49 protein-coding genes, 1 pseudogene and 1 CRISPR repeat array are annotated in these 57,671 nt (G+C 74.3%); of the genes and pseudogenes, 23 read left to right on the top strand and 27 right to left on the bottom strand.

Features of this window, described 5'->3' with window-relative positions; all coding sequences use genetic code 11:
* Positions 1-84 precede the first annotated feature (84 nt).
* The 6 genes from D476_RS0108615 to D476_RS0108590 all read right to left on the bottom strand — a co-directional run bounded on the left by D476_RS0108615 (position 85) and on the right by D476_RS0108590 (position 8,202).
* Positions 85-2,457 carry a SulP family inorganic anion transporter gene (locus D476_RS0108615; RefSeq protein ID WP_192826365.1) on the bottom strand — a complete coding sequence of 791 codons (2,373 nt, stop codon included), beginning with the start codon at positions 2,455-2,457 and terminating at the stop codon, positions 85-87.
* 368 nt (positions 2,458-2,825) lie between these two features.
* Positions 2,826-4,001: a low temperature requirement protein A gene (locus D476_RS0108610; RefSeq protein ID WP_017623542.1), complete on the bottom strand. Its 1,176-nt coding sequence runs from the start codon at positions 3,999-4,001 to the stop codon at positions 2,826-2,828.
* A 151-nt stretch (positions 4,002-4,152) separates the two neighbouring features.
* Entirely contained in the window at positions 4,153-4,734 is a 582-nt protein-coding gene (locus tag D476_RS0108605) for an RBBP9/YdeN family alpha/beta hydrolase (RefSeq protein ID WP_040725702.1), read from the bottom strand.
* 694 nt (positions 4,735-5,428) lie between these two features.
* The gene (locus D476_RS0108600; protein ID WP_017623540.1) at positions 5,429-6,625 is read right to left on the bottom strand and encodes a bifunctional RNase H/acid phosphatase; all 1,197 of its coding nucleotides are present in this window, start codon (positions 6,623-6,625) and stop codon (positions 5,429-5,431) included.
* The gene (locus D476_RS0108595) at positions 6,625-7,365 is read right to left on the bottom strand and encodes a zinc ribbon domain-containing protein (RefSeq protein WP_017623539.1); all 741 of its coding nucleotides are present in this window, start codon (positions 7,363-7,365) and stop codon (positions 6,625-6,627) included. Before D476_RS0108595 ends, D476_RS0108600 begins: the two co-directional genes overlap by 1 nt.
* 6 nt (positions 7,366-7,371) lie before the next feature.
* Entirely contained in the window at positions 7,372-8,202 is an 831-nt protein-coding gene (locus D476_RS0108590) for a Nif3-like dinuclear metal center hexameric protein (protein WP_026123356.1), read from the bottom strand.
* Positions 8,203-8,302: 100 nt separating this feature from the next.
* Here D476_RS0108590 and D476_RS0108585 point away from each other — a divergent pair, with 100 nt between their 5' ends.
* From D476_RS0108585 to D476_RS0108575, 3 genes are all read left to right on the top strand, one after another.
* A complete protein-coding gene (locus tag D476_RS0108585) occupies positions 8,303-8,818 on the top strand; it encodes an LURP-one-related/scramblase family protein (protein ID WP_017623537.1) in 516 nt (171 codons plus the stop codon).
* A gap of 104 nt (positions 8,819-8,922) precedes the next feature.
* Entirely contained in the window at positions 8,923-9,672 is a 750-nt protein-coding gene (locus D476_RS0108580) for a DUF817 domain-containing protein (protein ID WP_017623536.1), read from the top strand.
* Between the two features lie 14 nt (positions 9,673-9,686).
* Positions 9,687-10,550 carry a deoxyribonuclease IV gene (locus D476_RS0108575; RefSeq protein WP_017623535.1) on the top strand — a complete coding sequence of 288 codons (864 nt, stop codon included), beginning with the start codon at positions 9,687-9,689 and terminating at the stop codon, positions 10,548-10,550.
* 171 nt (positions 10,551-10,721) lie between these two features.
* On the opposite strand, the gene D476_RS0108570 is transcribed toward D476_RS0108575, so the two are convergent.
* Positions 10,722-13,304 (bottom strand): ATP-dependent Clp protease ATP-binding subunit, encoded by a 2,583-nt coding sequence (locus D476_RS0108570; protein ID WP_017623534.1) that lies wholly within the window; start codon positions 13,302-13,304, stop codon positions 10,722-10,724.
* Positions 13,305-13,467: 163 nt separating this feature from the next.
* Positions 13,468-14,241, bottom strand: a complete 774-nt coding sequence (locus D476_RS0108565) for a DUF11 domain-containing protein (protein WP_017623533.1) — start codon at positions 14,239-14,241, stop codon at positions 13,468-13,470.
* Between the two features lie 359 nt (positions 14,242-14,600).
* On the opposite strand from D476_RS0108565, the gene D476_RS0108560 reads away from it, so the two are divergent.
* Positions 14,601-14,939: a hypothetical protein gene (locus D476_RS0108560; protein ID WP_017623532.1), complete on the top strand. Its 339-nt coding sequence runs from the start codon at positions 14,601-14,603 to the stop codon at positions 14,937-14,939.
* 28 nt (positions 14,940-14,967) lie between these two features.
* Here the strand turns inward: D476_RS0108560 and D476_RS0108555 are convergent, their stop codons facing one another.
* The 4 genes from D476_RS0108555 to D476_RS0108540 form a co-directional block, all read right to left on the bottom strand.
* Entirely contained in the window at positions 14,968-15,276 is a 309-nt protein-coding gene (locus tag D476_RS0108555; protein ID WP_152529279.1) for a hypothetical protein, read from the bottom strand.
* Between the two features lie 61 nt (positions 15,277-15,337).
* Positions 15,338-16,633 carry an MFS transporter gene (locus D476_RS0108550; protein ID WP_017623530.1) on the bottom strand — a complete coding sequence of 432 codons (1,296 nt, stop codon included), beginning with the start codon at positions 16,631-16,633 and terminating at the stop codon, positions 15,338-15,340.
* Positions 16,630-17,394, bottom strand: coding sequence for an ArsR/SmtB family transcription factor (locus D476_RS32575; RefSeq protein ID WP_152529278.1), 765 nt, complete (start codon positions 17,392-17,394; stop codon positions 16,630-16,632). The genes D476_RS0108550 and D476_RS32575 overlap by 4 nt, the downstream gene beginning before the upstream one ends.
* A 173-nt stretch (positions 17,395-17,567) precedes the next feature.
* Complete coding sequence (locus tag D476_RS0108540; RefSeq protein WP_017623528.1) at positions 17,568-17,873, bottom strand: hypothetical protein; 306 nt, start codon at positions 17,871-17,873, stop codon at positions 17,568-17,570.
* Positions 17,874-18,204: 331 nt separating this feature from the next.
* Between D476_RS0108540 and D476_RS0108535 the strand changes: the two genes are divergently transcribed.
* The 3 genes from D476_RS0108535 (at position 18,205) to D476_RS0108530 (ending at position 20,380) form a co-directional block, all read left to right on the top strand.
* Positions 18,205-19,032: a helix-turn-helix domain-containing protein gene (locus D476_RS0108535; protein ID WP_152529277.1), complete on the top strand. Its 828-nt coding sequence runs from the start codon at positions 18,205-18,207 to the stop codon at positions 19,030-19,032.
* Positions 19,022-19,345, top strand: a complete 324-nt coding sequence (locus tag D476_RS36155) for a DUF397 domain-containing protein (protein WP_083939454.1) — start codon at positions 19,022-19,024, stop codon at positions 19,343-19,345. The genes D476_RS0108535 and D476_RS36155 overlap by 11 nt, the downstream gene beginning before the upstream one ends.
* Positions 19,346-19,417: 72 nt before the next feature.
* Complete coding sequence (locus D476_RS0108530; RefSeq protein ID WP_239648638.1) at positions 19,418-20,380, top strand: hypothetical protein; 963 nt, start codon at positions 19,418-19,420, stop codon at positions 20,378-20,380.
* 315 nt (positions 20,381-20,695) lie between these two features.
* Here D476_RS0108530 and D476_RS0108520 read toward each other — a convergent pair whose 3' ends face one another.
* The 3 genes and pseudogenes from D476_RS0108520 to D476_RS38845 form a co-directional block, all read right to left on the bottom strand.
* Positions 20,696-22,240: a hypothetical protein gene (locus D476_RS0108520; RefSeq protein ID WP_017623524.1), complete on the bottom strand. Its 1,545-nt coding sequence runs from the start codon at positions 22,238-22,240 to the stop codon at positions 20,696-20,698.
* Positions 22,241-22,630: 390 nt separating this feature from the next.
* Positions 22,631-23,062, bottom strand: a complete 432-nt coding sequence (locus tag D476_RS38850) for a hypothetical protein (RefSeq protein WP_017623522.1) — start codon at positions 23,060-23,062, stop codon at positions 22,631-22,633.
* 88 nt (positions 23,063-23,150) lie between these two features.
* Positions 23,151-23,462: pseudogene (locus tag D476_RS38845) on the bottom strand (VLRF1 family aeRF1-type release factor); the annotation flags it as partial.
* On the opposite strand from D476_RS38845, the gene D476_RS38840 reads away from it, so the two are divergent.
* The 3 genes from D476_RS38840 (at position 23,428) to D476_RS0108500 (ending at position 27,656) form a co-directional block, all read left to right on the top strand.
* Positions 23,428-23,715, top strand: coding sequence for a hypothetical protein (locus D476_RS38840; RefSeq protein ID WP_017623520.1), 288 nt, complete (start codon positions 23,428-23,430; stop codon positions 23,713-23,715). The pseudogene D476_RS38845 and the gene D476_RS38840 sit on opposite strands and share 35 nt — an antisense overlap.
* Before the next feature lie 275 nt (positions 23,716-23,990).
* Complete coding sequence (locus tag D476_RS0108505) at positions 23,991-26,426, top strand: Tex family protein (protein ID WP_017623519.1); 2,436 nt, start codon at positions 23,991-23,993, stop codon at positions 26,424-26,426.
* Positions 26,427-26,804: 378 nt separating this feature from the next.
* Entirely contained in the window at positions 26,805-27,656 is an 852-nt protein-coding gene (locus D476_RS0108500) for a thermonuclease family protein (protein ID WP_026123353.1), read from the top strand.
* A gap of 787 nt (positions 27,657-28,443) precedes the next feature.
* Here the strand turns inward: D476_RS0108500 and helR are convergent.
* The gene (gene helR, locus D476_RS0108495; protein ID WP_017623518.1) at positions 28,444-30,612 is read right to left on the bottom strand and encodes an RNA polymerase recycling motor ATPase HelR; all 2,169 of its coding nucleotides are present in this window, start codon (positions 30,610-30,612) and stop codon (positions 28,444-28,446) included.
* Positions 30,613-30,873: 261 nt separating this feature from the next.
* Between helR and D476_RS0108490 the strand changes: the two genes are divergently transcribed.
* Entirely contained in the window at positions 30,874-31,476 is a 603-nt protein-coding gene (locus D476_RS0108490; protein WP_017623517.1) for a dienelactone hydrolase family protein, read from the top strand.
* Positions 31,477-31,497: 21 nt separating this feature from the next.
* Positions 31,498-32,040: an NUDIX domain-containing protein gene (locus tag D476_RS0108485; RefSeq protein ID WP_017623516.1), complete on the top strand. Its 543-nt coding sequence runs from the start codon at positions 31,498-31,500 to the stop codon at positions 32,038-32,040.
* Between the two features lie 31 nt (positions 32,041-32,071).
* Here the strand turns inward: D476_RS0108485 and D476_RS0108480 are convergent, their stop codons facing one another.
* The 10 genes from D476_RS0108480 to D476_RS32560 all read right to left on the bottom strand — a co-directional run bounded on the left by D476_RS0108480 (position 32,072) and on the right by D476_RS32560 (position 43,587).
* Positions 32,072-33,262 (bottom strand): DUF2157 domain-containing protein, encoded by a 1,191-nt coding sequence (locus D476_RS0108480; protein ID WP_026123352.1) that lies wholly within the window; start codon positions 33,260-33,262, stop codon positions 32,072-32,074.
* Positions 33,263-33,447: 185 nt separating this feature from the next.
* Positions 33,448-34,716, bottom strand: a complete 1,269-nt coding sequence (locus tag D476_RS0108475; RefSeq protein ID WP_017623515.1) for an amidase family protein — start codon at positions 34,714-34,716, stop codon at positions 33,448-33,450.
* 116 nt (positions 34,717-34,832) lie between these two features.
* A CRISPR array of direct repeats spans positions 34,833-35,288; the repeat unit is 29 nt; unit sequence GGGACCATCCCCGCACGCGCGGGGAGCAG.
* A 164-nt stretch (positions 35,289-35,452) separates the two neighbouring features.
* Positions 35,453-36,070 (bottom strand): dihydrofolate reductase family protein, encoded by a 618-nt coding sequence (locus D476_RS0108470; RefSeq protein WP_017623514.1) that lies wholly within the window; start codon positions 36,068-36,070, stop codon positions 35,453-35,455.
* Between the two features lie 97 nt (positions 36,071-36,167).
* Complete coding sequence (locus D476_RS35510) at positions 36,168-36,890, bottom strand: hypothetical protein (RefSeq protein WP_017623513.1); 723 nt, start codon at positions 36,888-36,890, stop codon at positions 36,168-36,170.
* On the bottom strand, positions 36,887-37,069 hold the full coding sequence (locus tag D476_RS0108460; protein WP_017623512.1) for a hypothetical protein: 183 nt from the start codon (positions 37,067-37,069) through the stop codon (positions 36,887-36,889). The genes D476_RS35510 and D476_RS0108460 overlap by 4 nt, the downstream gene beginning before the upstream one ends.
* A 686-nt stretch (positions 37,070-37,755) precedes the next feature.
* The gene (pdxA, locus tag D476_RS0108455) at positions 37,756-38,781 is read right to left on the bottom strand and encodes a 4-hydroxythreonine-4-phosphate dehydrogenase PdxA (RefSeq protein WP_017623511.1); all 1,026 of its coding nucleotides are present in this window, start codon (positions 38,779-38,781) and stop codon (positions 37,756-37,758) included.
* A 96-nt stretch (positions 38,782-38,877) separates the two neighbouring features.
* Complete coding sequence (locus D476_RS0108450) at positions 38,878-40,206, bottom strand: four-carbon acid sugar kinase family protein (protein WP_017623510.1); 1,329 nt, start codon at positions 40,204-40,206, stop codon at positions 38,878-38,880.
* A gap of 10 nt (positions 40,207-40,216) precedes the next feature.
* A complete protein-coding gene (locus tag D476_RS0108445) occupies positions 40,217-41,653 on the bottom strand; it encodes a GntP family permease (RefSeq protein WP_017623509.1) in 1,437 nt (478 codons plus the stop codon).
* 19 nt (positions 41,654-41,672) lie between these two features.
* Positions 41,673-42,458 carry a DeoR/GlpR family DNA-binding transcription regulator gene (locus D476_RS0108440; RefSeq protein ID WP_017623508.1) on the bottom strand — a complete coding sequence of 262 codons (786 nt, stop codon included), beginning with the start codon at positions 42,456-42,458 and terminating at the stop codon, positions 41,673-41,675.
* A 76-nt stretch (positions 42,459-42,534) separates the two neighbouring features.
* Complete coding sequence (locus tag D476_RS32560) at positions 42,535-43,587, bottom strand: MFS transporter (RefSeq protein WP_017623507.1); 1,053 nt, start codon at positions 43,585-43,587, stop codon at positions 42,535-42,537.
* 1,018 nt (positions 43,588-44,605) lie between these two features.
* Between D476_RS32560 and D476_RS0108430 the strand changes: the two genes are divergently transcribed.
* The 7 genes from D476_RS0108430 to D476_RS0108400 all read left to right on the top strand — a co-directional run bounded on the left by D476_RS0108430 (position 44,606) and on the right by D476_RS0108400 (position 51,701).
* Complete coding sequence (locus D476_RS0108430) at positions 44,606-44,989, top strand: VOC family protein (RefSeq protein WP_017623506.1); 384 nt, start codon at positions 44,606-44,608, stop codon at positions 44,987-44,989.
* The gene (locus D476_RS0108425; protein ID WP_017623505.1) at positions 44,986-45,540 is read left to right on the top strand and encodes a CGNR zinc finger domain-containing protein; all 555 of its coding nucleotides are present in this window, start codon (positions 44,986-44,988) and stop codon (positions 45,538-45,540) included. Before D476_RS0108430 ends, D476_RS0108425 begins: the two co-directional genes overlap by 4 nt.
* Positions 45,541-45,670: 130 nt before the next feature.
* Positions 45,671-46,357 (top strand): response regulator, encoded by a 687-nt coding sequence (locus tag D476_RS0108420; protein ID WP_017623504.1) that lies wholly within the window; start codon positions 45,671-45,673, stop codon positions 46,355-46,357.
* A gap of 909 nt (positions 46,358-47,266) precedes the next feature.
* On the top strand, positions 47,267-48,064 hold the full coding sequence (locus tag D476_RS0108415) for an HAD family hydrolase (RefSeq protein WP_017623503.1): 798 nt from the start codon (positions 47,267-47,269) through the stop codon (positions 48,062-48,064).
* Positions 48,065-48,362: 298 nt separating this feature from the next.
* Entirely contained in the window at positions 48,363-48,887 is a 525-nt protein-coding gene (locus D476_RS0108410; protein ID WP_152529276.1) for a universal stress protein, read from the top strand.
* Positions 48,884-49,882: an Acg family FMN-binding oxidoreductase gene (locus D476_RS0108405; RefSeq protein ID WP_017623501.1), complete on the top strand. Its 999-nt coding sequence runs from the start codon at positions 48,884-48,886 to the stop codon at positions 49,880-49,882. Before D476_RS0108410 ends, D476_RS0108405 begins: the two co-directional genes overlap by 4 nt.
* A 94-nt stretch (positions 49,883-49,976) precedes the next feature.
* Positions 49,977-51,701: a sensor histidine kinase gene (locus D476_RS0108400; protein ID WP_017623500.1), complete on the top strand. Its 1,725-nt coding sequence runs from the start codon at positions 49,977-49,979 to the stop codon at positions 51,699-51,701.
* A 379-nt stretch (positions 51,702-52,080) separates the two neighbouring features.
* Here the strand turns inward: D476_RS0108400 and D476_RS0108395 are convergent, their stop codons facing one another.
* On the bottom strand, positions 52,081-53,154 hold the full coding sequence (locus D476_RS0108395) for an Lrp/AsnC family transcriptional regulator (protein ID WP_017623499.1): 1,074 nt from the start codon (positions 53,152-53,154) through the stop codon (positions 52,081-52,083).
* A gap of 119 nt (positions 53,155-53,273) precedes the next feature.
* On the opposite strand from D476_RS0108395, the gene D476_RS0108390 reads away from it, so the two are divergent.
* The 4 genes from D476_RS0108390 to D476_RS38415 all read left to right on the top strand — a co-directional run.
* Positions 53,274-54,878, top strand: coding sequence for an AbgT family transporter (locus tag D476_RS0108390; protein ID WP_017623498.1), 1,605 nt, complete (start codon positions 53,274-53,276; stop codon positions 54,876-54,878).
* A 178-nt stretch (positions 54,879-55,056) separates the two neighbouring features.
* Positions 55,057-56,316 (top strand): metal-dependent hydrolase family protein, encoded by a 1,260-nt coding sequence (locus D476_RS0108385; RefSeq protein WP_017623497.1) that lies wholly within the window; start codon positions 55,057-55,059, stop codon positions 56,314-56,316.
* Between the two features lie 170 nt (positions 56,317-56,486).
* Complete coding sequence (locus D476_RS0108380; RefSeq protein ID WP_017623496.1) at positions 56,487-57,245, top strand: MBL fold metallo-hydrolase; 759 nt, start codon at positions 56,487-56,489, stop codon at positions 57,243-57,245.
* Between the two features lie 240 nt (positions 57,246-57,485).
* Positions 57,486-57,671 (top strand): hypothetical protein (locus D476_RS38415; RefSeq protein WP_204366963.1); only part of this gene is annotated, 186 nt, incomplete at its 3' end.

Raw genomic sequence — 57,671 nt, 5'->3', positions numbered from 1 at the left:
GCCCCGCCCCCCGAAGGCAGGCGCCCCCGCCGGGCCCTCCACGGTCCCGGCGGGGGCGCCTCTTGGCCTGGGGGGGCAGCGCCCCTATGCGTGCTCCCGCTCCGGGTGCTCCCACTCCGGGGGCGGGCCCTGCGCACCGCCCGCGGTGCCCGCACCGCCGACGGGGCCGCGGGGGCCGGGGATCCTGCTCCCGGCGGCCCCGTCCGCGACCGGCACGAACGCCCCCGTCCCCGGGTCCAGCACCCGCACCTCGGCGGTGTCCAGGTCGTAGAACATCCCGGTCAGCTCCAGCAGCCCCTGCTCGCGGCGGCGCCGCACCGCGGGGTAGGTGAGCAGGTGCTCCAGCTGCTGCTCGACGTTGGCCTGGGCCAGCGCCCGCAGAGCCTCCGCCCCGGGAGCGGCCTCCAGCGCCTCGCGGGGCGTGCGCTCCAGCGACGCGCTCCCGTGGCCGAGCCACCGCCGCAGCCGGTCGGCGCGCACCGCCTCCGGGGCCTCGTGCACGCCGTCCATCAGCGCCTTCATCGCCCCGCAGTGCGAGTGCCCGCACACCACGACCGACGGCACCTCCAGCACCTCCACCGCGTACTCCACGGCCGCGCCCACCGACGCGTCGTCCGCCCGGTCGTGCGGCGGGACGAGGTTGCCGATGTTGCGCACGGTGAACAGGTCGCCGGGACCGCTGGCGGTGATCAGGTTGGGCACCACGCGCGAGTCGGCGCAGGTGATGAAGAGCGCCGTGGGGTGCTGCCGGTGCGCCAGGCGGCCCATCATCGCGCGCATCCGCCCGGCGGTGCTGGAGTGGTACTCCTGGGCCCCGGCCACCAGGAGCCCGGTGGGCGGGGCCGAGCTGTCGTAGCCGCCGCGCATCCGCCACGGCGCCCACCAGCGCGCCAGCCCGCCCGGCGCGGTCTTGCCCACCGGCGGGGCGTGCATGCTGCTGCGCTCGTACCAGTTCTCGTGCACCTCGTCGATGTCGACGCTGCCGCCGGTGCGCTCGTGGTCCACACGCCAGGCGTGGATGGACTCGAAGGCCGCGTGGTCCATGAAGTCCACGTGCAGGTCCAGGTCGACGTGGCAGCCGGTGGGCAGGGTGCGCAGCATGCGGGCCACCCGCGGCACCCCCAGGAAGGTCAGCGACCCCTGCACCACCACGTGCCAGCGGCCGTCGCGCTCCTCGGTGAGCACGGTCAGGCGGGTCAGCCGCCGCAGCGACACCGCCAGCGCCAGGGCGAAGCCGATCAGGACGCCCTCCAGCAGGCCCAGCAGCACCACCGAGGCCAGGGTGACCAGGTAGACGCTGGCCTCGTGGTGGCGGCGCAGGTCGGCCACGTGCCGGGGGTGGACCATCTGCGCGCCGATCATCACCAGCAGGGCGGCGAGCGCCGCCATCGGGATGAGTTCCACCGCCGGGGCGAACAGCAGCACGAACACCACCACCCACACCCCGTGCAGGGCGGCCGCCAGCGGGGTACGGGCCCCGGCCCGGGCGTTGGCGGTGCTGCGCACGATCGCCCCGGAGACGGGCAGGCCGCCCAGCGCGCCGCTGGCCGCGTTCGCGGCGCCCTGGCCGACCAGTTCGCGGTCGAGCCGGATGCGGGGGCCCTCGTGCAGGCGGTCGGTGGCCAGGCCGGACAGCAGGGACTCCACGCTGGCCACCAGGGACACGGTGACCACGCCGATGGCGACCCCGTGCACGTCGGCCCGGTCGGGCAGGACCGGGCCGGTCCACCCCTCGCCCATGGACGCCAGCAGCGAGACCCGCTCCACCTCCAGCCCGGCCGCCACCGCCGCGGCGGTCGCCGCGGCCACCGCGACCAGCGCGGCGGGGACGGCGCGCAGGGCGCGCGGGCCGGGCAGGCGCGGCCACACCAGGAGCAGGGCGATGGTGAGCGCGCCCACGGCGACGGCGGGCAGGTGCGCCCCGGCCAGGGCGCCGGGCAGCTCGCGGATGGCGGCCACGGCCGAGCTGGGCGGGTCGCCGCCCAGGACCACGTGGAGCTGGGCCAGGGCGATGGTGACGCCGACCCCGGCGAGCATGCCGTGGATGACGGCGGGCGAGACGGCCAGGGCGGCGCGGGCGATGCGCACGGCGCCCAGCAGCGCCTGAAGCAGCCCGGCCAGCAGGGTGATCAGGCACATCACCTCCCAGCCGTAGCGCACCACCAGGTCGGCGATGATCACGGTCTGGGCGGCCGAGGGGCCGGTGACCTGGATGCGGGAGCCGCCGACGAGCCCGGCGACGATGCCGCCGACCGCGGCGGCGATGATCCCGGCCATCAGCGGGGCCCCGGAGGCGGCGGCGATGCCGAGCGAGAGCGGGACGGCGACGAGGAACACCACGAGCGAGGCGCTGACGTCGCCGACGGGGTTGGAGAGTAAGGGCAGCGATCGGAGGCGGGCGGCGAGGCCCGGGTGTCCTGGGTGGCCGGCGTGTGCTCCCGGGGCGTCGTGACGCATGTGTCCCCCTCGATCGGGTGTGACGAACTGGCGCTCTGGGGACAGCGGCCCACCGGTGGATGAGGACGCGGGGGTGCGCGGCGCCGCGCATGGGCGGCACGCCGCACGGCCACTCACCGGACGCTGTCAATCACTAAATGTAATCAACCGGCGATGGGAAAGTGTGGCCGTGGGCGTGATCTTGATAACCATTTTTCACGTCGGAGGGGGTTGTGCCTGCTGTTTCGTCCGTAAACGCCCGCCTTCGCCCCCGTTTCGTCGATCGGAGGATGACCCCCCGTCCGGCCCGCGGGACGGGGTCCCCTTATGGAACCGGGCCGCCCTCCCGGGGCGGGGCCGGGAAGGGCGGGCCGGAGGGCGGGGCAGGGTCAGCCGGTGCCCTGAGCCGAGCGGGAGCGCGCGGTGAGGAACGCCAGGGTGGCCATCACCAGCAGCACGGGCACCGTCAGGGCCATCACCGGCAGCCGGTCGTACCAGGCGAGCCCGGCGGCACCGATCGCGAGGAGGACGGCGGCGGCGACCAGCCGGGAGCGGGCGACACGGCTGAAGCGGGACCGCAGGAACAGCAGGTTGCCCGCCAGGTAGACCAGTGGGCCCCCGACCACCACCAGCACGATCGCGGGGTCGAGCTCGTGGTGGGAGATCCGCAGTTCGATGGAGACGGCGACCAGGATCGCCCCGAAGACCATCAGTGCGTGCGCATAGGCGAACGCGAAGCGCAGCGCCCCCGTACCGCCCTGGCCGCCGGTGACGTCGTGCCCGGCCAGCGCGAAGTAGTTCCACCACAGCACGGTCAGGCCGATGAACCCGGTGAGCAGGCTCAGCAGGATGCCGGCGTCGGCGACCCCCTCGTCGGTCAGGGCGCCGCCCATCAGCAGGATGGACTCGCCCAGGGCGATGATGAAGACCAGCCGGTTGCGCTCGGCCAGGTGCTCGGGGTCGGTCTGCCAGCGCTCCATCGGAGCGGTCACAAGGCCGGGGATCGTGAAGTTCACCAGCGGTGCGGCGTAGTCGATGGCCACCGCCAGCAGCCACACCCACAACCGCTCCTCGGGCGGCAGCACCGCGCCGACGATCCACACGACCCCGGCCAGCGCGGACCAGGCCACCAGGGCCCGGTAGTTCGCGGCCAGCTGCTCGCCCCTGAAGCCGACGATCATGAAGAGCGGGCGGACGATCCCCATGAAGACGAAGCACCCGGCGAACAGCAGCCCCGAGTCGGCGAAGGCGTAGGGGATGGCCACGGCCATTCCCAGCGAGGCGAGCATGAGCACGGCGTTGAGCAGCTGGACCCGGGAGTTGTTCGGGTTCAGCCAGTTCATCGCCCAGGCGGTGTAGTTCCACCCCCACCAGATGGCGGCGAAGACGACGGCGGTCTCGGCGAAGCCCCTCCAGGTGAGGTGCTCGATGAGCAGGTGCGATATCTGGATGATGGCGAAGACGTAGACCAGGTCGAAGTAGAGCTCGACGGGCCCGACCTCGGAACGGCGGTCGGCGCGGCGCCCGATGCCGCGCCACGGGGGCGGTGTGGTTTCAGTGGCCATGGGCTCATGGTGGAACGCCTCGGGGCCCAAAGCACCTCCCGCAGCGCGTGTCGGCCGGTCCCGCACCGTGGGACCCGGCCCGCGCTCCCGCTTCCGCAGGGGGCGCGGGCCCGACCGGCGCCACCAGACCCGGCCCAGGCCCCCGCTCCGGTCAGGGCCTCGGCGCCAGGCGGACCGACGGGTCGAGGCACCACTCCAGGACCGACGGCCACGGCCCGTACCCGTCCGGGACGGCGATGTGGCCGGCGCCGGGCAGCAGGTCGACGTCGCAGCCCATCGGCTTGCCGTAGGCGTCGGCGGCGCCCTCGGGGCAGTAGGGGTCGCCGTCGGAGCAGACCAGCCGCGGAGTCGACGCCGAGAGCGTGAGCGCCCCCAGGTCCAGCGCCGCCGGGGTGAACCCGGCGATGACGTCCCAGTCGAACACCGACGGCCCGGGCGGGGCGGCCAGCAGGACGCGGTCGGCCGGGGGATCGGCGCGGCCCGCGGCCACGTGCAGCCACGCCACGCACGCCAGGCTGTGGCAGACGACGACCCGCTCGCCGCGCATCATTGCCAGCTCGGCCTCGACGGCCCCGGTCCACCCGTCGAGCGAGGGGCGGTCCGGATCGGGAAGCTGGGGGTAGAAGACCTGCTCACCCCGTTCCCGGAGGCGCAGCGCGAGGTCATGCTGCCAGTGGTCGGCGGGGCGCCGGTTCTCCACACCGTGGAGGATCAGGAAGCTTCGGTTCCACATGATCGGCAGCATGCCGGACATTTCCCCCGGATTCGCTAACGATTCGGCGCCATCACCGTTCGGGTCGCCGACATGACGTTCCGCCTCCAGCCGCCGAACGGCGGGGAGCCGTCAGAGCGCAGCGCCCCACCGGGCCCCGGTGCGACGACAGGGGTGAGCGGCCCGTCCCGCAGCACCGTCGACCGCCGGGCGCGAATGGTCACCGTATTCGGCGGCGACGGCGAAGCCGGTACCCCACTCGCGGCCCCCGGCCGGGCGCCGACCACCGCGAACCCCGGTGCCGCGCCGCCCACCCCGACCGCGAGGAACCCCCCGCACGGCAGGCAAGGCCGGGGAACCGCCCCGCTCACCCCGTAGCCGCCTGCTCCCCTGCACCCCGACGGCCTGCCGCCCGGCCGGGACCCACAAGCGGGGCACCAGCAGAGCCGCCGCCCAGCACGGCGACCACCCGCAGGCCCGCCACCCGACAACGCTGCCGCAAGGGCCGCCGACCTGCATCGTCGCCGCCCTCCCACCTCGCACCCCCACGGCCCGAAGACGGCCGGCGCCCCTGGGCGGGGCACCCGATCTGCCATCGCTTCCCGCTACCTCACGCTCCGGCGGCCCGCCGCCCGGCCGGGGCCGGTAGGCGGGGTACCTGCTGGGCCGCCACGCGCCCGAACCACCCACGGCCCGGCGGACGGAAACGGCCGCCCTACACCTCCAAGTGGTGCGTGTCGTTGAACGACCTCAGCAGCATCGGGCCGTCGCTGAACACGTCCACCCTGGTCACGCTCGACACGTCCACGTGCATCCGGTACAGCGCCTCCACCGGCGCCCCCAGTGCCTGGGCCACGAGCGCCTTTATCGGCGTCACGTGCGTCACCACCAGCACCTTCCGGCCCCTGTGGCGGGCCGCCACCTTGTCGCGGCCCTCGCCCGCGCGGCGCACCGCCGCAGCCAGGCTCTCCCCGCCGGGCGGCGCCACCTCCGGGTCGGCCAGCCACCGCGCCAGGTCCTCCGGGCGCCGCTCCTGCACCTCCCCGAAGGTCATGCCCTCCCACTCGCCGAAGTCGGTCTCGCGCAGCCCCTCCTCGGGCTCGACCTCCAGCCCCAGCTCCTCGGCGACGATGCGCGCGGTGTCCATCGTGCGCCGCAGCGGCGACGACACCACCACCTCGATGCCCGTCCCGGCCAGGCCCCGCGCGGCCCGGCGGGCCTGCTCGCGGCCGACGTCGGTCAGCCCGATGTCGCCCGTCCCGGCGAAGCGCTTCTCCACCGACATGGGCGTCTCCCCGTGCCGGAGCAGGACCAGCCGCGTCGGCGCCGTGTCCGGCTCGGCCGACCAGCCGCCGCCCACGGCCCCCGGGGGCGTCCCCTCCGACGGCGCCGTCTGCGCGCGCGCCGCGGGCGGGGCGGCGCCCTCCGGAGCAGAGGCGGGGGGCGGCGGGGACGCCTCCCCTCCCCCGCCGATCTCGCCCAAGCGCACCGGGCGGCCCTCCGCCGCCGCGTCCATCGCCTCGTTCGCCAGCGCGTCCGCGTGCGCGTTCTCCGCACGCGGCACCCACTCGTAGACCACCGACCCCAGGGCGGCCGCCGCCTCCTTGGCCCGCTCGGCCAGCGGCCGCATCGACGGGTGCTTGACCTTCCAGCGCCCCGACATCTGCTCCACCACGAGCTTGGAGTCCATCCGCGCCACCACCGACGCCCCCGCGTCGATCCGCGCCGCCGCCTCCAGGCCCGCGATCAGGCCCCGGTACTCGGCCACGTTGTTGGTGGCCGTGCCCAGCGCCTCGGCGGCCTCGGCCAGCACCTCCCCCGACGCGGCGTCGCGCACCAGCGCGCCGAACCCCGCCGGGCCCGGGTTGCCGCGCGACCCGCCGTCGGCTTCGACGATGAGCGCGCGGCCCATCACAGCCCCGACTCCGTCGTGCGCACCAGGATGCGGCGGCACTCCTCGCACCGCAGCACCTCATCGGGCTCGGCCTGGCGGATCTGCCCCAGCTCGGCCGTGCTCAGCGCCAGCTTGCACCCCTCGCACCGGCCGTAGCGCAGCGCCGCCGCGCCCACCCCGTACTGGTCGCGCAGCTTGGTGTACAGCGCCAGCAGGTCCCCGGGCACCTCCGCGGCCACCCGCTCGCGCCGCTGGGCCTGCGAGGCCCGCTCGCCCTCGATGTCGATCATGGCCGCCGACCGCCGGTCCTCGGCCGCCTCGCGCTCGCCCCGGGCGTCCTCCAGGTCCTTGCGCAGCCGCGCCAGCTCCGCCTCGGCCGCCTCCCGGCGCTCCATCACGCCCAGCACGACCTCCTCCAGCTCCTCCTGGCGGCGCTGGAGCGAGGCGATCTCCGACTGCAGCGACTCCAGCTCCTTGGGAGAGGACACCTGCCCGGCGTCCAGGCGCTTGCGGTCGCGGTCGGAGCGGGTGCGCACCTGGTCCACGTCCGACTCGGCCTTGCGCTGCTCCCGGTCCAGGTCCGACAGCGCCGTCTCGGCGGCCATCACCCGGTCCCCCAGCTCGGTGATGCGCCCGTCGAGCGCCTTCACCTCCTCGATCTCGGGCAGGGTGCGGGCCCGGTGCGCCAGCTGCGCCAGCGCGCTGTCGATCTCCTGCACGTCCAGCAGGCGCATCTGGTGTTCGGGTTCGGCTTTCACGTGTGCTCAGGACTCCCTCGGAAACGTCTGCGACCAGGCGTCGGTGACGGTGGCGGATACGCGGGTCTCCACGGTAGCCCCCCGGGCGCTCAGTACGCCCCGCAGCCGCTCGGCGCCGTCGGCCAGCCAGGGCCACTCCCCGGCCCAGTGCGCGACGTCGAGCAGCGCGGGCCCTCCGTGCTCGGCGAACTCCGAGGCGGGGTGGTGGCGCAGGTCGGAGGTGAGGTAGGCGTCCACCCCGGCGGCGCGGGCCGCGTCCAGCAGGGAGTCGCCGGACCCGCCGGAGACCGCGACCTCGTACACGGTCCGCTCCGGGTCCCCGGCCACCCGCACGCCCCCCGCCGTGCGCGGCAGCCCCGCCGCCGCCAGCTCGGCGAACTCGTGCAGGGCCATGGGCCGCTCAAGGCGACCGATCCGGCCGATGCCCCGCAGCCCCTCCGGATCCGAAGGGTCCGGGTCCAGCGGGCGCAGCTCCCCGACCAGGCCGACCGCCGCCGCCAGCGCGTCCGACACCCCGGGCCGCGCCGTGTCGGCGTTGGTGTGCGCCGTGTACAGCCCGATGCCCGACTCGATCATCCGGTGCACCAGCCGCCCCTTGGGTGTCGTGGCGGCGACACTGGTCACCCCGCGCAGCAGCAGCGGGTGGTGGGTCACCACCAGCTCCGCGCCCCACTCCACGGCCTCGTCCACGACCGGGGCCACCGGGTCCACGGCGAACAGCACCCGCCGCACCGGGCGGTCCGGGTCGCCGGCCACCAAGCCCACCGCGTCCCAGGAGGCCGCCCAGGCGGGCGGGTACAGCTTCTCAAGCGCGGACGTCACATCATGCAGGGTCACCTGGTCGCTCGGAGTACTCACGGACCGCAGATTAGCGCCTCCGCGCACCGGCCGGAGGCGCACGACGGCGCGCGGGCGCCGCCCGTTCTAGGCTCGTGGCATGAAATTCCTCGTTCGCGAACGCGTCTTCGACATCGGCGACGACTTCTGGGTGACCGACGAGAACGGCGACCGCGCCTTCTGGGTCGACGGCAAGGCCCTGCGCCTGCGCACCACCTTCGAGCTCAAGGACCCCGAAGGGCGGCTCCTGCTCACCATCCGGGAGAAGAAGCTCGCCATCCGCGACACCATGCGCATCGAACGCGACGGCGACACGGTCGCCACCGTCCGCCGCCACCTGATCAGCCCCTTCCGCGACCGCCTGACCGTGGAACTCGACGACGGCACCGAGTGGGAGGTGACGGGGGACCTGCTGGACAAGGAGTACACCATCGGCGACGACGGCGGGCCGGTCGCCGCCATCTCCCGCAAGTGGTTCCGCCTGCGCGACACCTACGCCGTGGACGTCAACACCTACCGCACCGACGCCGGAGGCGACCCCGCGCTGGTGATCGCCGTCGCCGTGGCCGTCGACGCCATCGGCGAGGAGCACAAGGGCGGAGAGGGGGAGGACTGAGCACCACCGGCGCCGCCCGCGCGACCGCGGGCGCCCTGGCCGCCGCGGTCGGCGCCGCGGCGCGCGGAACCGCCCGGGCCGCCGCCGCCCGCCTGGCCTGGCTGGTGCGCTTCGGCCTGCTCCAGGCCTCCTCCTGCGCCTTCGCGGGCTGCCTGCTCGCCGGGCTGGCCCTGTCCGCCCTGCTGCCCGACGCCGTCCCCCGCTACGACGCCCTCCTGGCCTACGGAGTGGCCCTGACCACCGTGTTCTGGGCGCTGCGCCTGGAGACCGGCCGCGAGGTCCTGGCCATCCTCGGCTTCCATGTCGTCGGCCTGGTCTTCGAGCTGTTCAAGGTGCACATGGGCTCGTGGGCCTACCCCGAGCCCGCCCTCACCAAGATCGGCGGGGTCCCGCTGTACAGCGGCTTCATGTACGCCGCCGTCGGCAGCTACGTCGTGCGCTCCTGGCGCCTGCTCGACCTGCGCCTGACCGGCTACCGCCCGCTGGCCACCGCCGCCGTCGCCGCCCTGGTCTACGTCAACTTCCTCACCCACCACTGGCTGCCCGACATCCGCCTGCCCCTGGCCGCCGCCATGGTCGCCGCCACCTGGGGCGTGTGGGTGCACTACACCGTCGGCGCCACCCGCCACCGCATGCCGCTGGCCCTGTCGTTCGTGCTCATCGGGTTCTTCCTGTGGGTCGCCGAGAACGCCTCCACCCTCATGGGCGCCTGGCAGTACCCGCACCAGGCCGACGCCTGGGCCATGGTGCACCCCGCCAAGTTCGGCGCCTGGGCGCTGCTGGTCACCGTCGCCTTCGCCCTGGTCGCCACGTGGAAGGTGCGCCGCTCGCCCGCCGCCCCGGCCACGCCTTAGGCTGGTGACCAGCCATGACCAACACACAGCACTCACCGATCGGGGCACACGTCCCCGTGTCCGGCGGCCTGGCCACCAAGGGCCTGGCGTACGCGGCCGAGATCGGGGCCGAAACGGTCCAGGTCTTCGTCGGCAACCCCCGCGGCTGGGCGGTCACCGACGGCGACCCCGCCGAGGACGCCGCCCTGCGCGACCGCACGGACATCCCGAACTTCATCCACGCGCCCTACCTGATCAACCTGGGCACACCCGACGACGCCGTCGGCGGCAAGTCGCTGTCCGCCCTGGAGCACGCGCTTCGGCGCGGCGCCGACATCGGCGCCGGGGGCGTGGTCGTGCACACCGGCTCGGCCGTGCGCGGCGGCCGCGACGAGGGCCTGGCCCGCATGCGCGACCGCCTGCTGCCGCTGCTGGAGCGCCTCGGCGACAGCGTGCCCCCGGTCCTGCTGGAGCCCATGGCGGGCCAGGGCCAGGTGCTCTGCGCCACCGTGGACGACCTGGCCGGGTACCTCGACGCGCTGGACTGGCACCCGCGCGCGCAGGTGTGCCTGGACACCTGTCACGTGTTCGCCGCGGGCCACGACATCGCCAGCCGGGAGGGCATGCGCACCATGCTCGACCGCTTCGGCGAGGTGGTCGGCGCCGACCGGCTGCGCCTGATCCACGCCAACGACTCCAAGGCCGAGTGCGGCAGCAACAAGGACCGCCACGAGAACATCGGCGCGGGCCGGATCGGGGCCGACCCGTTCGCCGAACTGTTCGTCCACCCGGTCACCGCCGGGGTGCCGCTGACCCTGGAGACCCCGGGCCCGGCCGACCCGCACGCCAAGGACGTGCAGAAGCTCAAGGAACTCCGCACCCAGGTGACGGGCTCTTAGCACTGCAACGGCGCCTTCCCGCGGCACCCCGAGGAGATGCACCACTGCGGTTGCACCATGGACGGCGCGGACCGCACACGGACACACCGCATACGAACACACCGGTGCGCCGCCCCGGTCCAGGGACCGGGGCGGCGCCCGTCGTTCACGTCCGCCTATGGGCGACCGGCCTCAGGCGTGGCCCAGGGCCGCCTCGTCGCCTTGGGTCGCGGCTTCGGCGTCCGTCCTCGGCTCGCCCACGCGGGCCTCGGCGGAGCCTCCCCGGCGGACCGTGACCGCCAGCCCGGCGGCGCCGTCGCCGGTGTCCACCACCATGGTGTCCCCCTCGGTCGCCTCGCCGTCCAGCAGCATCTGCGACAGCCGGTTGCCCAGCTCCCGCTGGACCGTGCGGCGCAGCGGCCGCGCGCCGAACTCGGGCTTGTACCCCATCTCCCCCAACCGGTCCTTGGCCGTGTCGCTCACCTCCAGCGCGATGCCCTGGCCCCGCAGCCGCTCCCGCGTCTTCTCCAGCATCAGGTCCACGATGCGGCGCAGTTGCACCTGGTCCAGCCGGTGGAACACGATCGTCTCGTCGATCCGGTTGACCAGCTCCGGGCGCATCGACCGCAGCAGCAGGTCCATGACCTTGTCCCGCAGCTCCTCCTCGCCGCCCGACCAGTCCAGGATCATCTCCGCGCCCACGTTGCTGGTCATGATGACCACCGTGTTGCTGAAGTCGACCGTGTGCCCCTGCCCGTCGGTCAGGCGCCCGTCGTCCAGCAGCTGCAACAGGATGTTGATGACGTCCGGGTGCGCCTTCTCGACCTCGTCCAGCAGCACCACCGAGTGCGGGCGCCGCCGCACCGGCTCGGTCAGCTGGCCCGCCTCCTCATAGCCCACATAGCCGGGAGGCGCCCCGATCAGACGGCTCACCGTGTGCTTCTCGCCGTACTCGCTCATGTCGATGCGGACCATGTGGTCCTCACCGCCGAACAGCACCTCCGCCAGCGCGCGCGCCAGCTCGGTCTTGCCCACGCCTGTGGGGCCCAGGAACAGGAAGCTGCCCTCGGGCCGGTCCGGGTCGGACAGCCCGGCCCGCGCGCGCCGGACCGACTCGGCGACCGCCGACACGGCCTCCTCCTGGCCCACCACACGCTCGTGCATGTGCTCTTCCAGGCGCACCAGCCGGTCCCGCTCCTCCTCGGTGAGCTGCGACACCGGGATGCCCGTCCGCCGCGACACCACCTCGGCCACGTCCGTCGCCGTCACCAGCGGGACCTCGTCCCGGCCGCCGCGCGCCGCCTCCAGCTCCGGGCGCAGCCGCTCGATCTCCTCGCGCAGCTCCTTGGCCCGGTCGAAGTCCTCGGCCGCCACCGCCTGGTCCTTGTCCCGGTGCAGCGCCTCCAGGCGCTCCTCCATCTCCTTGGCGTCGTCGGCCGGGGTCAGCGACCGCAGCCGCACCCGCGCCGCCGCCTGGTCCATCAGGTCGATCGCCTTGTCGGGGAGGAACCGGTCGGAGATGTAGCGGTCCGATAGCCGCGCCGCCGCGTCCAGCGCGTCGTCCCCGATGCGCACCTGGTGGTGCGCCTCGTAGGTGTCCCGCAGCCCCGACAGGATGCCGATGGTGTCCTCCACGCNCTGGAACCGCCGCTCCAGGGCGGCGTCCTTCTCGATGTTCTTGCGGTACTCGTCGACCGTCGTCGCCGAGACAACGTGCAGCTCGCCGCGCGCCAGCGCGGGCTTGAGGATGTTCGCCGCGTCCATCCCGCCCTCGGACGAGCCCGCCCCGATGAGGGTGTGCACCTCGTCGATGAAGACGATGACCTCGTCGGAATGCTCGCGGATCTCGTCGACGACCTTCTTGATGCGCTCCTCGAACTCGCCCCGGTACTTCGACCCGGCGACCATGCCCGTCAGGTCCAGTGCCACGACCCGGCGCCCCTTGAGGGTCTCCGGGACGCTGCCGTTGACGATCCTCTGGGCGATGCCCTCCACGATCGCCGTCTTGCCCACCCCGGGCTCCCCGATCAGGCACGGGTTGTTCTTGGTCCGCCGCGACAGGACCTCGATCGCCTGCTCGATCTCCTCCTCGCGGCCCACCACCGGGTCCAGCGCCCCCTCCGACGCCTCGTCGGTCAGGTCGCGCCCGTACTCGTCGAGCGTCGGCGTCGACGACGAACCGCGCGCCTGACCGCCCGGCGCCCCGGCCCCCGAACGGGCGGCCCGCGCACCGGTGGTCATCGCCTCCTGGAGCGTGTTGGCGTCCACCCCCTGCTCCTGCAGGAGGCGGGCGGCCTGCGACTGCGGGTTGGCGGCCAGCGCCAGCAGCAGGTGTTCGACGCCCACGTAGCTGGACTCCAGCGCGCGGGAGATGCGCAGCGCGTCCTGCAGAGTGCGCTTGGCCGCCGGGGAGAGGGTCTCGGGCGTCTCCCCGGGCCTGCCGTCCCCCGTCAGGTCGGCGATGCGCACCGACAGCGCCGAGGTGTCGGCCCCGGCGGCGGCGAGGATCTGCTTGGCGGGGTCGGTGTCGGCGGCGGCCGCCAGCAGGTCGACCACGTCCAGGTCCGGGGCGCCGCGCCTGCCCGCCCGCTCCAGCGCCTCGCCCACCAGCTCGCGTGCGGGCTCGCTGAGCAGCCTGCCGATGTCGACGCGCTGCACCCCGCCCGCCCGCGGCGGCCACACGTCGGCCCCCGGGCCGCCCATCATGCGGCCGCTCAGGTAGTCGAAACGGCGGAACGCGTCGTCGAACATGGAGCCGAAGGGCGATTCGCTCACGGCTTCCTCCCCAGTGTCTCGGGTTCACTCAGGCCGGTGGCGCCTGCCCAGGGGGAGGTCGGCACCGCTGCCCACTGTCGCGAACGCCCTGGTGGGGGGCAACAATCGACAGCCAAAAGTTCCCCCATTGCGGGCGCAAGGCCCGCCATTCGCGCGGCGCGGTTCACTCCCGGTCGGCACCGACGGGTCGGGCCCGGCCCCCGGCCGCTCCCGAGGCCGGTTCCCGGGCCGCGTCCGGAGCGGGGACCGATGCGCGGTCCGGGGCGGGCACCGCCCCGTCGGCGGCGTCCGCCTCCGCCGGGGCGGCCTGCTCGATCTCCACCTCCAGCGGCCGCTCCTGCACCGGCGGCGCGAGGCGCCTGCGCCGCCACACCCACACCCCGGCGGCGACGGCCGCCGCGGCCGCGCCACCGCCGGCGATCCAACCCAGCGGCGGGGGCGGGGCGATGGGCATGGTGTGCGATGCGCAGTCCACCAGGCCCGCACCGGGGCGGGGGCGGACGCACGCGATGGTGGTCAGCCGCTCGAACCCCTCGTCGGGCTCGCCGACGCGCCCGGTGACGCCGACGAAGGTCTCCGCGTCCTCGGGCAGGCCGCGCTTCCAGGTGGCCTGCATCGGCCCGATCTCGCCCTCACTGGAGGCCTGCGGGTCCTCCATGTCGGGCGGGAGCAGCTGGACGATGACGGCCTCCGGGTGGTCCTCGCCGCCGTGGTTCTCCACCTCGACGGTGTACTCCAGCTCGTCGCCCGGCCGGAGGTCCTGCTCGACGGGGGTGATCCGGACGGCGAAGCCGCTCTCGGCGGGCGCCTCGGCCCGGCCGCCCGCGTCCCCCGCCGGGCCGGGCGCCCCGGGCGCGTCGTCCGCCGCGGCCGGAGCCGCGGGGACCAGGGCGGCCGCCAGGACGGCTCCGGCCGCCGTGATTCGCGGATGCTGCACGGGAAACGCCCCCTGCTCACTATTCGCGTTCATACGATTACTGACCGTTGGTGACGTTGATAACACGGAGCCGCGCGGCCGGAGGTGCGCCATGCCGGAGACCCGCACCTTGACGACGTAGATCAGGCGATTCCCGGCATGTCCCCCATGCGTCCCGCGTCCCTGACCGTCCCGATTCCCCTCCCGCCCCGCCTCGGCCGTTTTCGGCCGGGGCCCAGGTGGCAGGAACAGGGCGTGGCGCACGGCCCGGAACACGGGAATTCCCCGCCCGCCCGGCGCCGCCGCGCCCCGTGTCTGGGCGACAATGAGTGGGACGGTGCGGGCACTCCCCCACCGGGACGGAAAGGTGGTGCGCAAACGTGGACCCGGTGACACTCGTGGTCGGTGCCGCGGTCGCCCTCGCCGGGGTGTTCGTCGGGCGGATGCTCCCCCGCCGCGACCGCGCCCCGCAGCGGACGCTCCCCGAGCACCCCCCGCCCCAGCAGGCCCGGACCCCCCAGCCCATCTGCGGGTGCGGCCACCACCTGGTCTTCCACGACAAGCAGAGCAAGCTCTGCCAGGCCCAGGTGATCATCCCGGGCCGGTGGACCGGCCAGCACGGCGGCACCTACGCCCAGTGCAAGTGCCAGGGCTACCGGGGCCCGGTCCCCCTCGACGAGTACTACGCTCCGGACCTGCTGGAGGACAACGGCCCCTGAAGGGCCTGCGGGGCCGCCCGCGGCCCGCTCACGCCCAGGCCATGCGCTGGGCCGTGGCCACCTCCGCCGGGTCGGTGCCGTGGTGCACGTCCAGCACCTCCCTCCCGTGGCCGCTCACGGCGTAGACCGGCGCCCGCGCCGACACCCAGGTGTTCCCCGCCCAGATCTCCGTGTTGCCGTACTGGCTCTGCGGGCCGACTTGCACGGACCCGCCCCAGAAATCGCAGCGCGGGCAGTGGCCGACCCTCCAGTACCCGATCAGGACGATGGCGCCCAACGCCCCAAGGAGGAACCACGCCCCGGCCACAGCCCCGATCACCGTTCGTACCACGCGCACCCCGTCTCGGTCCTCCTCGCCGGAAGGGACCCTAACCGCCCCGCGCCTCGCTGTGGCGGGCTCATACGGCCGCTTCTTCGGCCAGGCGGACCGAGCCGGTGATCGCTCGGAGGGACACCACGGTCACGGCAGCGACGATCAGGCCCCCGAGGCTTACGGGGATCGCCAGGTCGATCCTGCCCAGGAAGCCGCCGAGCACAGCGCCGACGGGTGCCAGGCCCCAGCCGAGGGCCTTGCGCACGCCCTCCACGCGTCCGAAGAGGCCGTTGGGCGTGATGGCCTGCAGCACGGCGTACCCCAGTGCGTTCGCCGTCAGGTTGGCGGCGCCCATCAGGCACCAGACCACGGCCGCCGCCCATGGCGACGTCATCGCCCCCATTGAGGCGAGGAAGACACCGACGAGCACGAATCCGCCCGCAATGAGCACCCGCTTAGAGATGCGGCGGGCGAGCGGCGCGGCGACGGCCGCACCTCCGAGCGCCCCCAGGGCGGATGCTGCCATGAAGACACCGAACAGGTGCGGCGGCACGCCCAGCTTCTGCTGCACGAAGAGGACGATCACGGAGGCTGACATCTGGAAGCCGAAGCTGAGGCCGAGGGTGAGCCCCACCAGCCCTGCCTGCACGCGGTTGCGGGCGAGGTAGCGGAAGCCCTCGCGGGTCTCGGCGCCGACCGAGCGGAGCACCACACGCCGAGAGGGCCGCCCCTCCCCCTGCCCCTCTACCTGCTCGGCCGTGGGGACCCGGCGCGCGGTGGTCGGGACCGCGATGAGCACGACGGCGCTCAGGAGATAGGCGAGACCGCCCGTGGCCACCGGCAGCGCGGCGGCGGCACCGAAGAGGACCCCTGCGACGGGGGCACCCGCGAAGTCCTCGGTGACGACGCGGCCGCCCTCCATACGGCTGTTGGCCGCGTCGAGCCGGTCCCGCGCGACGATCACCGGGACGTGGGCGCGGGCTGCGCTGTCGTAGACGGTCTCGCACACCATGACGGTGAACATGACGGCGTAGAGGGCCCAGATCGTGGCGTTCCCGGTCGCCAGGAGCGCGGCGAGGAGCCCCATGGCCGAGGCCCGCACGAGGGCGACGGCGCGCATGGCGCGAACGCGGTCGACCCGGTCGGCGACGGCTCCGGAGAGGACCCCGAAGAGGAGCCACGGAAGGAACCGGACCGCCGTGAGGCCGCCGACCAGCAGCGGATCGGAGGTGAGAAGCGCGGCGACCAGGGGAAGCGCGGTGAGCATCATCCCGTCCGCCAGGTTCCCCGCCGTGTACGCACCCCAGAACCGTCGGAACACGGGGCCCGGTCCACGCGGCTCCCGGATGGCGTCGGCCTCTGCGCGCTCGGTCACGATCACCGCCCCCGCTTTCCTCGGCCGTCACCGTCAGGGCGGTCGGAGCCGTTGGGAGGCTCCATTGTCGAGCGCTCCGGCGGCGCGGTGCACCTGGTTTTCTCCGGGCCGGTGCCGCGTGCGTCCAGGTGGGGGAAGACGAAGATCTGCGTCTCCACGACCGTGGTGCCGGGGCGGACCCGGCCCGGGTCCTGTCCCTCCGTACGGACCCGCCACCGCTCCATGACCGCGGTGAGCTCGGCGGTGAGTTCGGCGGCCTCGGCGCGGGTCAGCTGGAGGACGTAGTCGGCGTCGGCGGTCGCCTCGACCCACGGGACGACCTCCGCGGGGTTCTCCTCGGTGAAGGACCACCAGCGTGCGCGGCGATCGGAGCGCCCCTGGTCCAGCGCATCGAGGACGACCCCGGCGGCCTCCCGTGTCGCCGGGTCACGGCGGTGGGCGAACCCGCGCAGGCTGTAGGTGCCGGGGACGCGCCGCCACCACCGCTCGCGCCCGCCCGGAGCGCGCTCGGGGTCGTCCTCGACGAAGCCGTGCCGGGACAGCACCCGCAGGTGGTAACTGGTGGAGCCGCTATTCTCCCCCAGCCGGGCGGCGAGCAGCGTGGCGGTGGAGGGACCGCCGATGGCCAGCTCTTCCATGAGCCTCATCCGGAGCGGATGGGCGAGCCCGCGCAGGGTCTCCGCATCGACCTGGCGGGGAGGGGGCGGCGCGCTCTGCCGCCCCTCGGACGGAGCGGGAGGGGCGTCGTCGTGTCCGTGCGGATTCACGGGCCGGACGCTATAGCACAGGTTCCTTTGCAGAGATTCCTTGGCAGTTTCCGGCCAGGCCTGCTGTTTCCGCTGGTGATGAGGTTGGGAGAGGCAGATGAATCGCTATTGGGCACCCACGACGGCAGAACAGAGGACCCGGCCGCGGGCGCCCTTTGCGGTTGCGTGCCGCGCTATGCCTCTCCGCCGATGTCGGGGCGGCGGTCGGTGAAGAGGTGGACGCCGTCGGCGAGGTCGTGGGCGCGGCGGGAGAAGTGGTCGGCGTCGAGCAGCGAGCGGTGGGGCCGCCCGGCGCGCGGGGGCGGGTCGTCGAGTTCGGCGAGGAAGCGGTTGACATCGGGCTGGATGAGGGTGGGGGCGTGGTCGGCGTCGCGGTCGCGGGCGGTGGCGATCCAGAGGTTGTCGGTGCGGCGGATGGACCACCGGTGGCCGTAGTAGGCGCGGAGGAGTTCGAGGAGGGGGTCGCGCTCCCGGCTCATCGGAGGCCTCCCCGGAGGGCGGCCAGGACCCGGTGCAGGTCCCGCGAGCGGTGGACGGCGGAGACGGCCCGGTCGGCTTCGAGCGCGAGGAGGTAGGGCCGTACCCGGGATGCGGGTGAGTGGTTTCGGCGGATAGTGTCCATCTGTCGTCAGCTCCAGTCAGCTGGTGGCCACGCCCCCGGACGGCTGCCACCGTCGCGGGGGTCTGTCTCTCTTCCAATGTGTGACCGGATCCGCCACCACCGCCATAGACACCTGCGGTTATGGAAGAAGAACGAGGCTGCGAGGAGATCCTGCAGCGCCGTGAGGGATTCTGTGGTTTCCTGTGGTCATGGGTCGCAGGGTGCAACCGCAGCACAACCCCGTTCTCCACCGATACGGGGCAGAACTATCCCGTCTGAGAGGTTTGGCCGAAATCTCCCAGCGATCACTCGCTCGACAGACCGGCTACTCCCCTCAGCAGGTCGGAGCAATCGAACGCGCTGAGCGCTATCCGAGTCGCGAGTTCTCCGAGCAGGCGGACATCCTCCTGGATGCCGGCGGATCACTTATCGCACTATGGAAGCGAATGTTCGACGCCGCCTTTCCGCGTGGCGTCGGTGAATACCTCGATGCCGAAAAGAGGGCGTCGATGATCCGCCAATACCACACAAGCCTCGTTCCTGGCCTACTCCAGACACCCGAGTACGCCAGGACGACACTCACCGCCGCGAACCCGTTCACCACGAAAGACGAAATCGAGCAGTGGGTGATCAGCAGAGTAAAGCGCCAAAGCCTCCTCGACTGCAACACTCACCCCGCGTTCTGGGTCATCATCGACGAGTCCGCACTCCTCCGCCCTGTCGGCGGCAGCAGCCTCATGAGCGACCAGATCACGCGCATCATCGACAATCACGAGTCGAGAAGAATTCGCCTGCAGATCACGCCCTTCTCCGCCGCCCATCCACCCGGCCTCACCGGACCGTTCCTCATCCTGTCCTTCCCTGACCAGGCTGATGTCGTATACGTGGAGACTGTGGCAAAGGGCGAGATGGTGAGCGAACCAGAGGTCGTAGAATCGGTGACGCAGCTCTTCTCCACTCTGCAGAGTGCAGCACTGTCTCCGGAGCAGTCTGTGGAACGGCTGCACGAGATCCAGAAGGAGTTCAATGGAAGATAAGTGGCGCACCTCCAGTTACAGCAGCCAGCAGGGCGGCGAGTGTGTCGAAGTCGCCCTTCCCCAACCGGTCGAGCCATGGCAGAAGAGCACCTACAGCCACGGCAACGGAGGCGCTTGCATAGAGGTAGCCCTCCCTGCGCCCGACTGGTCCAAGAGCAGACACAGCAGTGCAGCCAGCGAATGTGTCGAGGTCGCCCGCTCCCCCGAGGAGGTGAAGGTCCGAGACACGCAGAACCGGGACGCCGGACACCTCTCCTTCTCAGGCACCGAATGGGCGGTCTTCCTCGCCGAAGCCAGATCCCGCATGCTCTGACCCACGGACGGCGGGGCCACTCGCCGTCCCCCACGAGCCGTGGGGCGAGCAGCAGCAAGCGAGACTGGACACATGCCTCCTGAAATCTTCGACAGAAGGCTCCACCCCACAGGGGACCCGCTCGCTCCGCTTCGTACTGCCGGTGGGCGCCGCGTCGGGCAGGACGCCGCACGCAACATCGCCACGCGGGTCCACGCGCTCCGACTCGCCGATGACGTACTGGCCGGTGGCGACCTGATCGCTCCTGCACGGCGGGAGCTTTCCGCCGCCGTTCGCCTGTACCGCGAAGGTAGGCATTCTGAAGCCGTCGGACGCGCACTCTTGGCGGCGATCGGCGAATTCGCCCAGATCACCGGGTGGATCGAATCCGACGCCGGCCAGCCCGACCGCGCCGAGTCCACCTACCGGCTCGGCCTGTCGGCCGCCCGCGAGGCAGGAGATGCGACCCTCGCGGGGAACCTCGCCGGATCGCTCGCCTACCAGTGGTCGAACACCGGCCGGGAGACCGACGGTCTCGCCCTCGCCCAGGCCGCCCTCTCCGAGGCCGGACCGCACACGGTTCCCAAAGCGCGTGCGCTCTTCCACGACCGCGTCGCCTGGGCCCACGCGAAGCTGAATGACGCCCGGCCCGCGATGGACGCTCTCGACAAGGCGCATGACGCCCTGGCGGACGAGGCGACAGAGCCCGCTCCCGAATGGGCCTACTGGGTCAGCTCCGACGAACTCCGCATCATGGACGCGCGGGTGTACACCGAACTCCATCGGCCCCTGCGGGCGGTGCCTCTCCTCCGCGAAGTCCTGGAGCGCTACGACACTACGCACACTCGTGAGCTCGCGCTTTACCTCTCCTGGCTGGCCATCGCCTACGCGGATGCGAATGAACCCGAGGCGGCGGCCGAGATCGCCACGCGGGTGATGGAACTCTCGGCGGAGATCACGAGCGACCGTACGGCCGAGCGTTCGCGCGTGGTGCTCCGGCGCCTCACCTCGTACTCCGACGTGCCCGAGGTCCGCGCCCTTCTCGATGCCGCCTGATCCGGTTCTCTCCTCGGAGCCCTCTCCCCGGCCGTGGACGGGCTACGCCGGTCCCCTCGGACGGAGCCCTTCGTCTCCATAGGGCCCACCCGACCGGATCTGGTGCGCGCCCCGCCTGTGGGCGTTCATGGAGACACGCGAGGAAAGGAGCCTTCCATGGACTGGCCCACCGCGGCGATCATCCTCGGCGTGGCGTTCGCCGCCACCGCGCTCGGCACGGCCTTCATGGTCAGGGGCCAGAAGGAGGAGAAGGAGAACAAGAAGGAACAGTAAGGGTCCCGGACCCGCATCCCGCGGGCGCGGTCGGCGGGCACGCTATTCCGTCCGCCCCCGCCTCCCGGCCGCCGTCGGCGGCGTCCTCTTCCCCCCGAACCTCCTGCGCAGGAACAGGACCAGCAGCACCACCGCTGCTCCCCCGCCGACCCACGGCAGGGCCCATCCCGTCGCGGACGACAGCGCCTCCCCCAGGTCGCCATCCCCCGATGCCTCCCCGCCGGCCGTGGGGCCGCCCTGGCCGGTCCCCAGGACGTCCCTTCCGCCCAGCTCCACCAGCAGGCCGTCCAACGACTCGCGCACCGAGTCCTCCACCTTCCCGAAGAACACGGCCCCCTCCAGCGACCCCCAGTTCCCTCCGACGTCCTCCCCGCCCTTCACCGGGTAGCCCGTGATCGCGCCCGTGCCGTCCACCGCGTACACCGCGACCGGCCCGTCCGCCCCCTGCGCGACCGCCGCCGCCAGCGCATCGTCACCGGGCCCCGTCCCTCCGGTCTCCAGGAACGCGCCCTGCGGCACGACCGCCACCCGCACGGGCTCTCCCCGCCCATCCCGCTCCTCCCGCTCGGCCAGCGCCGCGTCGACCTTCTCCGCGTCGCCCTCCTCCAGGTCGGTGGCGGCCAGCGGGTGCACGTACAGGTGCCCGTCCGCCAGCCCTTCCCGCGCGTCCTCGACCACACCCCCGTCCACGGCCCCCGCGAACGACGCCACGGCCGCGCCCAGCTCCCCCTGCGCCCCCGTCGCCCCCTCGGGCAGAACCGGCGTGATCTCCGACGGCTCCAGGCCCTCCTCCCCCGTCGCCGGGGTCAGCTCGAACGCCCCGTCCCGCCACTGGGCCAGCAGCGCGCTCCCGCCCCCGCCGAGCGGCGCGAGCATCTCCTCCGCCAGCTCGTCGGCCCCCTGGCCGTCGGCGGCGGCCGCGAGCGCCGGGATGACCGCGACCCGCACGTCCTCCAGCCCACCGAGCCGCCGGGTCAGCGCATCGGCGGCGGCCCCCGGGAACCCCTCCTCGATGGACGGGTCCACGTACACCCGCTTCCCCGCCTCGGCCGCCCTGCGCACGGCCCCGCGCAGGTCGCGGTCGATCAGGTCGACGACCCCGGCCACGCGCTCCAGGGGCCCACCGGCGGACGCGGCGAAGTGGTCCTCCAGCTCCCCGTCGGTGACGGCCGCGGGACCGACCCACGACCACCCGAACCGGGGCTCTGCGGCCGCGTCGGCGCCGTCGCGCACCGCGGCGACGTACAGCCCCGGCCGACCGACCCGCACGGCCGTCCGCTCGGCGGCCGACTCCGGGTCGCCCTCGGCCAGGATCTCGGCCCGCACGGCCACGTCGGCGCTCTCCAGCCGCGCCCGCGCATAATCCTCCACCTGCTCGGCCCGCGCGCGCTCGGAGGGCCCCGCCCCGTCCTCCCCGGCCCCGCCGTCGGTGTGGACGACCTCGCCGGAGGCGAACGCCTCGACGGCGGCCTCGACCCCGTCACCGCTCGTCGCCGCCCCCGCAGGGGCCGCCGGGACCGCCCCCAGGACCGGCCCCGCCACCGCCGCCAGGCACACGAGAGCACCGGCCCGCACGGCCTTCCGCATTCCCAGAACCTCCGCATCCCCGCGCCCGGGACCCAGGCCCGGCCAGGTTAGCCCACCCCCTTTGCCCGCGTTTCGTCGGGCCCGAATCCGCGCGCGCACATCGACGCAGTTCACAGCGGGTAGGAGTCCCCCATGGACGGAACCGTGACACTGAACCTGCTGATGGCACTGGTGCTGCTCGTCGGGATCCTCGCCCTGATCGGAACCGTGGGCATGCTGATGAAGCACGAGAGCGACCGGGCCCACCGGTGACCGGACCGGGACGGAAACGGAAAAAGGACGCACGCGAGAGGGGCGCCCCGCACGGGGCGCCCCTCCTGTCGTACCTGTCGTACCTNCCCTGTCGCCCCTGCCGCGCCGGATGAGCGGCGGCGGTCGCCGCCCGCTCCGCTACCAGCGCAGCTGCGCGGCCACGCCCTCGTCCTCGGACAGCACGTCCGCCGCCTTCTCCGGCAGCACCGTCACCTCGGACCCGTTACCGAGCGCCATCTCGATCATCCGCTCGCCCATGTCCCGCTCGGGTGCCATCTCCGCCTGGTCGACCCCCGGGGGCACCTCGCCCTCCGGGAAGTAGGAGCCGTCGGGCGACCTCTGCCCCGCCATCCGGACGGCCCCGTCGAGGAACAGGTGCGCCACCCGCCCCTCGCGGAAGGCCCCCAGCACGTCGCTCAGCCCCACGGCACCCGAACCGCCGGACAGCGCCGCGTCCCGCGCCTTCTGCGCCGCGTCCCTGGCCCCCTGCACGCGCACCGCCTCGATCTCCGGGCCGATCTGCGCGGCGATCTCCGGCGGCGTGCGGGTCTCCACCACCTGCCCCAGCACGATGATGTCCCGGTGGCTGTCCTGGNGGCGGTTCGCCGGTGATGGCCACCGACGACCACCCGCACTCGTCGGCGATCCGCTTGAGCTGCGGGCGCATGTCGTTCAGGTACCGCAGCATGTGCTCGGCGACCTTGTGGTTGAAGCGGTCGAGCTGCCCCGAGGCGCGGTTGAACGTGCGCGGGTGGCCCCGCGCGGGGCCGCGCATCTCGCGCCAGTCCTCATCGTCGATCTCGATCGGCAGCCAGGTGATGTCCTTGGCGGTGCCGAAGCGCAGGTCCACCACGCGCACCCCGTCGGCCGAGACCGCCAGCACCCCGGCCGGGGCCCCGGTGGCCACCGCCGCCGCCAGCGGCCGCAGGTAGGCGGTGCGCTCCAGCACCGCGCAGTCCTCCAGCGGCATCTGCATCGTGTACACGCGCACATCGTCACTGCTGACCGGGGCGAACAGGGCGCGCCCGACCCCCGACTCGGCGCCGCTGTCCAGGACATCGTCGAGCTGCGGGCGCAGCGCCTCCAGCCGCGCGAGGACCGCCTCCTTGCGCCGCTTGTCGCCGTTGGAGCTCACCTCGTTGCGCAAGGCGGTGATCTCGTTGGCGACCTGCAGGCGCCATGCGGGGGAGGACGACCGGTCGCGCGGGTCGGCGGTGGCGTAGACGGACAGCACCCCCATGTCGTCCGTCATCGTCGCAAGGTCTCGGAGCGATGTCTGGTCAAGGAGCACGTTCATCCCGCCAATCGTCGCGATGTGCTCGCCCCGGAAGGCCGGGGCGAGATCCCTTCCTGCATAACAGGAGATCAGGACGCATATCAACGGTCGGTCGGGATCGCACCATGCCGGATCCAAGAAATCCGGCCGCCCGGTGTGACAAGGCGGCGGCGCCCCAGGAGAATGCACCGTGGACAATCCGACGAAGATGGACAAGGCAACGTGACGACCTCTATCGAACAGCGGATCGCCGAGGAGCTCGGTGTCGCCGAGAAGCAGACGGCGGCCGCCATCGGGCTGCTCGACGAGGGCAGCACCGTCCCGTTCATCGCCCGGTACCGCAAGGAGGCGACCGGGGGCCTGGACGACGCCCAGCTGCGCACCCTCGAAGAGCGCCTGCGCTACCTGCGGGAGCTGGAAGAGCGGCGCACCAGCGTGCTGGAGTCGATCGACTCCCAGGGCAAGCTCACCGACGAGCTCCGGGCGAGCATCATGGCCGCCGACTCCAAGGCCCGCCTGGAGGACATCTACCTGCCCTACAAGCCCAAGCGGCGCACCAAGGCCCAGATCGCGCGGGAGGCGGGGCTGGAGCCCCTGGCCGACCTGCTGCTGGGCGACCCGGGGCAGGACCCCGAGGGCAGCGCGGCACCCTACGTCGACGCCGACAAGGGGGTGGCCGACGCCAAGGCCGCGCTCGACGGCGCCCGCGCCATCCTCGTCGAGCGCTTCACCGAGGACGCCGACCTCGTCGGCGACCTGCGCGAGCGCATGTGGGAGCGGGGCCGGGCGGTGTCCCGGGTCAAGGAGGGCAAGGAGCAGGAGGGCGAGAAGTTCGCCGACTACTTCGACTTCTCCGAGCCGCTGACCGCGCTGCCCGCGCACCGGGTGCTGGCGCTGTTCCGCGGGGAGAAGGAGGACGTGCTCTCCCTGACCCTGGACCCGGAGCCGGAGGACGCGGGCGAGGGCGCCGAGCCGGGGCCGACGGTGTACGAGCGGGCGATCGCCGCCCGGTACGACATCGCCGACCGGGGCCGCCCGGCCGACCGCTGGCTGCTGGACACGGTCCGCTGGGCCTGGCGCACGCGGGTGTTCGTGCGGCTCGACATCGACCTGCGGATGCGGCTGTGGCAGGCCGCCGAGGACGAGGGCGTCCGGGTGTTCGCCTCGAACCTGCGCGACCTGCTGCTGGCCGCCCCGGCCGGGCAGCGCCCCACCATCGGCCTGGACCCGGGCCTGCGCACCGGGGTGAAGGTGGCGGTGACCGACGGAACCGGCAAGGTGGTGGCCACCGACACCATCTACCCGCACGCGCCGCGCAACCGGTGGGACGAGTCGATCGCGGCGCTGGCGAAGCTGGCGGCCGAGCACGGGGCCGAGCTGGTGGCGATCGGCAACGGCACCGCCTCGCGGGAGACCGACCGGCTGGCCGCCGACCTGATCAAGCGCCACCCGGAGCTGAAGCTCACCAAGGTGATGGTGTCCGAGGCGGGCGCGTCGGTGTACTCGGCCTCGGCCTACGCCTCCCAGGAGCTGCCGGAGCTGGACGTGTCGCTGCGCGGGGCGGTGTCCATCGCGCGGCGGCTCCAGGACCCGCTGGCCGAGCTGGTCAAGATCGACCCCAAGTCGATCGGGGTGGGCCAGTACCAGCACGACATCTCCGAGGCGAAGATGTCGCGGACGCTGGACGGCGTGGTCGAGGACTGTGTGAACGCGGTGGGCGTGGACGTCAACACAGCCTCGGCGCCGCTGCTGACGCGGGTGTCGGGCATCGGGTCGACGCTGGCCGACAACATCGTGGCGCACCGGGACGGCAACGGGCCGTTCCGCACCCGCGGCGACCTGAAGCAGGTGGCGCGGCTCGGCCCGAAGGCGTTCGAGCAGTGCGCCGGCTTCCTGCGCATCCCCGGCGGGGACGACCCGCTGGACGCCTCCAGCGTGCACCCGGAGGCCTACCCGGTGGTGCGGCGGATCATCGACGGCACCGGGACGGCGCTGACCGACCTGATCGGCGACGGGAAGATGCTGCGGGGGCTGCGCCCGGAGGACTTCACCGACGAGGCGTTCGGTGTGCCCACGGTCACCGACATCCTCAAGGAGCTGGAGAAGCCGGGCCGCGACCCGCGCCCGGCGTTCGCCACGGCGGCCTTCAAGGAGGGCGTGGAGACCCTGTCCGACCTGGAGCCGGGGATGATCCTGGAGGGGACGGTCACCAACGTGGCCGCCTTCGGGGCGTTCGTGGACGTGGGCGTCCACCAGGACGGGCTGGTGCACGTGTCGGCGATGGCCAAGCGGTTCGTGGAGGACCCCCGGGAGATCGTCAAGCCCGGCGACATCGTGCGCGTGAAAGTGATGGACGTCGACGTGCGGCGCAAGCGGATCTCGCTGACGATGCGCCTGGACGACGAGATCGACGGCACCGCCAAGGGCGGCGGCCGCGCCGACGGCGAGGGCGCCTCCGGCGGCGGTGGCCGCGGCGGCGGGAACGGCCAGGGCGGCCGCGGCGGAGGAGGCCGGCGCGGCGGCAAATCGGGCGGCGGGGGCAAGCCGGGCGGCGGGGGCAAGCCGGGCGGCGGAGGCAAGGGCCGTGGCGGCGCCTCCGAGCCGAACGGGGCGATGGCCGACGCCCTCCGCAAGGCGGGCCTGGACCGGCTGCGCTGACCGGGACGGCGGCGGTCGGCCGTGTGCAGGGCCCAAGCTCTCTGAGCGGGCGGGGAATCTCCCCCGCCCGCTCCTTCGTGTAAAGGGACCGACGCACCGGCTCTGGGGACTTTGGTCACCTTCTTCCCGGGACCAAGGTCGGTGAAATGCCGCGCTCGCCCGCCTTTGCCGAGTATCGCCCTGAATCTCCACTCCTGCGCACTAGGCTTGCCTCCTTATTCCGGAGTGGATGCTGTGGCTTCAGCGAAGCGGGTGACGATCATGGCCGCAGATGACCTGCCCTTCACGGACCCGGCCGCACGGCGGCGGGCACCCGCGCGGCCGCCGGGTCGGGACCCGGATGACTCCTCCCCCGCCGTCGGAAGCGCTCCCGGACGCATGACGCGGATGGCGGCGGGGTGCCTCATCGCACTGGCGCTGTCGGGGTGCGCGCTCGGCGATCCCGCCGCGGTGGACACGGAGGACGGATACGGGCCCTCCGAGGAGGCGGCGGAGCCGACGCCCTCCGAGCCCGCGGTCCCCGACGGGGTCCCTGAGGACGCCCAGGCCGCCGAGGTGGAAGAGGTCCCCAGTGCTGGGACGGTGAGGCTGCTGGCGCTCGGCGGACGAGCCGACGGTCCGCTCACTGAGGGGGAGAGCGCTGAGGTGCTGCTCTCGGGCATTGAGGCCCCGGCGTCCGGTGAGTGCTACGCCGAGGAGGCCGCGGACCGTGCCGAACTGCTGCTTCGGCCCGGGGAGACCGTCTTCGTCGGCGACGCCGGCGACTCCGGAGACGGCCTGCTCGCCCAGGTGTGGAACGCCGACGGCACCTGGGTCAACGAGGCCCTCCTTCGGACCGGGCACGCCGAGTTCGCCTCGATGGACGACGCGACGGACCGGGCCGACGAGCTGCGGGAGGCGGCGGACGGGGCCGAAGAGGCCGGCGAGGGCCTGTGGACCGAGTGCGCGCCCGAGCCGCCGCCCGAGCCGGAGGCACCCCAGGAACCGGAGGAGCCCGCCGCCCCGGAGGTGGAGGAACCGGAACCGGCTGAGCCCGCGGAACCCGCCGAACCTGAAGAGCCCGCGGCGCCGGATGACGGGATCATCATGGCCCCGTCCGGAAAGCACTACGCGGCCGGGCAGTTCTGCAAGCACGACCACCTGGGCATGACCACCCAGGACGCGTCGGGGCACACCCTGCTCTGCGCCTTCCACGACGGCGAGGCCAACGCCCGCTGGAAGCGCGTATGAGCTCCGGACGGCCGCCCCGGGAGGTCACCGGAGGTCACCCGCGAGGCCCATGACGCGAGCACCGCGCCATACGGCGCCGCTGGTGCGCCGAGTGCCATGGGGCGGCCCGAATCGACGACACTCCGGGGGCGCCGACCGCCTGACGCGCACGTATGTCTCGTCTGCCGGACCTCTTCGACCGGATCTCTTCGAGGGGTAGGGCCGCATTCCCTCCCCCCGTCGGGCGCCTCGTCTCCGCTCCACGGTTCCGGTCCCACTGGAGCCGCCGTGCCGTAAGGGGCACCGACCGGCGGATGGCATCCGCCGGCCTTCCACGCCGCGCACCGGGCACCCCTGGCGGGGATCTCCAGGAATGACACCCCTCCGGCGACACCATCGGCGAATTCCGCCGAGTGTTCACCCGGGGCACAGGAGAGCCGAACGGGAGATCCGGGAGGTGGCCGGTGCTGCTCCGGTAGCCCGCACATCCGCGCGGGCCTGGGCATCGCCGCGGGTGAAGGCCTCACCCGGGGTACGGGGAGGAGGCGACACGACAGCCGCCCGGTCCCGCCGCGCTTCGCCCCACCGCCCGCTAGGAAACCATCAGCAACACCCGCCCCAACGGATCCGCCAACAGGTCCCTCCGGCGGACCTGGCCGACCGGCGGTGCGGGCGGCGAGACCGCCCGCACCGCCACCGGCCGGGGCCCGTCCGTCCGGCCCGGCGAGGAGCGCTCACCCGTTCCCCCTCGGCAGGCCACGGGCCCGGCCGGTCGCATTCGTGAGGCGCCGGGCGCCCGCGCCACGGGTCAGGCGCTGGTCAGGACCACCAGGCGCCCGGTCGCCCTGGTCATCGCGACGTAGCGGTCCACCGCCCCGGTGATGCCGTCGCCGAAGGAGTCGGGGTCGACGAGGACCACCAGGTCGAACTCCAGGCCCTTCACCAGCTCCGGGGACAGGGACCGGACCCGCGGCCCGTCCCGGAAGGCCGGGGCGCCGATCACGCAGGCGGTCCCCTCGGTGTTCTCGGCGAGCCAGGCGTCGACGACCTCCTGCAGGTCGGCGGCCGACCCGTGCGCGACCGGCACGCCGCCGCGGCGGATGGACACCGGCACGTTGGCGTCCGGCAGGGCCGCGCGGATGACCGGTTCGGCCTCGGCCATGACCTCCTCCGGCGTCCGGTAGTTGATGCTCAGGGACGCCATCGTGATCCGGTCGAACCCGACCCGCTCCAGCCGTTCGCCCCAGGTCTCGGTGAACCCGTGCCGGGCCTGGGCCCGGTCCCCGACGATGGTGAAGCTCCGGGACGGACAGCGCCGCATCAGCATCCGCCACTCGGCGTCGGTCAGTTCCTGGGCCTCGTCGACGACGATGTGCGCGAACGGCCCGGCGAGGCGGTCCCGGTCGGCGGCCGGGAGCGCCCCCTCGTCGACCAGGGTCTCCTGCAGGTCCTCGCCGAGCAGCATCGTCACCGCGCCCTCGCCGTCGTCGTCGGCGCCGACGATGTCGTCGATGACGTCGGCCATGCGCGCGCGTTCGGCCGCCGCCGAGGAGCGGCGCTCGCGCTCCCGCCGCGCCGCCCGCGGGTCGCCGGCCCGCTGCCGCGCCGCGTCCAGGATCGGCAGGTCGGACACGGTCCAGGCGTGCGGGTCGGGCCGCTGCAGCCGTCTGACCTCGTCGATCTCCAGCCCCGGCGCGCACATGCGCAGGTAGGCGGGGACGGTCCACAGGTCGCCGACGATGTCGGTCGGTTCGAGCAGCGGCCAGGCCCGGGACAGGGCCCCGATCAGCTCCGGGCTGCGCAGCAGGGCGGCGCGGACCTGCTCGGTGGGCGCGTCCTCGTCGTCGGGGTCGGCGATGGCGTCCGCCCCGATCGCGGCCAGCTCCGCGAGGATCTGTGCGCGCGCCTCGTTGTGCGGGGTGCCCGGCTCCACGGCGTCGAACGCCTCGGCCCAGTCGCGGGCGGTCAGCCGGACGTCGCCCCGGTCGGTGGTGACCGTCGTCGCCTCCTCGGGCGGGCGCTCGTAGAACCGCACGGCCTTCTCGACCGCCCCGGCCAGGTCGGCGGAGGACTTGAGCCGGGCGACCTCCGGGTCGGCCTCGGGCGGCGCGTCCGCCCCTTCCGGGACGAGGTCGCGCACGGTGCAGGTGAGGACGCCCTCCTCGCCGAGGCTGGGCAGGACGTCGGACACGTAGGCCAGGTAGGGCCGGTGCGGGCCGACGAACAGGACGCCGCCGCGGCGGTGGCCCATGCGGGGGTCGGCGTAGAGCAGGTGGGCGGTGCGGTGCAGGGCGACGACGGTCTTGCCGGTGCCGGGGCCGCCGTCGACGACGAGGGCGCCGTCGGACCCGGCGCGGATGACGGCGTTCTGGTCGGCCTGGATGGTGCCCAGGACGTCGCGCATGCGCTCGGACCGGTTGGTGCCGAGGCCGGCGATGAAGGCGGACTGGTCGTCGAGCGCGGCGTGGCCCTCCAGCCCGTCCTCGCTGAAGACCTCGTCCCAGTAGTCGGCGATGCGGCCGCGGGTCCAGCGGTAGCGGCGGCGGCTGGCCAGGCCCATCGGGTCGGCGTGGGTGGCGGCGAAGAAGGGCTCGGCGGCGGGCGAGCGCCAGTCGACCAGGAGGCGGCGGCCCTCGGCGTCGGTGAGTCCGAGGCGGCCGATGTAGACGGGGCCGGTGCCGTCGGCGGCGACGATGCGGCCCAGGCACAGGTCGAGGCCGAATCGGCGCAGGGTGCGCAGGCGGGCGGAGAGGCGGTGCACCTCCAGATCGCGGTCGAGGGCGGCGCGGCCCTTGCCGCCGGGGGCGCGGCGGGCGGCGTCGAGGCGGTCGGACAGGTCGGCGACGGACTCCTGGAGGGTGCGGGCGACGGCGGCGAAGTGGCGCTCGTCGTCGGCGATCATGGCGGGGTCGGTCTTGCCGGGGTGGTGTTCGGCGAGGGCGGAGAGGTCGAAGGCGCTGTCGGCCTGGGTCGTCACGGTGTCCCCCGGATTGCATGCGCTGGTCACGAGCGACGATTGTGCGCCACGACCGGGGTCTTGCCGCAAGCCCCGGGGTGCGCTATAGATTGAGAGTGGCAGGGAGGTTCCTGCCCATGACCGTCCACAATGGATGGTCGTTTTTCTCCCCTCCCCCGCCCGTCCTCGCCCGCCGAATGTCGCCACGGGGGCCCATACTTCTGCCGACGGCACCGCCGGGTGCCGCCGGTGCCGTCCGTGGCACGCACGAGGGGAGCCAACGTGGCCGAGGTCGTCGTCTTCCACCATGCGCTGGGCCTGACGCCCGGGGTCCGCGCGTTCGCCGACGGGCTGGGCCGAGCGGGCCACCGGGTGCACGTGCCCGACCTGTACGAGGGGCGCGTCTTCGCGACCTTGGAGGAGGGCGCGGGCCACGCGCAGGACATCGGGTTCGGCACCGTCATCGAGCGCGGGACCGCCGCCGCGGAGCGCCTGGCGTCGGCACCGGTGTGCGTCGGGTTCTCGCTGGGCGTGCTGCCCGCGCAGAAGTACGCCCAGACCGCCCCCGGGGCGCGGGGCGCGGTCCTGCTGGAGGCGTGCGTACCCGCCTCCGAGTTCGGCCCCGGGTGGCCGAAGGGCGTCCCGGTGCAGGTCCACGGGATGGACGCCGACCCGTTCTTCGCAGGCGAGGGCGACGCGGATGCCGCGCGGGCCTTGGCCGAGGAGAGCCCCGACGCGGAGGTGTTCCTGTACCCGGGCGATGGCCACCTGTTCACCGACAGCGGCCGGGCGGCCTACGACGCGACGGCGACGGCCCAGGTGATGGAGCGCGTGCTGGCCTTCCTCGGCCGCATCGACGCCGCCCTGGGATCATCGGCACCGTGAGCGGCGGACGATACCCACCTCATGGACTCCGCCGAGCGCGCCCCCTCCGCGCCGTTCTCCCGTGTCACGATCCGTGTCGGCGCACTGCTGTTCTGCGGAGCAGAGGTCGCCCTCATCCGCCGGGACCGGCCCGACTCCGTGCACTACATCCCGCCCGGAGGCGACGTCGAACCCGGTGAGGACCTGCTCGCCGCGCTCCGCCGCGAACGCGCCGAAGAACTCGGCATGCCCCCGGCCCAGGCCCGCCTTCCCGAACTCCTCCGGGTGGTGGACCAGCGGGTCGGCCGCCCAGGCCCCACGGCCCCTCCTCGGAAGCTGCATCCGCTCTACCGCCTGCACATCACCCGGGCCGTCCGAGACGCGTTGTCCACCGTGGAGTACGACGAGCTGCCCGACGGCTCCCGAGAGGCCGGAACGGTCCATCGGGTCCACCACCGGTCCTGTGCGGAGCTGCCGCTGTTCCCTCCGATCGGGCGCGCGCTGTCCGCGCTGCCCGATCCCCATGCGGCCGTCGCCGACGCCGCTCTGGAGGCCGTGACCGACGACAACTACACATGGGTGTAGCGGGGCCGATCACGTCCCCTGCCGGAGCGGCTCACAGCCGCTCGTCCGGGTCCCGCGGGTCGACCTTCGGGACCGGGGGCTGCGGGGGCGCCTGGCCCTGACCAGGAGCGGGGGCTCCCGCACCCCCGGAGGGGTGTCCCTCTCCCCCTCCCGGGGCGTCCGCGCCGTCGTGGTGGGGCCCATGTGCGGGGCCACCGCTCCCACCGTCGGCACTGCTATCACCCGATCGGCCCGCGCGGTGCAGGCGCACCCCGGCCCAACTCACGCCCAGCAGGACCGCGCCCGCGATGGCCAGGATCGCCGCCGCCGAGACACGTCCGTCGGTCAGCTCCCACACCAGTTGCGGCACGCCGACCGTCGCGGCGATGGTGCCGAACACCAGCAGCGCCCCCGCCCGGCGCCAGGCGTAGAGCCCCAGGAGGACCACCGCCAGCCCGATCACACCCAGGTAGTTCGCCGGGGTCGGCAGCAGTTCCGCCGCCGCCAGCGCCGTGGCCGCCCCCAGGCCGATCGCGGTCCCCCGCTCGGCGACCAGGCCGGTCAATGCCGCCGCGACCCACACCGCGCCCACCAGGAGGTAGCCGGTTCCGTTGACCGCCATCGTGTCGGTGTCGCCGAAGAGGTACAGGCCGCTGCCCGTGCCGAGCACCCTGTGCACCCATTCCAGCACCCCGCCCACGAGGACCGCGCTCATCGCCCAGGCGGCGACCACGCCGGGCGCCGACCGCAGGAGGGCGTACCCGCCGACCGCCACCGCCAGGCCCGCGCCGCCCATCGCCAGGAGGGAGTCGTCCCAGTCCGGGATCGCCGACGAGGTGAACACCTCGACCGCGAACAGCGCCGCCACCGACGCCAGCCCGAAAAGCGTCCCGCCGATGCGCCGCCTGACCTTGGGCACCCGGTCGCGGGGCTTGCCCAGCGCCTTGGGGCCGCCCGCCATCACCATCCCGGCCAGCGCCAGGACGGGGACCGCCGCCGCGAGCAGGGCCACACGGGTGACGTCGCTCAGGTCCTCCCACGAGGTGGCGGCGAACGTGGCGACGGCGGCGAGCAGCAGGCCCCCGCCGATGTAGCCGACGACCTCCGACCAGCGCACCCCGCCCGAAGCCTGGGCCCGGTCCAGCTCGCTGCTGACCGCCTGGGCCTGCCCGGCGGTGATGACGCCCTGCCGGACGAGCCGCCCCAGCGCCTCCTCCCGGGCGCGCCCCGCATCGTCCGACACCGTGTCCCGCCTTTCGCCGTGGGGAGTCCGTGGGCTGCGGCGCCGGAACGCCGTCCTCGTTCCGGCGCCGCGATGCGTCCATCCCATCACGCGGGTGGCTCCCGTGGATGAGTACCGGTACTCACCCCTTTGCGCCCGAGGGCTCGGGGCTGAACGCGCGGGACGCGGGGCCTGGCACGCGGAGCTCAGCGACCCCGGCGTATCGGGTGGCGCGAGTAGAGCACTTCGGCGGCGCGCAGGAGCGCGCGGTCGTGGCCGGGGGCGGCGAGCAGTCCCACGCCCACGGCGCGGCCGCCGGGAAGCCCCCCGGCATCGACGGGGACGGTGAGCTGTGGCGCTCCGGCGAGGCTCGCGGGGGTGGACAGGCGCACCGTGGTGCCCCGGAAGCGCTTCCGCTCGGCGGGTTCGGCTGCCCGGTGCGGGGCGCCGTCCGCCAGGACCGGGAGGGCGATCACCGCCCCGGGCGGGCAGACCCGGGCGAACGTGTCCCGGTAGTGGGCGCGGCCCGCCTCGTCGGCCCGCCGGTCCGTTTCGGGGGCGGCGGCCAGCGATTCACAGCGGCGCAGGCGTTCCCGAACGTCGGCGTCGAGCGCGTCGGCGTTGGCGGTGACCCATGCGGCGTGCTCGTCCCAGATCTCGCGGGACTGCAGGCGGGCGAAGAGTTCGGTGTGCTCGGTGCCGACCAGTCCGGTCAGGTCGGCGTGCAGCAGCGGCAGGCCGAGGTCCCCGGCGAGGAGGACGGCGAGCCCGCGCACGGCGAGCACGGTGGCCTCGGAGGTCTGGGGCGGGAAGTCGTCCGGGAGGTAGACCGCCGTCAGCCCGTGTTCCTCGGCGTCGGGGCCGTCAAGGGGCCTGGCCTGGGGTGTTCCCGGGGCGGTGCCCGTAACCTGGTCGTAGGCGGGCCGCAGTGGCCCAGGGTCACGGGCGAACAGGCCGACCGTGTCGAAGGACGGGGCCAGCGGGAGAACCCCGGTGGAGTCGAGGGCCCCGTGCGTCGGCCGGAGCCCGAGGATGCCGCAGCAGGCGGCGGGGACGCGCACCGACCCGGCGGTGTCGGTGCCCAGAGCGATGTCGGCGGCGCCCCCGGCGACGGCCGAGGCGCTGCCCGAGGACGACCCACCGGTATGGCGGTCGGGATGCGCGGGGTTGTGCGGGGGTGGGCCCTCTCCTACGTCCCCGACGACGGAGTAGGCGAGCTGGTCGAGCTTGGCCATCCCGACGAGGTGGGCCCCTGCCTCGCGGAGCGCGGTGACGGCGGGGGCCGTCGTCTGCGCGGGGGCATGGGTGGCCCGCCAGCGCGGATGCCCGAAGGAGGAGGTGTGCCCGGCAACGGCGAAGAGGTCCTTGACAGCGAAGCCGACCCCGCTCAGCGGCCCATCGGAGAGCGGTCCGAGCGCGAAGGTGTCCGGGACCCAGCAGTGGAGATCATCGCCGGTCCCGGCCGTCGTGACCATGCGGGGCCCACCTCTCTGCCTGGAGCGTCCTCAGCGGGCTGAGCATAGCCGCCGAGAGGGCGGCCGGGAGCGTGTCCATCCAACATTCAGGGTCGCGCCCACCAGGCGCACCGCCGTGGACCATCCCCGCACGCGCGGGGAGCAGCCTTGGGAGGCGTACCTGGGCCGGTACTTGATGGGACCATCCCCGCACGCGCGGGGAGCAGCTCCGGCTCGGGCACATCAACGCCTTCGAGCTGGGACCATCCCCGCACGCGCGGGGAGCAGATGGCCGCCACACCGATCAATGTCGCCGACAAGGGACCATCCCCGCACGCGCGGGGAGCAGTCCTTGCTGGGGACCACGCTGATCCGCGTCGGGGGACCATCCCCGCACGCGCGGGGAGCAGTACCCGCAGGGCGGAGCGGTCGGGAACCGCGCGGGACCATCCCCGCACGCGCGGGGAGCAGCTGGCCCGAATGGCGCAGGACACCGCCGCCGGAGGACCATCCCCGCACGCGCGGGGAGCAGCCCCTAACCGATCTTGATTCCCCGGAATCCACGGGACCATCCCCGCACGCGCGGGGAGCAGACTCGGTGACCTGGGACTATACACCAAGCAACCTCTTGTTTTGAACAACTTCCGACATGCCACCTCCTCCTCAACGCCTCGCCCCAGGCCACCACACTCCGGTTCAAGTTCCATTCGAGTGGCGTGCCCATTCGGCAGCCGCCCGAAGGCGACGCGCCTTTCTTTCAACCGTGCACGACCTCGTAGCGCAGGACGACGCTCTCCGAGCCCTCGCGGCGGATCGTCTCGATCAGTCGGAGCGGTGGGATCGGTACCGTGCCGAACGCCGGTGTCCCGTCGCCGACCACGCCCGCGCCGACCATCATGTGGAGCTCGTCCACCAGCCCGACAGCGAGCAGGTCGTTCCACACCGTCGGGCTGCCGAAGACGACGATGTCCTTGCCGTCCTGCTCCCGGAGCCGGGCGACGGTGTCGTGGGCCTCCGCCCGACGGACGATCCTCGTGGTGTCCGTCCACGGCGCGGTGTCATCGGCCGTCATCGAGTCGGAGACCACGTACTTCGGCAGGTCCCTGTTCCGGACGGCGATCTCGCGGTGCAGCGCGGCCAGCCCCGGGTCGGACGCGACGGCCGGTGACACGGCAGGGTCCTCGGCCACGGCCGGCCACCAGCCCACCAGCCCCCGGTAGGTGGTCGCACCGACCAGGATCGCGCCCGCCGCCCGCTGGCGCTCCACGTTGTAGGCATCGAAGAACCCGTCGAACGGCATGGCCATGATGTCCTTCCCCGGTCCCTCGACATAGCCGTCGAGCGACACCAGGTTGGCGACGACCACCTTGCGCATACCGCCTCCCCCTCCAGCCGGGTCCGCCTCGGACGCACACGGCGGGACCGCGTTTGCGCCAGATCCGACCACGCCGACGCCCGTTCGGGCAAGGACGTCACCGGCGACCGCGCCGCGGTCCCGTGCCCTCGTCCCGGCCGGGCGGAGCGCCCTGGCCGTCCTTGTTCGGAGGCACCAGCACCACCGGTGGCCGGGCGAGGTGCTCCTCCTCGCCGCACTCCCGGGCGTCCAGCACCCGCCAGGCGGTGATCCAGCGCTGGAACTCCTTCTCGTCACCGCCGCAGCCCAGGATCAGGGCGTTGAGCATCGTGTACTTGGGAAGCACGGTGGCGTTCAGGGCCGCGCACATGGCCGAGGCCGAGTACACGTTGCCGCAGCGGTCCGACATCTCCCGGTACGGCGGGCTCCCCGCCCACCTGCGGTACTGCCGCAGCGCCACCATGAACGCGGCCGGGGTGTCCATCTCCATCGGATCGGGGCGCAGGTCGAACCCGTCGACGTCGGGGACGGCCTGCCCGGCGGCAGGGGCCTCATCGGCACGGTGCGCGGGGACGGCGGCCACCGGGCCCTGCGGGTGGGGGACGCTGACCGTGATCCGCCGCCCCGGCTCGTCGGCGGCCTGGCCTGCGGGGGCCGGAGGCGCCGCGCGCCCCTGGACCGGGACGACCGGCACCTCGCCCCAGAGCATCCCGTCGGACCCGACGCGGACGCGGCGCGGGGGAACACCGGACACGACCGTGTAATTGGGGTCGCCCCTGTAGGTGCGCATGGATTCCTGCGGGCCGCTCTCGTGGCGCTCGTAGCGCTCGGGGGCCGTCATCGCGCCTCCCCGGCCGCGGTACGCCCGGCCCCGGCGAGGACGAGCGCGGCGGCGAGCGCGACGACCAGGGCCGTGGCGGGGTCGTGTCCGGCGATGACCAGGCCACAGGTCACGGCGGCGCCCGAGAGGAGTGCGAGGACCCGGACGAATGCCGGACTCGCGTAGATGGCAAAGTGCATAGGAGAACTCCGTTCGACGGGATCTACCGGATCGACCTGGACGGATCCGCCGAGCCGTGTCGAATTCGGGAACGCCTGGAGTATTGGAGACGGCGCGCCTACACGGGCTCACGGTGGGCCGATGGGGTGAAAGTACCCCAGACGGCGACCCCGCCGCCACAGCGCGTCGCCTTTATGTAACGTTTTCCGCGCCTTTCTCCCCACACGTCTCACCTGCGAATCCTGAGAGACCTGCGTGCGACGGATACGATTCCGCACATTCTTGTGCAGTCCTGTGCAGAGTCGTTTATGATCGTTCAGTGAATTTTGAGCGCGTTCCTCCAGGGCACTAGTGTCGCCGGGGCCGGAACTCCGCGATCATGGAGTTCCGGACGCGCCAAAATCCCGTTGCGGCTTCGGCCGCAACCGGCGGGGCCGGATCGACCTGGACAAGGAGCGCCTCCGGTGGGGACTGGAGACCCCCACCGGGCGCGGAAGGGCCCGCCGATCGGCCCCCGGCGTCTCGGACGCCGGGGGCGCGTCTTTCGTCGCCCCCTCGCACCTGCCCCTCCCGGTCCGTTCCTCCCGCGAGGGGGCCGCGCCGTGGGGGCACGGGGCTACAGACGCCCCGGAACGAATGAGCCGCCCCCGGGAGGGTTCCCTCCCGAGGGCGGCTTCTTGGTCGGGCGGACGCTCGGCTACGCGGGTCAGCCGCCGTACTCGGCCCGGATGCGGTCGGCGAAGCGGGCGAAATCGGCGCCGTGCAGGAAGGCGGACCTCATCGTCGCCGGGTCGGCTTTGCCCGTGCCCGCGATGTCGAAGGCCGTGCCGTGGTCCACCGACGTGCGCAGGATCGGCAGGCCCACCGTCACCGAGATCGTGCCGTCGAAGTCGAACGTCTTCGCCGCGATGTGCCCCTGGTCGTGGTACTGCGACAGCACGCCGTCGAAGCGCCCCTGCAGGAGCTGGTGGAACACCGAGTCGGCCGGGACCGGCCCGGCCACGTCGGCGCCGCGCCCCCGCATGCGCTCCACGGCCGGCGCAAGGTGCTCGATCTCCTCGTCGCCGAACGCCCCGTTCTCCCCGCCGTGCGGGTTGATCGCGGCCACCGCCAGCTTCGGCTCGTCGTGGCCGAACACCCGCAGCGCCGTCAGCGCCTCCTCGATCGCGGCCGTCTGCTGCTCCACGCTCACCTGGTCCAGCGCCTTGCGCAGGGACACGTGCCGCGTCGCGAAGAAGATCTTCTTCCCCCGCACCACGAACATGGTGTTCTGGCGCGTGGTCCCGGTCAGCGCGCCCAGCATCTCGGTGTGGCCGAGGTGCTCGCTGCCCGCCGCCCAGATGGCCTCCTTGTTGATGGGCCCGGTGACGATCCCCGATACCTCGCGGTCCATCGCCGCCTTCGTGGCGACCTCGATGGCCCGCACGGCGGCGGAGCCCGCGCGCTCGTCGACCTCGCCCCAGGGAAGCTCGGTGTCGCCGAGGGAGGCGATGTCGTAGCAGTCGATGACGCCCTCCCGCTCCTCGGGCAGGCCGGTCCAGGAGTCCAGGGCGCGGACCTCCACGTCCAGCCCGCACACCCGCGCGGCGCGGCGCAGTACCGCCGGGTCGGCGGCGACGACGCCGCGCGCCGGGGCGCCGGAGCCCACCTGTGCCAGGGTGCGCACGGTGATCTCCGGGCCGATGCCGACCGGGTCGCCGACGGTGACGGCAAGGGTCGGTCGTTCAGTCATGGCGGGTTCCCTCCCTGTTCGGTGGCCGGGGTGCCTCCTCCGCGCCCCGGCCGGTGCGTCATGCGTACGTGCGGCCCGTGCCGCTCGCGCGGCCGGTCACGTGTTCTCCTGCGGCTCGCCGCGGCGGAGCTCGGCGGGCACCGTGCGGGCCCGCGCGCGGGCGGTGGTGCGCAGCCGGGACAGGCACTCGGCGAGGGTGCCCTCGTCTCCGACCATGCCGCCCTTGGTGACGACGGGGACGCCGTCGAACGCTCCCCCGGCGAGGGACCCGTGCACCGCCAGGGGCACGACCTCCCCGCCGACCTCGAAGGCGTGGGCGCCGAGGGCGTCCAGCACCGCCGAGGTGACGTCCCCGCCGCTGGTGTAGAGCCCCGAGGGGGCGGGGGCGCGGCCGAGCACGTCGGCCACCAGCGCCGCGAGCCGACCGGGCAGCGCGCGCTTGGCCTCGTGGGACAGCTCCACGACGTCGCGCGCGCTGGAGGCGGTGCGCACCACCACCGCCTCGGGGAAGGCGGCGTCACGCAGTTGCGCCTCAAGGCGGCGGGCGACCGCAGCGGCGTGCCCGCCGTCCCTCTCGGCCAGGGCGCGCGCGTCGACGTCGACGAAGCGCACCCCTCCCGCGCGGGCGGCGGCCTCCAGTTGGCGGCGGGTCAGCTCGGTGGCGCTTCCCACGACCGCCAGCAGGGGGCCGAGCGCGCCGCCGCCCCCGCTCAGGCCGAGCGCCTCGGCGAGCATCGCCCCGCACGGGCCGGGGTCGACCGCCANGCCGTCACGGCGGTGCCCCTCGGCGGCCGCGGCGGCGACGGCCGCCAGGTGCCCCTCGGTGAGTGCGTCGCACAGCACCACCGGCTCCTCCCCTTCGGCGAGCCGGTCGGCCAGCGCCGGTCCGGTGACCTCCCGAAGCGGCACGTGCCGCACCGCCAGGCCGCTCTGGCGGGCCACGATCTCGGTGACGACGCTGCCGGTGACCGGGCTGAGCGGGTCCATCGCCAGCTCGGTCTCCTCCAGCGGGACGCCGTCGAGCAGCTGGACGCCGTCGGCGGTGACCCGCCCGGAGGCGGGGAAGGCGGGGGCGAGCAGCGCCCGCACCCGCGCCCGGCCGGGGGTGCGCCCGCGCACCGCCCGCCAGGCCGCCTCCAGCTCGGCGCCGACATTGCCGCGAAGGGTGGTGTCGGTGCGCTTGACCACCAGCGGCACCGGGCCGCCGCGCCACACCGCATCGATGGTGGCCTCCACCAGGCCCGCCGCCTCGGCGGCGGGCAGGTGGCGGCTGTCCAGGTCGGCGACGACCACGTCGAACTCGGCCGCGGCGCGCGGCGCGTGCGCGGGCGCCACCGCGGCCACCCGCATCCCGGCGCGGGCGAACCGGGCGCCGGTGGCGTTCGCGCCGGTCAGGTCGTCGGCCACGACCAGTACCTGGGCCATGTCCGGACTCCTATCCCAGAACCAGGGCCGCCACGCCGAGCAGCGGCAGGCTGGCCAGCCACAGCACCGTGGTCATACCGCTCCACATCTTCATCGCCGCGGTCCCGGACAGGCCGGTGAAGCGAGTGACGACCCAGAAGTAGGAGTCGCTGACGTAGGAGAAGACCATCGAGCCGGAGCAGGCGGCGAGCACGGCCACGGCGGGGTCGAGACCGGAGGACTGCACCAGGGGTGCGGTGAGGGTGGCCGCGGTGATGATGGCGACCGTGCCCGAGCCCTGGGCCAGCCGGACGAAGGTGGCGATGAGGAAGGGCACCAGCACCAGCGGCACCGGCCAGGCGGCGACCGCCTCGGCGAGGGCGTCGCCCACGCCGGAGGCGCGCAGGACCTCGCCGAACGCGCCGCCGGCGCCGGTGACGAAGACGATCATCCCGGCGGAGGCGGCGGCGGTGGTGAGCCAGCCGACGACGGCGGTGCGCGGTGTGCCCTTGGGCGGCAGCAGGTAGACGGCGGCCACCAGGCCGACGAGCAGGGCGATGGCGGGCTCGCCCGCGAAGGAGAAGAAGGGGGCGAGGCGGGCGAGGATTGAGCCCTCGGCGGCGGCGCCGGTGACGGTGTTGCCGATGATCAGGACCAGGGGCAGCAGCAGCGGGACCATCGCGAGCAGGGCGCTGACCGGCGGGTCGGGCGGCTCCTCGGCGATGTCGCGGCCGTCGGCGCCGAGCAGGGCACCGGAGCCGTCGCCGCTGCCGCCGTCCGGGGCGCCCGACCCGCCGTCGGCCGACCCGGCGTGCACCGCGTCGCGCTCGGCCACCAGGGCCGGGTCGAGGTGGGGCTCCAGGCGGGGGCCCATCACCCGGGAGTAGACGACCACGACGGGCATCAGCACCACGGCCATGGCCAGCGCGGCGACGATCACCGTGCCCAGGTCGGCGCCGAGCAGCCCGACGGCGGCCAGCGGCCCGGGGGTGGGCGGCACCAGGTGGTGGGTGATGGCCAGGCCCCCGGCCAGCGCCAGCGACAGGCCCACCAGCGGCTTGCCGTAGCGGCGGGCCAGGGAGCGGGCCAGCGGGTGCAGGATGACGAAGCCGGAGTCGCAGAACACCGGCACCGACACCACCGCGCCGGTGGCGGTCATGGCGGCGTCCTCGCGCCCCTTCCCGGCCAAGCGGACGAACATCTTGGCCAGGGCGTCGGCGCCGCCGCTCTCCTCCAGGACCTTGCCGATCATCACGCCCAGGCCGATCACGATGCCGATGCCGGCCAGGGTGCCGCCGAAACCGCTGGTGACGGTCTCCAGCAGGTCGGCCGGGGACATCCCGGCGACCGAACCGGTGACCAGGGCACCGGCGAGCAGCCCGACGAAGGCGTCCAGGCGCGTCCACAGGATGATCGCCACGACCGCGGCCACGCCCAGGAGCAGCGCCGCGAGCAGGAGCGGATCCATGTCTCCCCCTTTCTCGGGGTCAGTCGCCCCGGGCAGGGGTACGGGGTGCGCCCGGGGCGGGGACGGTGAGGAGGGTGCAGTGGGGGTCGCCCTCCAGTGCGCGGCGGGCACCGGTGTCCAGCCCGTCGTCGGTGATCAGCGTGTAGGGCCCGGCCAGGGGCGCCCAGTAGGGCTCGGCGTCGGAGCCGACCTTGGTGGAGTCGGCGACCACGACGGTGCGGCGGGCGGCGCGCATCTGCTGCTCCTTGACGGCGGCCAGCTCGGGGCTGGGGCAGTTCACGCCGCGCCCGGGGACCAGCCCGTCGGCGCCGACGAAGGCCAGGTCGGCGGCGACGCGGTCGAGCACGCCGCGGGTGAACTCGCCGACCATGGCGCCGCGGCGGCGCCGCACCCGGCCGCCGACCAGGACCAGCTCGATGCCCTCGGCGTCGATCAGGGCGCTCATGGGGCCCATTCCGGTGGTGAGCACGGTGGGGCCGGAGCGCTGGGCGAGCCGCTCGGCGATGAGGGTGGTGGTGCTGCCGGCGTCGAGGACCACCATGTGGTCGTCCTCGACGAGGGCGGCGGCGCGCTCGGCGATGCTGCGCTTGGCCGGGGCGTTGCGCAGGCTCTTCTGCACCCAGGTGAGCTCGCCCCCGGCGGGTGCGGGGACGGCGCCGCCGTGGGTGCGGACCACGCGTCCGGCCTGCTCCAGCTCGGTGAGCCCGCGCCGGACGGTGGAGGGGCTGATGCCCAGCTCCCGCGCGAGGTCCTCGACGCGCTGGACCCCGTCGGCGACGGCGTCCAAGAGCTTCTGGTGGCGCACCGGTCCTCCCGCGTCTGCTCATTTCGATCACGCTGACCCGCACAGAATGACCGAAATGAGCACCATGTGCAACCCCTCACACGAATTCTTGACCGTTATGAGCAGCCTCGGGAGGCTGTGGCCGGTCCGGGTGCAGCAGGGTGAGCGCCGCGAACGCCGCGAACGCCAGGGCCTCGGCCCCCGCCGCCGCGGCCAGCGCCGCACCGGTCCCGCGCTCGGCCAGCGCTCCCGCGATCGCGGCGCCCGCGGCCATGCCGCTGACCTTGAGCCCGGCGCCGATGGCGAAGACGCGGGCGCGGACGGCGGCCGGGGCGTCCCGGTGCCGGACCGCGAACAGGGCCGTGAGCTGCGGCCCCTCGGCCGCCCCGGCGACGGCGGCGGCGAGGCCCAGCACCAGCGCCGCCGCAGTGGCCGAGCCCGGCGGCAGTGCGCGGGCACAGGCGGCCAGGAGCGGGACGGCGCACAGGGCCGCGCCGCACACCCACAGCAGGGTGTCGGGGGCCAGGGCCGAGGGGCGGCGGGCGAGGAGGGCGTTCGCGGCGATGGCGGAGACGGCGGCCACGGAGAGCAGGAGGGTCCCGCGCTCGGGGGCGCCGAGCAGCTCCGCACCGAGGAGGGGCCAGCAGACGACGACCATGCCGCTCGCGGCCAGCGACAGCGTGGTGGCCGCCGTGGCCCGGGCGAGAGGGCGTCGTCCGGCGACGGCACGAAGGCCGTCGAAGAGCTCGGCGGCGAGTCGCGACGGTGTCGGAGGGGGCGGGAGGTCGCTCCGGAGCGGAGTCGTGCCGCCCTTGGCCCCTCCCCTTCCCCTCTCCCCGGCGAACGGCGTGGCGGCCCCGATGAGCAGGACCGCGGCCGCGAGGGCGCCCCATGGTCCGACGGCCCAGGCCGCCGAGGCGGCGATCGCGGGGCCTGCCAGCCCGGCGGCGCTGTAGGTGAGGGCGTCCAGGGAGTTGGCACGCGGAAGGAGGGCCGCGGGAACGGCCCCGGCCAGCCGTGAGGTCCACACGCCCGCGACCGCGGGTGCCGCAAGCCCCGTGGCCGCGGCGACCGCGAGGACGGCGACGAAGGGCACGCGGCCGAGCCCGACGGCGATGAGTGCGGTCCCGAGGGCGTAGAGGCCGAGCACGGCGGCCAGGAGCCGCCCCGGACGGGGACTGCGGTCGAGGAGCGCCCCGAGGACCGGCCCGCCNNGGGCCGCCCCCCGCCGTTGCGGCGGAGAAGAGCAGCGCCGCAGCGCTCTCCGTCCCGGTCGCCGCCAGCCCGGCGAGGAGGAGTGCGGGCCCCGCCGCCTCGTCTCCGACCCGGGCCGATGAGGCGCCGATGAGATACCGGGCGAGGGGGCGGTGCTTGCGGAGTGTCGTCACCCGGGTGAACGTAGACGGGTAACGGATGTACGGGTAGCTCCCGTTACCCCCGACGCCGGAGAGCCCCGGCACGGCCCGTCGCCCGACCGGCGACGGCGCCCGCAAGAGGGGGCGGCACCGGAACGCGCCGGGCGGCGGGCGGCCGGGGCGGGGGGAAGCGGCGACGAGGACAGGTCAGCGGCCCATGCCGGAGCGCCGTCAGCCGCTCGGCGTGTACACGGTCACCGTGCTCGGCGGCGACGGGGCCGACAGGTACCTCGCTCACCGGCCCCGCCCGGGCGGTGGACCGACGGAGAGAGAGAGAGGGAGAGCAACGGCGGCGCAGGTCAGCGGCCCTTACCGCGGCGCCGTCGGGTGGCGGGCGTGTACGTGGCCACTGTGGCCAGCAACTGTCACCAGCAACGACGGCAGGGCTGGTACCCCACTCGCGGGCCCCGGCCGGGCGGGAGGACCCGATCAGCCGCCACCCGGAGCCCGCCGCCCGGCAAGCAGGGCCCAGGAACCGCCCCGCTCACTCCGTCGCCGCCCAACACGGCGACCACGCACACGCCCGACGACCGACGACGCTGCCGCAGGGGCCACCGCCCTCTCCTCGTCGCCGCCCTCCCATCCCGCACCCCGGCGGCCCGCCGCCCGGGAGGCGGCACCGGGGTACCCGCCCTGCCGGGCGACAATGCTGCGGGAAGAGCCGCCGCCCCGACCGACCGGGCGATGCCGCCGGGTCGGCCGCTTCGTCAACCGTCCGAGCCATCCGACCTGCCAGGAGCCCTGTTGCCTGCATTGCCCGAACCCGTCCCCGACCAGGCCCCTTCCTCCTCCCCCGCGCACGGCCGGCTATCGCTGCTGGTCCTGTACACCGACCGCCTGGAGGAGTGCCGGGCGTTCTACAGCGCACTGGGACTGTCGTTCGCAAAGGAGAAGCACGGCGACGGCCCCGAGCACCACGCCGCCGTGCTGGCCGACGGCACCGTCGTCGAGCTGTACCCGGTGCTGTCCGCCCCCACCGGCCCTGTCCGGCTCGGCCTGGAGGTCGACGGGCGGCGGGCCACGCCTCCGCTGCCCCCGGGGCGGCACGTGGTGACCGACCCCGACGGCCGCAAGGTCGAGGTGCGGGCACACGGGGCGCAGGCGGCGGACACGCCGGCAGGGAACGGTGGCGCGTGACCTACCCCGTCACCGGCCTGCTGGCCGGGCCGTGGGCGCGGGCAGTCGCCCTGCGCACCGCGGACCTCGCAAACGTGCTGCTGCCGGACCCGCCGCCGCCCGCGCAGGTCGAGGATGTGCTCCGCGCGCACGGGGAGAACGGGCCCTTCGGCCTGACGCCCGTCGACGTCCGGGCGATGGCCGCGGCGGCACGCAGGCTCCGGGACGCCGCCACCGCCCCCGACACGGCGGCCTCCGCACGGCGGGTCAACGCCCTGCTCTCCGCCGTCCGCGCACCGCGCCTCACCGACCACGGCGGCGCCACCCACTGGCACCTGCACCTCGACGCCTCCGATGAGGGGCCGATGGACGAGTGGCTGCTCTCCTCCGGCGCGATGGCGCTCGCCGTGCTCCTGGGCGACCAGCAGCGGGTACCCGGCGGCGTGTGCGCGGCCCCCGGCTGCGACCGGATGTTCCTCGACCCGGGCACCGGCGGTCGGCGACGCTACTGCTCCGCGCGCTGTGGCACCCGCACCCGCGTGGCCGCCCACCGCCGCCGGGCCCGCGGGTAGCGCGGTGGGCCCCGGTGCGGGGGCGGACGGTTGTGTCCCCCGGGCGCTGGTATCGGCCGCACGGCCGTGCGATCGTCGGTTCCCCTCCCCTGAACCCGCGGAGGGTCGGCCGATCGAAAGGGCTGACACCATGACCACGACCGACGGCGACGACCGCACGATCCGCGTCTTCCTGGTGGACGACCACGACGTGGTACGCCGGGGCGCCGCCGCACTGTTAGAGGAGGAACGGGACATCTCGGTCGTCGGTGAGGCCGGAACCGCCGCCGAGGCCGAGGCGCGCATCCCCGCCGCCCGCCCCGACGTCGCCCTCCTCGACGTCCGCCTGCCCGACGGCAGCGGTGTGGGGGTGTGCCGGGAGATGCGCTCGCGCCTGCCCGGACTGGCCTGCCTGATGCTCACCTCCTACGCCGACGACGACGCCCTGTACGACTCGGTGATGGCCGGGGCGGCGGGCTACGTGCTCAAGCAGATCCACGGCTCGGACCTGGTGGGCGCGGTGCGCACGGTCGCGGCGGGCGGGTCGCTGCTCGACCCGCGCAGCACGGCGCGGATGATGCGCCGCATGCGGGAGGCCGACGCGGGCCGCAACCCGGTGGACGAGCTCTCCGAGCAGGAGCGCCGGATCTTCGAGCTGATCGGCGAAGGGCTGACCAACCGGCAGATCGGCGAGCGGGTGTACCTGTCGGAAAAGACGGTGAAGAACTACGTGTCCAGCGTCCTGTCGAAGCTGGACATGCGGCGGCGCACCCAGGCGGCCGCGCTCGCGGCCCGGCTGAAGAGCGAGGCGGCGCGGCGGAACGAGGACCGGCGGTAGGGCGGGCCCGCCCGGCGGTGTCAAGCGGCCTTGGTCGCCCTCGGCCGCGCCGGTCTACCGTCCGCTCGGGGGCATCCGGCCCTCGGAGCGCACGGGTCTCCCGCTTAGCGTCGGAAGAACGGAAGTGCCCCCATGGCACGACCGTTTCCGAGGCGGCCGTGGGCGACGGTTCCGGTCGCCCCGCGGCGGCGCGCGGGCGCCGCGGCCGAACGCACCGGCCGGTGCGCGACGGACGGGCGCGTACCGGCCGGTCCGCCACCTGAGGGCACGTCGCCCCGGCCACGGCCCGCCGCGCCACACCCGCGCGGATACCTGCGCGGATACCCGCGCGGCCCCTTCCGCTCCCTACATCCAGGCCCTGACGCCGTACACGGCGGCCGCGAGCCGGACGCACACCCCGGCCGCACTGCCCGAGCAGGTCATGCCCGTCGGAGGACACTGTCGGCGAATTCGGCGAGGTGTTCACCCGAGACGCAGGCGAGAAGAGCGGGAGGTCGATGCACGCACCCGTCCCGCCCGCACGGAGACGCCGGGCGGCGCCCGCGCACCGCCCGGCGTCCGGCTCCGCGTCCGCTCCGTCGTATCCGGGCGGCGTCGGCCGCGGACCGCGGGCCTGCGGTTCCGGGGTGCCCCGCCGTCACGGATCATCGCCCCGAATACCGCTCATCCCCCAGGCTGCCGCAGCCCTCCCGCGCCGCACAGAAGCGAAAGGTCCCGTGCCGTCGGGCCGTTCGCCCCGCCGCCCGGCGGGACCGGTGGCCCGGTCCGGCGTTCTCCCCGCCGTTCGGCCGGACCGGACCCGACCAAGGCCCCTGTCGAAGACGCTGCATACAGGATGGGATGGTTCCGTCTCCGCGCGAGCGCATCACCGGGGGACGCACGGCGGATTCGGGAAGAGAGGCCGTTGCGATGGCCAGGGGAAGCGCGCCGGTCACACTGGAAGGCACCTCGGCCGTGGTGGTCGAGGTGGACGGTGTCGCCGCGGACACCGGGCCCTTGCACGCCGCGGCCTGGAAGCGCACCTTCGACGAGCTGCTCCGCAAGCGCGCACGCACGCGCGGGGGCCGCTTCCAGCCGTTCGACCTGCGCCTCGACTACCGGATGATGACCGGAAAGTCGCCGCCGGAGGCCGCCCGCGCGTTCGTCGCCGCCCGCGACGGCGACCTCACGACCGGGCCGCTGCTGCCCGCGGGCGACGGGGAGGAGACGATCGCGCAACTGTGGGACCGCAAGGACCGGTACTACCGGGAGTCCCTGCGCACGGTGGGGACGGCGGCGTGGGCCCCGACGGCCGTGCTGCTGGCCGCGCTGCGGGCACAGGGGATCGCCACCGCGGCCGTCTCCTGCAACCGGGGAGCCGCCGAGACGGTGCACGCGGCCGGCATGGCAGGCCTGTTCGACGTCGTGGTCGACGGTTGGGCGGCGGAGGGCCTGTTCACCTCGGAGGAGCGGAACGCGGCGGTGCTCGCCGAGACCGGGGGGCGGCTCGGGGTCGCGCCTCGGTGCAGCGCTGCGCTGCTCTCGTCGGCCCCGGCGGTGTACGCCGCGCACCGGCTCGGATTCCGGCTGGTCGTGGCCGTCGACCGGTGGGCGGCCGTGAACGGGACGCCTCAGGGCGACCTCCTCAAGGCCTGGAGGGGAGCCGACGCGGTGGTGGCCGATCCTGCCGAGCTCACCACCCCAGGCGCCGCCCCCGGCCCCCGCTAGGGCCGCCTCCCCTGGGGCGGTGCGACGCCCCATGGAGCGGTGCGGGCTCCGTTCGCCCCGGTCTCTGCGGACGGTGCCGTCGGCGGCGGCTGTGACCGACACGGGCCGGGCGCCGGGCAGGCCCCCGAGGGGCGGCCTGCGCGAGAGGGCTCCCCGTCCGCTTCCCCGACCCGCCACTCACACCAGGGACCTACGGCCCACCAGGCACCTCCCCGCGACCCTGGCGACCGCCCCCGCGATCGGGTCGGCTGGAAGGTGAACGGAGGCACCCGCTCTCCGCACGAGAAGGGCGGCGGACATGGAACCACGAATCCCGGCAGGGGCGACGCCGCACATGGTGGTCGGCTATGACGGCACGCCCCCTGCGGCGGACGCGCTGGAGTGGGCCGTCCGCGAAGCCCGCCTGCGCGATTGCGACCTGTGGGCGGTCCGGGTGCTGGACGACGGGAACGCCCCGCACGCGCCCTACGCCGGAGCGCACGCGCTGCCCCGTACCGGCCCCGCCGTGCGCGAGCTGCGCCGCGCCGCGGATCGGGCCCGGCTGACCTGGCCCCGGGTGTATCACGCAGCGTTCCCCGACGACCTGGCGGCGCGCGGGCTCGCACGCGCCGCCGAAGGGGCCCAACTCCTGGTCCTGGGAACTCGCGGCCCCTCCGGCCCCGGCGCTCCCCCGCTCGGCCCCACCGCGTCGGCCTGCCTGCGCATCGCCCCCTGCCCGATGGTCCTCGTCAACCTGCAGCGGGCGCCGTGCGCCCCGGACGCCGCCCCGGCACGCCGCCGAACGGCCCAACCGGTCGGCTCCGCGGGCGGGGGCCGGACATGAGTGCCCAGGCGCCCTCCGCACGGCCGAACCCGTCGTCGGAGGCCCCCGCCCTCGACGCGGCGGTGCGCGCCTCCGCCCACGCCCCGTCGGTGCACGGGACCCGGCCGTGGACCGTGCGCCACGTGGGCGACCGCATCACCGTCGGCACCGATCCGGACCGCCGCCTGGCCGTCCGCGACCCCGACGCGCGGGAGCAGGTCGTGAGCTGCGGAGCGGCCCTGTTCACCGTCCTCGTCACGCTGCGCGCCCACGGGGTGCGGCCCGCCGTACGGGAGCTGCCCGACCCCGACCGCCCCGGCCTGCTGGCCGAGGTCCGGTCGGCCGGGGCCGCCGAGCCCGACGCGCGGGACCGGATGCTGCACGAGTCGGTCGGGCCGCGCCGCACCCACCGGGGCCCGTTCCCCGCCGACGTGGACGATGTGCGCACGGTGCGCGCGCTGGTCTCGGCCGCGGCGGCCGAGGGGGCCGTGCTCAGGCCGCTGGGCGACGAGCGCCTGATGCGCTCTTTGGCGGGGCTGGTCGCCGCCGCCGAGTTCCTGCACCGCTGCGAGCGCGACACCGGCGAGGAGCTCGCCCGCTGGGTGCGCGCCCCGGGCGCGGCGGACCCCGACGGGGTGCACGCGGAGGACTTCCCGCCCCCCGACCGGGTCGCCGACACGCTCTTCCCCGACCGCGACTACGGGCGCGGACGGGTGCGCGGCCTGCTCGACCCGCACGGGGACGTCGCCGGGACCGCCGCGCTGCTGACCACATCCGGCGACGGCCGCGGCGACCACCTGGCCGCCGGGCGCGCCCTGCAGCGGGTGCTGCTGACCGCCGCCGCGGGCGGGGTGTCCTCGGCCTTCCACACCCAGCCGCTGGAGGAGCCCCACCTGCGCGCCTTCATCGGGGAACGGCTGTGCGACGGGGCGCACCCCCAGATGATCCTGCGCCTGGGCCGCGGCCTGGACGCGCGGCCCCACCGGCTGTTCGCGTCCGTGGAGGACGGGGGGTGACCCTCCGCGGGCCCACCTATGCGGCACGCCGTGCGGAGTAGAATCGGCGCTCGCGCACCGCCGTCCCGTTCCCGGAGCATCGGAAGGTGAGCCCATGGGCGAAGAGCTCCCCGGCCCCGAGCGCGCCCGCGTCCTGCTCCCCCGACTGCACTTGGACGACCTGCTCTCGGAGCTGCAGTCGCGCATCGACACCGCGCTGCTCACGCGTGACCGTGTGCACTCTCTGCTCGACGCGGTGGTGACCATCGGGTCCGGGCTGGACCTGGAGGCGGTGCTGCGCCGCCTGGTGCAGGCCGCCATGGACCTGGTGGACGCGCGCTACGGCGCGCTGGGGGTGATCGGCGCGGACGGCGGGCTGACCCGGTTCCTGCCGCTGGGCCTGGACGAGGAGGAGATCGCCCGGATCGACCACTGGCCGCAGGGCCGGGGCATCCTCGGACTGCTCATCAAGGACCCGCGGCCGCTGCGGCTGCGGAGGATCGAGGACCACCCGGAGTCGCGCGGGTTCCCTACGGGGCACCCGCCGATGCGGGGGTTTTTGGGGGTGCCGATCCGGGTCCGCGATTCGGTGTTCGGGAACCTGTACCTGACGGAGAAGGCCGGCGGCGGGGAGTTCGACGAGGACGACGAGGCGGTCGTGGTGGCGCTGTCCACCGCGGCCGGGGTCGCCATCGAGAACGCCCGGCTGTACGAGGAGACCCGCAGGCGCGAGCTGCTGCTGGACGCCTCCGACGAGGTCACCACCCGCCTGCTGACCGGCGCCGAGGCCGAGGACGTGCTGACGCTGATCGCCCGCCGGGCCCGCCGCATGTCCGGGTCGGTGCTGGCGGCGCTGGCCATCCCCAGCCCCTCCGGCGAGGGGCTCGTGGTGGACGTCGCCGACGGCAGGGGCGCCGACGAGGTGCGGGGGCGGCCGGTGGCGCTGGGCGACACCCCTACCGGCCGCGTCTACCGGGAGGGCGGCCCGGTCGCCCTGCCCGGCGCGGCGGAGGGCGGGTGCGCGCTGCCGTTCCTGGACGGCCTGGACCTGGGGCCGGTGCTGCTGTCGCCGCTGGGCGGCAAGGGCGCCGCGCGGGGCCTGCTGGTGCTGGCGCGGGCCCGCGGCGAAGAGGCCTACACCGCCACCGCCGCCCACCTGTTGTCGGCCTTCGCCGGGCACGCGGCGGTGGCGCTGGAGCTGGCCGAGGCGCGGGTGGACGCCGAGCGGCTGAGCGTGCTGGAGGACCGCGACCGGATCGCCAAGGACCTGCACGACGTGATCATCCAGCGCCTGTTCGCCGTGGCGATGTCCCTGATGAGCACGGTGCGGCGGACCCACGACCCGGCGCACGCCCAGCGGGTGCAGCGGGCGGTGGACGACCTGGACGACACCATCCGGCAGATCCGTTCGACGATCTTCGCCCTGCAGCAAGCGGGGGGCGAGGACCGCAGGTGGCTGCGCACCCAGGTGCTGGAGATCGCCAACGCGTCCGGGGAGTCGCTGGGGTTCACCCCGGGGCTGCGCCTGGAGGGGCCGATCGACAGCCGCGTGCCCGACGGTGTGGCCGAGCACGTGCTGGCGGTCCTGCAGGAGGCGCTGTCGAACATCGCGCGCCACGCGGGCGCCGGCCGGGCCGACATCAGGGTCCGGGTGGACGAGGAAACGGTGGAGGTGGAGGTGGGGGACGACGGCTGCGGCATCCCGGAGGGCGGCCGCCGGGGCGGCCTGCGCAACCTGAAGGACCGGGCGGAGGCCCTGGGCGGAGCGTTCAAGGTGGGCCCGGGGATGGGCGGCGGCACCCGCCTGACGTGGACCGTCCCGCTCCCCGATTCGGAGTGAGGGAACCGGGGGCCCGGTCGAGGGGTGCCCGACCAAGGCTCGACCGCGACGGCGCAGCTGCCCGGGTGGTGCCCCGGGGACGTGTCACCGGGGTACGACGGGTGCCCGGCGACCGACGGGCACGGCGGACTCGCTGTGAGTCCCGGGGCGGCCGGTCCGGGACCGGCCGGTCAGAGGAGGAGGCGGCCGCTCCGACGGCCGAAACAGGCCCACGGGCGGCGGCGCGGATGCGCGTTCATCGCGGTACCCCTGCCGGATCCGGTGCCGGTGCCGATTCCGGTACCGGGAGCGCCCGGGGCGACCCGCCGGGCAGCCCCTTCGAGCCGTCCCGGGACCGCGCCCCCGGGGCGGTGGGTTTCCGTCCTACCGGGCCACCGCCTCACCCCCGCGCGTCCGGCTCCCGCATGCTCGGCGGCACCGTCCCGGCGTAGCGGCCCTCACCGTCGAGTACCTGGCCCATCAGCTTCATCGTGCGCAGCACGATCCTCCGGTCGGTCAGGCGCAGTCCGGGAAGGCGGGCCTCCAGGCGGCGTTCGACCTCGGGCAGGTCGGCGATCGCCCGCAGCCACACCACCAGCAGAGCGTTCTCCGAGCCCGCGACCGTGCTGCAGAAGCGCAGTTCGGGAACGGTCTCCTGCAGGTCGGCCGCCGCCCGTTCCAGCTCCTCGTAGGCCACCGACCCCCACAGCACCGCGGCGGCGGGCCAGCCCAGCTCCCGCCGGGCCACGTCGCACCGCAGCCCCACCACGCCGCCGCGCAGCAGCCGGTCCAGGCGCCGGGCCGCCGTGCTGGCGCTCACCCCCGCCGCGCGGCCCAGCGCGCCGTACGACGCGCGGCCGTCGGCGGCCAGCGCCCCGATGATGGCCTGGTCCGCCTCGCTCACCGGCGGCGGCGCCCCCGGGCCCGGCGACGGGGCCGCCATGGCCTGCAGGGCGCGGCGCTGGCCGGGGGCGAGCGCGTGCAGGTGCCACCGGCTGGCCTGGAAGGGGATCCTCGTGATCACGTGCGTCTCGTAGGCCGCCACGTCGGGGAAGGACCCGATCCAGTCCAGCAGGTATCCGGCCAGCTCATGCGGTCGGCTGACGGTCAGCAGCAGCTGGTGCCGCCCGGCGGTGAACTGGATGCTGAGCGTTCCCGGGTCCTGTGCCAGCGCACGCGAGACCTCCGCGACCGTTCCGTTGCGGCAGGTCAGCTCCAGGTAGGCCATGGGCTGGCGGGACAGCGACGGGGCCGCGGGAAAGGCGGTGACCCGCGCCAGCCCGGCCCCGGTCAGGCGGTCCCAGCGGCGAGCGAGCGTGGTGGCGTCGGCGCCCAGCACCTCCCCCAGCCGGGCCCACGGCGCGCGCGGCGCCAGCTGCAGGGCGTTGATGAGCTGCAGGTCGAACTCGTCGACCCCGCGGTCCCGCCCGCCCCTGCGGTCGCGCCCGTCGGCAGCGATGCCGGAATGCTGCATGGGTCCCCCAAGGATGGAAGGAATCCTGCATTTGGGCCAGCTTAGCGCCGCGCCGCTTAGGGTGTGAGCCCTCATCCGGCCGGTGAGCTGCATGTTTCCCCCCAGTTTCGAGGTGGCCGATGTCGGAGAAGAAGGTCCCCCAGGCCCGGCCGCGTCTCGGTGCGCGCGTGCTGGATTCGGTGGAGCGCGCCGGGAACCGACTGCCCGAGCCGTTCCTGCTCTTCCTGCTGCTGTTCCTCGCCGTGGGCGCCGCCTCGGCGCTGATGGCGGCGCTCGGGACCACGGTGGACGTGCCCGACGGCGGGACCGAGCCGGTCCGGAGCCTGTTCAGCGCCGAGGGCCTGGCCTGGTTCACCACCACGCTGGTCGACAACTTCATCGGGTTCCCGCCGCTGGGCGTGGTGCTGACCGTCCTTCTCGGGGTCGGTGTCGCCCAGCGCTCGGGGCTGCTGACGGCGCTGGTCCGGAGGGCGTTCGGGCGGGCGCCGCGGTGGCTGCTGCCCTATGTGGTCGGCATCATCGGCGTCTCGGCCAACATCATGAGCGACGCGTCAATGATCCTGGTCCCCTCGCTGGCGGCGCTGGTGTTCGCGGCGGCGGGGCGGCACCCGGTGGCCGGGCTGCTGGGCGGGTTCGCCGCGGCGACCGCCGGGTTCAGCGTGGGCCCGTTCATCACCGGCACCGACGCGCTGCTGAGCGGCATCACCACGGCCGCCGCCGAGCCGGTGGCCGAACAGACCGCACCGGTGACCGTGGTGTCCAACTACTTCATCTCGCTGTCCTGCGCGGTGCTGCTGGCCGGGGTGGCGGGGCTGCTCATCGACAAGGTTCTGGAACCGGCGCTGGAGCGGCGCGGGGTTCCCCGCACGCCCGTGGCCGGGGCGCCCGGCGCCGGCCACGGCGGCGGGGACGACGGCGAGGGCGAGCGCGCCGACCAGCGCATGGACCCGGAGCTGTCGCCCGTCGAGCGGCGCGGCCTGCTGTGGGCCGGGGCCGCGCTCGTGGCCCTGGCCGCCGCCGTCCTCACGGTGGTGCTGCCGCCGGACGCCCCGCTGCGCGGTGAGGGCGGGGCGTTCCTGCCGGAGTCGCCGCTGCTCGACTCGGTGGTGTTCCTGGTGTTCCTGGCCCTGGTCGTGCCGGGGGTCGTCTACGGGGCGGTGACCCGCGAGATCACCGGCGGGGGCGATGTGGCGCGGATGATGGGTGCGGCGGTCAAGGACATGGCCGGGTTCATCGTGGTGGCCTTCGTGCTCGCGCAGTTCCTGGCGCTGTTCAACTGGAGCCGGGTGTCGGACTGGATCGCGGTGACGGGCGCGGCGACGCTGGAGGGCTGGAACTTCACCGGCTTCGGCGCGCTGATCGCCTTCACCGTGCTGGCCTGCCTGATCAACATCTTCGTCATCTCCGGCTCGGCCCAGTGGGCGGTGTTCGCGGCCGTGTTCGTGCCCCTGTTCGCGCTGCTGGGGTACGAGCCGGGGTTCGTCCAGGCGATGTTCCGCGTGGGCGACTCCTCCACCAACGCCATCAGCCCGCTGAACCCGTACATGGTGGTGGTCCTCGGCCTCCTGCGCGCCTACGAGCCCAAGGCCGGGCTGGGCACCGTGATCGCGCGGTGCCTGCCGTTCTCCCTGACGTTCCTGGTGCTGTGGACGGCGGTGCTGGCCCTGTTCTACTTCACCGGGACGCCGGTGGGTCCCGGGATGGAGGCGCGCATCGGCCCGTAGCCTCACCCTGTGGCGTCGGTCCGAGGCGCCGGACGGGCGGGACGGGACGACGGGCGGGGCGGCCGACGCCGCCGCCCGCCCCGTCCCGCCCGTCCGCCCCGTCCGGGGGCTTCGCCCGCGACCGTTCCACTCGTCCACTCCTTCCCCCGATCCCCACGACAACGGAGGTTCCGAGAGCATGCCCGAGCACGTGACCCCGCCGCCGCGCCCCGTCCGCTTCACCGGGGCGCGGTTGATCGACGGCACCGGAGCGGCGCCGGTCGATGACGCCGTGGTGGCCACGGCCGCCGACGGCACCATCGCCTACGCGGGTCCGGCGGCGGGCGCACCGGACCCCGGCCCCGGGCAGGAGGAGGTGGACCTGGGCGGGCGCACCCTGCTCCCGGGGTTCTTCGACTGCCACGTGCACCTCGGCCTGGACAACCCGCGCGAGCTGGTGTGGAACCACCTGGACTCGCACGCCAGCCTCCAGGCGCTCGCGTCCGCCGACCGTATGCGGCGCACGCTGGAGGCGGGCGTCACCAGCGTCCGCGACCTCGGGGGCCTGGACGCCGGGTTCAAGGCGGCCCAGGAGCGCGGCCTGGTGGTGGGCCCCCGGCTGCAGGTGGCCCTGCGGCTGATCAGCGACACCGGCGGGCACGCCGACTTCACGCTGCCCAGCGGCGTCGACCCGCACCGGCTCGCCCCCGGGGCGGGGGAGACCGCCGACGGGGTGCACGAGGCGCGGGTGGCCGTCCGGCGGCTGATGCGCGACGGCGCGGACGTGATCAAGGTGTGCGCGACGGGGGGCATCTCCAGCCCGTCGGACGGCCCGGAGGACGAGGGGCTGAGCCGGGAGGAGATCGCCGCGGTCGTGGCCGAGACCGGGCGGCGCGGGGGGCGCCCGGTGGCCGCGCACGCCCAGGGGGCGGCGGGGATCCGCAACGCCGTGCTGGGCGGGGTGTCCAGCGTCGAGCACGGCTACCTGGTGGACGACGAGGGCATCGACCTGATGCTGGAGCGGGGCACGTTCCTGGTGCCGACGCTGGCCACCTTCGACTTCGAGCACCGGCGCCACCTGATGACGGAGAAGGCCTACCGGGCGAAGCAGTGGCTGGCCGAGCGCACGTTCGACCGGGTCCCGGAGGCGGTGCGCCGGGGCGTCCGGGTGGCGCTGGGCACCGACGCCGGTGTCAGCGAGCACGGGAGGAACCTGGCCGAGCTGGGGTTCCTGGTGCGGGTCGGGCTGTCGCCGATGGAGGCGATCGAGGCGGGCACGCGGTCCTCGGCCGAGCTGCTGGGCGTGGCGGACCGCCTGGGCACGGTGGAGGCGGGCAAGCTGGCCGACCTGGTGGTGTGCCAGGGGGACCCGCTGCAGGACGTGGGGGTGCTGGCCGAGCCGGACAACGTGGTCGTGGTGGTGCAGGGCGGACGGGTGGTGAAGGACGTCCGCGCCTGAGGGCCCAGCCCGCCGACGGACCATGCCACGGGGCGTCCCTGCTCAGAGCGGGGGCGCCCCGTTCTCGCGTGCCCCCGCCGAACTATCTCACGGAAGGACTTGCCTTTATCCGTGATGATGGTCGACAATCTGACTCACGGCAAGTCATCCAACTATCCGTGAGGTCACCCATGTCCGGTACCGGCTCCCCCGTCCCCGTCCGCCCCGTCGGCGGACCGACCGCCCTCATCACCTACGGCGGCCTGAACCTGCTCACCGACCCCACCTTCGACCCGCCCGGCGACCACCCCGTGGGCGACGGCATCGTGATCACCAAGACCGCGCCGCCCGCCGCCGCCCCCGCCGAGGTCGGCCCCGTCGACGCGGTGCTGCTCTCGCACGACGAGCACCCCGACAACCTCGACGTGTCCGGCCGGGCGCTGCTGGCCGAGGTGCCGTTGACCCTCACCACCCGCGGCGGCGCCGAGCGCCTGGGCGGCACCGCCCGCGGGCTGGCCCCGTGGGAGAGCACCGACATTCCGCGCCCCGGCGGCGGCGCGGTGACCGTGACGGCGGTGCCCGCCCTGCACGGCCCGGAGGGCGCGGAGGAGGTCCTCGGCGAGGTCATCGGCTTCGTGCTGACCGGCGACGGCCTGCCGAAGGTCTACGTCAGCGGGGACAACGCGTCCCTGGACCTGGTCCGGCAGGTCGCCGACCGGTTCGGCCCCGTGGACACCGCCATCCTGTTCGCGGGCGCGGCGCGCGCCCCGATGTTCGACACCACCATCACCCTCGACAGCGCCCAAGCGGCCGAGGCCACCCGCATCCTGGGAGCCCGCCAGGCGGTCCCCCTGCACTTCGAGGGCTGGACCCACTTCTCCGAGGGCCGCGAGGAACTGGAGAAGGCCTTCACCACCGCGGGGCTGAGCGAGCGCCTGGACCTGGCCTGAGGCCGGGCGGCCGGGTCCGGACGACGGGCGGGGCCGCCGAGCGCGGGACGGGCATCTCCACCGGCTCGGACGGCTGGGGGCGGCGCTTCTCCTCGGCCTGAGACTGATCCGGAGGCGCCGTCTTAGAATCGGTGCCGCTGGCGGCCCCGCCCCCTCGCCCGTGTTCCCACCACTCGGGTACTCGGGGACACGACCGCCGTCGAGGTGCGGGCCGAGCCCGCGGGGTCGGTGAAGCTCACGATGTGCGCGCTTTCGGCGGTCGGCGTGGGCGAGCACGCGGCCACCGCACTGGGCGGCGACGAGCCTGGTCGGCGGCCCTTCCGGAAGCGCTGTCGGGTGGCGGGTGTGTACGTGGTCGCCGTGATGGGCGGCGACGGCAGAGGCGGGGCGGTTCCCCGGCCCTGGTTGCCGTCCGGCGGGCTCCTG

The sequence above is a fragment of the Nocardiopsis chromatogenes YIM 90109 genome, assembly GCF_000341185.1.
Taxonomy (GTDB): domain Bacteria; phylum Actinomycetota; class Actinomycetes; order Streptosporangiales; family Streptosporangiaceae; genus Nocardiopsis_A; species Nocardiopsis_A chromatogenes.
The sequence above is the reverse complement of the archived record's forward strand: the minus strand, read 5'-3'. Positions and strand labels throughout refer to the sequence as shown.

What these genes read in the sequence shown, in the direction of transcription:
- D476_RS0108615 (WP_192826365.1), bottom strand. Translation starts at nt 2,457, where the DNA reads ATGCGTCACGACGCCCCGGGAGCACACGCCGGCCACCCAGGACACCCG.
- D476_RS0108535 (WP_152529277.1), top strand. Translation starts at nt 18,205, where the DNA reads ATGGGTCGCAGGGTGCAACCGCAGCACAACCCCGTTCTCCACCGATAC.
- D476_RS0108610 (WP_017623542.1), bottom strand. Translation starts at nt 4,001, where the DNA reads ATGGCCACTGAAACCACACCGCCCCCGTGGCGCGGCATCGGGCGCCGC.
- D476_RS0108475 (WP_017623515.1), bottom strand. Translation starts at nt 34,716, where the DNA reads ATGGTCACGACGGCCGGGACCGGCGATGATCTCCACTGCTGGGTCCCG.
- D476_RS0108410 (WP_152529276.1), top strand. Translation starts at nt 48,363, where the DNA reads ATGGAACCACGAATCCCGGCAGGGGCGACGCCGCACATGGTGGTCGGC.
- D476_RS0108415 (WP_017623503.1), top strand. Translation starts at nt 47,267, where the DNA reads ATGGCCAGGGGAAGCGCGCCGGTCACACTGGAAGGCACCTCGGCCGTG.
- D476_RS0108485 (WP_017623516.1), top strand. Translation starts at nt 31,498, where the DNA reads ATGGACTCCGCCGAGCGCGCCCCCTCCGCGCCGTTCTCCCGTGTCACG.
- D476_RS0108405 (WP_017623501.1), top strand. Translation starts at nt 48,884, where the DNA reads ATGAGTGCCCAGGCGCCCTCCGCACGGCCGAACCCGTCGTCGGAGGCC.
- D476_RS0108585 (WP_017623537.1), top strand. Translation starts at nt 8,303, where the DNA reads ATGAAATTCCTCGTTCGCGAACGCGTCTTCGACATCGGCGACGACTTC.
- D476_RS0108400 (WP_017623500.1), top strand. Translation starts at nt 49,977, where the DNA reads ATGGGCGAAGAGCTCCCCGGCCCCGAGCGCGCCCGCGTCCTGCTCCCC.
- D476_RS0108520 (WP_017623524.1), bottom strand. Translation starts at nt 22,240, where the DNA reads ATGCGGAAGGCCGTGCGGGCCGGTGCTCTCGTGTGCCTGGCGGCGGTG.
- D476_RS0108385 (WP_017623497.1), top strand. Translation starts at nt 55,057, where the DNA reads ATGCCCGAGCACGTGACCCCGCCGCCGCGCCCCGTCCGCTTCACCGGG.
- D476_RS0108540 (WP_017623528.1), bottom strand. Translation starts at nt 17,873, where the DNA reads ATGAGCCGGGAGCGCGACCCCCTCCTCGAACTCCTCCGCGCCTACTAC.
- D476_RS0108380 (WP_017623496.1), top strand. Translation starts at nt 56,487, where the DNA reads ATGTCCGGTACCGGCTCCCCCGTCCCCGTCCGCCCCGTCGGCGGACCG.
- D476_RS36155 (WP_083939454.1), top strand. Translation starts at nt 19,022, where the DNA reads ATGGAAGATAAGTGGCGCACCTCCAGTTACAGCAGCCAGCAGGGCGGC.
- D476_RS0108575 (WP_017623535.1), top strand. Translation starts at nt 9,687, where the DNA reads ATGACCAACACACAGCACTCACCGATCGGGGCACACGTCCCCGTGTCC.
- D476_RS0108470 (WP_017623514.1), bottom strand. Translation starts at nt 36,070, where the DNA reads ATGCGCAAGGTGGTCGTCGCCAACCTGGTGTCGCTCGACGGCTATGTC.
- D476_RS35510 (WP_017623513.1), bottom strand. Translation starts at nt 36,890, where the DNA reads ATGACGGCCCCCGAGCGCTACGAGCGCCACGAGAGCGGCCCGCAGGAA.
- D476_RS0108605 (WP_040725702.1), bottom strand. Translation starts at nt 4,734, where the DNA reads ATGTGGAACCGAAGCTTCCTGATCCTCCACGGTGTGGAGAACCGGCGC.
- D476_RS0108420 (WP_017623504.1), top strand. Translation starts at nt 45,671, where the DNA reads ATGACCACGACCGACGGCGACGACCGCACGATCCGCGTCTTCCTGGTG.
- D476_RS0108445 (WP_017623509.1), bottom strand. Translation starts at nt 41,653, where the DNA reads ATGGATCCGCTCCTGCTCGCGGCGCTGCTCCTGGGCGTGGCCGCGGTC.
- D476_RS0108600 (WP_017623540.1), bottom strand. Translation starts at nt 6,625, where the DNA reads ATGGGCCGCGCGCTCATCGTCGAAGCCGACGGCGGGTCGCGCGGCAAC.
- D476_RS0108530 (WP_239648638.1), top strand. Translation starts at nt 19,418, where the DNA reads ATGCCTCCTGAAATCTTCGACAGAAGGCTCCACCCCACAGGGGACCCG.
- D476_RS0108460 (WP_017623512.1), bottom strand. Translation starts at nt 37,069, where the DNA reads ATGCACTTTGCCATCTACGCGAGTCCGGCATTCGTCCGGGTCCTCGCA.
- D476_RS0108395 (WP_017623499.1), bottom strand. Translation starts at nt 53,154, where the DNA reads ATGCAGCATTCCGGCATCGCTGCCGACGGGCGCGACCGCAGGGGCGGG.
- D476_RS0108500 (WP_026123353.1), top strand. Translation starts at nt 26,805, where the DNA reads ATGACGCGGATGGCGGCGGGGTGCCTCATCGCACTGGCGCTGTCGGGG.
- pdxA (WP_017623511.1), bottom strand. Translation starts at nt 38,781, where the DNA reads ATGACTGAACGACCGACCCTTGCCGTCACCGTCGGCGACCCGGTCGGC.
- D476_RS0108390 (WP_017623498.1), top strand. Translation starts at nt 53,274, where the DNA reads ATGTCGGAGAAGAAGGTCCCCCAGGCCCGGCCGCGTCTCGGTGCGCGC.